The organism is Enterobacter sp. 940_PEND, assembly GCF_001059415.1.
In the GTDB taxonomy this organism is placed as follows: domain Bacteria; phylum Pseudomonadota; class Gammaproteobacteria; order Enterobacterales; family Enterobacteriaceae; genus Enterobacter; species Enterobacter cloacae_M.
Window position 1 is genome coordinate 1 of the sequence record NZ_JUMS01000057.1, and the last position, 57083, is coordinate 57083.

At 58.3% G+C, this 57083-nt stretch carries 53 protein-coding genes (1 of these 53 running past the window's edge); 23 read left to right on the forward strand and 30 right to left on the reverse strand.

Translation table 11 applies throughout. From position 1 onward, the window contains the following. The 8 genes from ADJ24_RS24055 to arnF form a co-directional block, all read left to right on the forward strand. A partial coding sequence (locus ADJ24_RS24055) for a phenolic acid decarboxylase (protein WP_193389513.1) occupies positions 1–186 on the forward strand: 186 nt, incomplete at its 5' end. 326 nt (positions 187–512) lie between these two features. Next, entirely contained in the window at positions 513–1652 is a 1140-nt protein-coding gene (gene arnB, locus ADJ24_RS08430; RefSeq protein WP_023309541.1) for a UDP-4-amino-4-deoxy-L-arabinose aminotransferase, read from the forward strand. A 1-nt stretch (position 1653) separates the two neighbouring features. Then, positions 1654–2637 (forward strand): undecaprenyl-phosphate 4-deoxy-4-formamido-L-arabinose transferase, encoded by a 984-nt coding sequence (gene arnC, locus ADJ24_RS08435; RefSeq protein WP_032667968.1) that lies wholly within the window; start codon positions 1654–1656, stop codon positions 2635–2637. Further along, entirely contained in the window at positions 2634–4616 is a 1983-nt protein-coding gene (gene arnA, locus ADJ24_RS08440; RefSeq protein WP_023309539.1) for a bifunctional UDP-4-amino-4-deoxy-L-arabinose formyltransferase/UDP-glucuronic acid oxidase ArnA, read from the forward strand. The genes arnC and arnA overlap by 4 nt, the downstream gene beginning before the upstream one ends. Next, complete coding sequence (gene arnD, locus ADJ24_RS08445) at positions 4613–5515, forward strand: 4-deoxy-4-formamido-L-arabinose-phosphoundecaprenol deformylase (RefSeq protein WP_023309538.1); 903 nt, start codon at positions 4613–4615, stop codon at positions 5513–5515. Before arnA ends, arnD begins: the two co-directional genes overlap by 4 nt. Next, positions 5512–7167: a lipid IV(A) 4-amino-4-deoxy-L-arabinosyltransferase gene (gene arnT, locus ADJ24_RS08450; RefSeq protein ID WP_023309537.1), complete on the forward strand. Its 1656-nt coding sequence runs from the start codon at positions 5512–5514 to the stop codon at positions 7165–7167. The genes arnD and arnT overlap by 4 nt, the downstream gene beginning before the upstream one ends. Next, positions 7167–7502 (forward strand): 4-amino-4-deoxy-L-arabinose-phosphoundecaprenol flippase subunit ArnE, encoded by a 336-nt coding sequence (gene arnE / locus ADJ24_RS08455; RefSeq protein ID WP_023309536.1) that lies wholly within the window; start codon positions 7167–7169, stop codon positions 7500–7502. The genes arnT and arnE overlap by 1 nt, the downstream gene beginning before the upstream one ends. Then, positions 7499–7888 (forward strand): 4-amino-4-deoxy-L-arabinose-phosphoundecaprenol flippase subunit ArnF, encoded by a 390-nt coding sequence (gene arnF / locus ADJ24_RS08460; protein WP_023309535.1) that lies wholly within the window; start codon positions 7499–7501, stop codon positions 7886–7888. Before arnE ends, arnF begins: the two co-directional genes overlap by 4 nt. Here the strand turns inward: arnF and acpT are convergent. The 20 genes from acpT to ADJ24_RS08560 all read right to left on the reverse strand — a co-directional run bounded on the left by acpT (position 7836) and on the right by ADJ24_RS08560 (position 24931). Beyond that, the gene (acpT, locus tag ADJ24_RS08465; RefSeq protein ID WP_023309534.1) at positions 7836–8453 is read right to left on the reverse strand and encodes a 4'-phosphopantetheinyl transferase AcpT; all 618 of its coding nucleotides are present in this window, start codon (positions 8451–8453) and stop codon (positions 7836–7838) included. The two genes, arnF and acpT, sit on opposite strands and share 53 nt — an antisense overlap. Positions 8454–8455: 2 nt before the next feature. Beyond that, positions 8456–9685, reverse strand: coding sequence for a beta-ketoacyl-ACP synthase (locus ADJ24_RS08470; RefSeq protein ID WP_023309533.1), 1230 nt, complete (start codon positions 9683–9685; stop codon positions 8456–8458). Further along, on the reverse strand, positions 9682–10413 hold the full coding sequence (locus ADJ24_RS08475; RefSeq protein WP_023309532.1) for a 3-ketoacyl-ACP reductase FabG2: 732 nt from the start codon (positions 10411–10413) through the stop codon (positions 9682–9684). The genes ADJ24_RS08470 and ADJ24_RS08475 overlap by 4 nt, the downstream gene beginning before the upstream one ends. Then, positions 10410–10883 (reverse strand): dehydratase, encoded by a 474-nt coding sequence (locus ADJ24_RS08480; protein ID WP_023309531.1) that lies wholly within the window; start codon positions 10881–10883, stop codon positions 10410–10412. The genes ADJ24_RS08475 and ADJ24_RS08480 overlap by 4 nt, the downstream gene beginning before the upstream one ends. Continuing rightward, positions 10880–12049, reverse strand: a complete 1170-nt coding sequence (locus tag ADJ24_RS08485) for a beta-ketoacyl-[acyl-carrier-protein] synthase family protein (protein ID WP_023309530.1) — start codon at positions 12047–12049, stop codon at positions 10880–10882. Before ADJ24_RS08485 ends, ADJ24_RS08480 begins: the two co-directional genes overlap by 4 nt. Position 12050: 1 nt before the next feature. Then, on the reverse strand, positions 12051–12629 hold the full coding sequence (locus ADJ24_RS08490) for a DUF3261 domain-containing protein (RefSeq protein ID WP_048702304.1): 579 nt from the start codon (positions 12627–12629) through the stop codon (positions 12051–12053). Beyond that, the gene (locus tag ADJ24_RS08495; RefSeq protein WP_023309528.1) at positions 12626–14950 is read right to left on the reverse strand and encodes an MMPL family transporter; all 2325 of its coding nucleotides are present in this window, start codon (positions 14948–14950) and stop codon (positions 12626–12628) included. Before ADJ24_RS08495 ends, ADJ24_RS08490 begins: the two co-directional genes overlap by 4 nt. Further along, complete coding sequence (locus ADJ24_RS08500) at positions 14919–15524, reverse strand: outer membrane lipoprotein carrier protein LolA (RefSeq protein WP_023309527.1); 606 nt, start codon at positions 15522–15524, stop codon at positions 14919–14921. Before ADJ24_RS08500 ends, ADJ24_RS08495 begins: the two co-directional genes overlap by 32 nt. Next, positions 15521–15943, reverse strand: coding sequence for an acyl-CoA thioesterase (locus ADJ24_RS08505; protein WP_023309526.1), 423 nt, complete (start codon positions 15941–15943; stop codon positions 15521–15523). Before ADJ24_RS08505 ends, ADJ24_RS08500 begins: the two co-directional genes overlap by 4 nt. A 3-nt stretch (positions 15944–15946) precedes the next feature. After that, positions 15947–17638: a glycosyltransferase family 2 protein gene (locus tag ADJ24_RS08510; protein ID WP_023309525.1), complete on the reverse strand. Its 1692-nt coding sequence runs from the start codon at positions 17636–17638 to the stop codon at positions 15947–15949. Further along, positions 17629–17982 (reverse strand): (3R)-hydroxymyristoyl-ACP dehydratase, encoded by a 354-nt coding sequence (locus ADJ24_RS08515; protein ID WP_023309524.1) that lies wholly within the window; start codon positions 17980–17982, stop codon positions 17629–17631. The genes ADJ24_RS08510 and ADJ24_RS08515 overlap by 10 nt, the downstream gene beginning before the upstream one ends. Continuing rightward, entirely contained in the window at positions 17969–19330 is a 1362-nt protein-coding gene (locus ADJ24_RS08520) for an acyl-CoA synthetase (RefSeq protein ID WP_023309523.1), read from the reverse strand. Before ADJ24_RS08520 ends, ADJ24_RS08515 begins: the two co-directional genes overlap by 14 nt. After that, positions 19323–19910 (reverse strand): hypothetical protein, encoded by a 588-nt coding sequence (locus tag ADJ24_RS08525; RefSeq protein WP_023309522.1) that lies wholly within the window; start codon positions 19908–19910, stop codon positions 19323–19325. The genes ADJ24_RS08520 and ADJ24_RS08525 overlap by 8 nt, the downstream gene beginning before the upstream one ends. A gap of 6 nt (positions 19911–19916) precedes the next feature. Next, positions 19917–20168: an acyl carrier protein gene (locus ADJ24_RS08530; RefSeq protein ID WP_008503082.1), complete on the reverse strand. Its 252-nt coding sequence runs from the start codon at positions 20166–20168 to the stop codon at positions 19917–19919. A gap of 10 nt (positions 20169–20178) precedes the next feature. Further along, on the reverse strand, positions 20179–20436 hold the full coding sequence (locus ADJ24_RS08535) for a phosphopantetheine-binding protein (RefSeq protein ID WP_008503081.1): 258 nt from the start codon (positions 20434–20436) through the stop codon (positions 20179–20181). After that, positions 20417–21232 carry a lysophospholipid acyltransferase family protein gene (locus tag ADJ24_RS08540; protein WP_023309521.1) on the reverse strand — a complete coding sequence of 272 codons (816 nt, stop codon included), beginning with the start codon at positions 21230–21232 and terminating at the stop codon, positions 20417–20419. The genes ADJ24_RS08535 and ADJ24_RS08540 overlap by 20 nt, the downstream gene beginning before the upstream one ends. Then, complete coding sequence (locus ADJ24_RS08545; RefSeq protein WP_023309520.1) at positions 21229–21951, reverse strand: beta-ketoacyl synthase chain length factor; 723 nt, start codon at positions 21949–21951, stop codon at positions 21229–21231. Before ADJ24_RS08545 ends, ADJ24_RS08540 begins: the two co-directional genes overlap by 4 nt. 69 nt (positions 21952–22020) lie before the next feature. Then, positions 22021–23085 carry a class I SAM-dependent methyltransferase gene (locus ADJ24_RS08550; protein ID WP_023309519.1) on the reverse strand — a complete coding sequence of 355 codons (1065 nt, stop codon included), beginning with the start codon at positions 23083–23085 and terminating at the stop codon, positions 22021–22023. 69 nt (positions 23086–23154) lie between these two features. Further along, entirely contained in the window at positions 23155–23544 is a 390-nt protein-coding gene (locus tag ADJ24_RS08555; RefSeq protein WP_023309518.1) for a hypothetical protein, read from the reverse strand. 337 nt (positions 23545–23881) lie between these two features. Beyond that, positions 23882–24931: an AI-2E family transporter gene (locus ADJ24_RS08560; RefSeq protein ID WP_023309517.1), complete on the reverse strand. Its 1050-nt coding sequence runs from the start codon at positions 24929–24931 to the stop codon at positions 23882–23884. A gap of 145 nt (positions 24932–25076) precedes the next feature. Here ADJ24_RS08560 and ADJ24_RS08565 point away from each other — a divergent pair, with 145 nt between their 5' ends. Further along, complete coding sequence (locus ADJ24_RS08565; protein WP_023309516.1) at positions 25077–26294, forward strand: MFS transporter; 1218 nt, start codon at positions 25077–25079, stop codon at positions 26292–26294. 4 nt (positions 26295–26298) lie between these two features. Here ADJ24_RS08565 and ADJ24_RS08570 read toward each other — a convergent pair whose 3' ends face one another. Further along, complete coding sequence (locus tag ADJ24_RS08570) at positions 26299–26856, reverse strand: DcrB family lipoprotein (RefSeq protein ID WP_023309515.1); 558 nt, start codon at positions 26854–26856, stop codon at positions 26299–26301. Positions 26857–26928: 72 nt separating this feature from the next. Continuing rightward, on the reverse strand, positions 26929–27594 hold the full coding sequence (locus ADJ24_RS08575; protein ID WP_023309514.1) for a 7-cyano-7-deazaguanine/7-aminomethyl-7-deazaguanine transporter: 666 nt from the start codon (positions 27592–27594) through the stop codon (positions 26929–26931). A 167-nt stretch (positions 27595–27761) separates the two neighbouring features. Here ADJ24_RS08575 and tusA point away from each other — a divergent pair, with 167 nt between their 5' ends. Next, positions 27762–28004 carry a sulfurtransferase TusA gene (gene tusA / locus ADJ24_RS08580; protein ID WP_008503071.1) on the forward strand — a complete coding sequence of 81 codons (243 nt, stop codon included), beginning with the start codon at positions 27762–27764 and terminating at the stop codon, positions 28002–28004. Positions 28005–28068: 64 nt separating this feature from the next. Here tusA and yhgN read toward each other — a convergent pair whose 3' ends face one another. After that, positions 28069–28662: an NAAT family transporter YhgN gene (gene yhgN, locus ADJ24_RS08585; RefSeq protein WP_003861574.1), complete on the reverse strand. Its 594-nt coding sequence runs from the start codon at positions 28660–28662 to the stop codon at positions 28069–28071. Between the two features lie 179 nt (positions 28663–28841). Here yhgN and asd point away from each other — a divergent pair, with 179 nt between their 5' ends. The 6 genes from asd (at position 28842) to glgP (ending at position 39563) form a co-directional block, all read left to right on the forward strand. Further along, a complete protein-coding gene (asd, locus tag ADJ24_RS08590; RefSeq protein WP_023309513.1) occupies positions 28842–29945 on the forward strand; it encodes an aspartate-semialdehyde dehydrogenase in 1104 nt (367 codons plus the stop codon). Between the two features lie 249 nt (positions 29946–30194). Then, positions 30195–32381, forward strand: a complete 2187-nt coding sequence (gene glgB / locus ADJ24_RS08595) for a 1,4-alpha-glucan branching enzyme (protein WP_032668275.1) — start codon at positions 30195–30197, stop codon at positions 32379–32381. Next, on the forward strand, positions 32378–34351 hold the full coding sequence (gene glgX, locus ADJ24_RS08600) for a glycogen debranching protein GlgX (RefSeq protein WP_023309511.1): 1974 nt from the start codon (positions 32378–32380) through the stop codon (positions 34349–34351). Before glgB ends, glgX begins: the two co-directional genes overlap by 4 nt. 17 nt (positions 34352–34368) lie before the next feature. Further along, entirely contained in the window at positions 34369–35664 is a 1296-nt protein-coding gene (gene glgC, locus ADJ24_RS08605) for a glucose-1-phosphate adenylyltransferase (RefSeq protein WP_023309510.1), read from the forward strand. Beyond that, entirely contained in the window at positions 35664–37097 is a 1434-nt protein-coding gene (glgA, locus tag ADJ24_RS08610; protein ID WP_023309509.1) for a glycogen synthase GlgA, read from the forward strand. The genes glgC and glgA overlap by 1 nt, the downstream gene beginning before the upstream one ends. An 18-nt stretch (positions 37098–37115) precedes the next feature. After that, complete coding sequence (gene glgP / locus ADJ24_RS08615; protein ID WP_023309508.1) at positions 37116–39563, forward strand: glycogen phosphorylase; 2448 nt, start codon at positions 37116–37118, stop codon at positions 39561–39563. Between the two features lie 110 nt (positions 39564–39673). Here the strand turns inward: glgP and glpD are convergent, their stop codons facing one another. After that, on the reverse strand, positions 39674–41182 hold the full coding sequence (gene glpD / locus ADJ24_RS08620) for a glycerol-3-phosphate dehydrogenase (protein ID WP_023309507.1): 1509 nt from the start codon (positions 41180–41182) through the stop codon (positions 39674–39676). 250 nt (positions 41183–41432) lie between these two features. On the opposite strand from glpD, the gene glpE reads away from it, so the two are divergent. Genes glpE through ADJ24_RS08635 form a run of 3 tightly spaced genes read left to right on the forward strand, consistent with a single transcriptional unit; the run spans position 41433 to position 43418 of the window. Continuing rightward, complete coding sequence (glpE, locus tag ADJ24_RS08625) at positions 41433–41765, forward strand: thiosulfate sulfurtransferase GlpE (protein WP_006177908.1); 333 nt, start codon at positions 41433–41435, stop codon at positions 41763–41765. Between the two features lie 47 nt (positions 41766–41812). Continuing rightward, positions 41813–42643 carry a rhomboid family intramembrane serine protease GlpG gene (glpG, locus tag ADJ24_RS08630; protein ID WP_023309506.1) on the forward strand — a complete coding sequence of 277 codons (831 nt, stop codon included), beginning with the start codon at positions 41813–41815 and terminating at the stop codon, positions 42641–42643. Positions 42644–42659: 16 nt separating this feature from the next. After that, the gene (locus ADJ24_RS08635) at positions 42660–43418 is read left to right on the forward strand and encodes a DeoR/GlpR family transcriptional regulator (protein WP_008503060.1); all 759 of its coding nucleotides are present in this window, start codon (positions 42660–42662) and stop codon (positions 43416–43418) included. Positions 43419–43516: 98 nt separating this feature from the next. On the opposite strand, the gene malT is transcribed toward ADJ24_RS08635, so the two are convergent. Continuing rightward, positions 43517–46222, reverse strand: a complete 2706-nt coding sequence (malT, locus tag ADJ24_RS08640; RefSeq protein ID WP_023309505.1) for an HTH-type transcriptional regulator MalT — start codon at positions 46220–46222, stop codon at positions 43517–43519. A gap of 586 nt (positions 46223–46808) precedes the next feature. On the opposite strand from malT, the gene malP reads away from it, so the two are divergent. Together malP and malQ are read left to right on the forward strand one after the other, a co-directional pair. After that, on the forward strand, positions 46809–49202 hold the full coding sequence (gene malP, locus ADJ24_RS08645; protein ID WP_023309504.1) for a maltodextrin phosphorylase: 2394 nt from the start codon (positions 46809–46811) through the stop codon (positions 49200–49202). Positions 49203–49211: 9 nt separating this feature from the next. Continuing rightward, positions 49212–51290, forward strand: coding sequence for a 4-alpha-glucanotransferase (gene malQ / locus ADJ24_RS08650; RefSeq protein WP_023309503.1), 2079 nt, complete (start codon positions 49212–49214; stop codon positions 51288–51290). 112 nt (positions 51291–51402) lie between these two features. On the opposite strand, the gene gntT is transcribed toward malQ, so the two are convergent. From gntT to gntX, 3 genes are all read right to left on the reverse strand, one after another. After that, positions 51403–52719, reverse strand: coding sequence for a gluconate transporter (gene gntT, locus ADJ24_RS08655; RefSeq protein ID WP_023309502.1), 1317 nt, complete (start codon positions 52717–52719; stop codon positions 51403–51405). A 385-nt stretch (positions 52720–53104) separates the two neighbouring features. Next, positions 53105–53680, reverse strand: a complete 576-nt coding sequence (gene nfuA, locus ADJ24_RS08660) for a Fe-S biogenesis protein NfuA (protein WP_008503055.1) — start codon at positions 53678–53680, stop codon at positions 53105–53107. A 61-nt stretch (positions 53681–53741) separates the two neighbouring features. Then, positions 53742–54425 carry a DNA utilization protein GntX gene (gene gntX / locus ADJ24_RS08665; protein ID WP_023309501.1) on the reverse strand — a complete coding sequence of 228 codons (684 nt, stop codon included), beginning with the start codon at positions 54423–54425 and terminating at the stop codon, positions 53742–53744. A gap of 36 nt (positions 54426–54461) precedes the next feature. On the opposite strand from gntX, the gene bioH reads away from it, so the two are divergent. After that, a complete protein-coding gene (gene bioH, locus ADJ24_RS08670) occupies positions 54462–55235 on the forward strand; it encodes a pimeloyl-ACP methyl ester esterase BioH (RefSeq protein WP_023309500.1) in 774 nt (257 codons plus the stop codon). A gap of 111 nt (positions 55236–55346) precedes the next feature. Further along, entirely contained in the window at positions 55347–55616 is a 270-nt protein-coding gene (locus ADJ24_RS08675; protein WP_023309499.1) for a YdgH/BhsA/McbA-like domain containing protein, read from the forward strand. A 33-nt stretch (positions 55617–55649) separates the two neighbouring features. On the opposite strand, the gene feoC is transcribed toward ADJ24_RS08675, so the two are convergent. Both feoC and feoB read right to left on the reverse strand, forming a co-directional pair. Beyond that, entirely contained in the window at positions 55650–55886 is a 237-nt protein-coding gene (feoC, locus tag ADJ24_RS08680) for a [Fe-S]-dependent transcriptional repressor FeoC (protein WP_023309498.1), read from the reverse strand. 10 nt (positions 55887–55896) lie between these two features. Beyond that, positions 55897–57083: the 3' portion of a Fe(2+) transporter permease subunit FeoB gene (feoB, locus tag ADJ24_RS08685; RefSeq protein ID WP_023309497.1), read on the reverse strand. Its footprint extends 1132 nt past the window's final position; 1187 of the gene's 2319 nt are visible here — the last part of the coding sequence; the start codon falls outside the window, past its right edge; its stop codon occupies positions 55897–55899.

Here is a 57083-nt window from a genome sequence, read left to right on the forward strand (position 1 = left end):
CGGGCATTATCTGAACATAAAACACTATCAGTAAGTTGGAGTCATTACCCGGGCCCGGCGTATCCAACCGAAGTGATTGATGAATTTGCCACAATCACCTTTGTACGCGACTGCGGTGCAAATAATGAAAGCGTTATTGCCTGCGCAGCCAGTGAATTACCGAAAAACTTTCCAGATAACCTGTAATAAGCGCGACAATTAACTAAAAAGAAAAGTTCCCGGCTATTTCATATTATTATGAAATAGCCGGGATTTTTTTTGTTTGTTGAGGATTGGTTTAAAGCAATTCATTTCAGAATGTTGCAGAAGATCACATTAAAAATAATTAAACGTAATTTAACTTGTTGTTTTTCAAGCAACTGCTAGTTGTTTTATAACGTTGCATACCTTGTCTTAATTTTTCCCTAAGGAAAGAGAGCTACTTTGATATAAGTTTATGGTTCGTTGAAATAAACGGGCTGGCATTTGGTTAATATCAAAAACATGCCATTTTTATTGCAAGGAAATTAATAATGAGTGATTTTCTGCCTTTTTCGCGGCCGTCGATGGGCGCTGAGGAAATTGCGGCGCTTCAGGACGTTTTGATGTCGGGCTGGATCACCACCGGGCCAAAGAATCAGGAACTTGAAGAGGCATTCTGTCAGCTTACCGGGAATCAGCATGCGATTGCCGTCTGTTCAGCCACCGCGGGTATGCACGTCACGCTGATGGCGCTGGATATTGGCCCGGGCGATGAAGTCATTACCCCTTCCCAGACCTGGGTCTCCACGCTGAATATGATCGTGTTGCTGGGTGCCACGCCGGTCATGATTGATGTGGACAAAGATACATTAATGGTGACGCCAGAAGCCGTTGAAGCCGCCATTACCCCGCGTACCAAAGCCATTATCCCCGTTCATTATGCCGGCGCGCCGTGTGAAATCGACGCCATTCATGCCATCGGCGAACGTCACGGTATTCCGGTTATTGAAGATGCGGCCCATGCCGCCGGAACGTACTACAAGAACCGTCATGTGGGCTGGAAAGGAACGGCGATTTTTTCCTTCCACGCCATTAAAAATATGACCTGCGCGGAAGGCGGCTTAGTCGTCACGGATAATGCCCAGCTGGCACAGCGGATCCGCAGCCTGAAATTCCATGGCCTGGGCGTAGATGCCTATGACCGCCAGACGCACGGCCGCGCGCCGCAGGCGGAAGTGATCGCGCCGGGCTATAAATATAACCTGGCGGACATCAACGCCGCGCTGGCGCTGGTGCAGTTAGGCAAGCTGAAAGAGGCTAACAGGCGCCGCCAGGAAATTGCTGAACGCTACCTGCGTGAGCTTGCCGATACGCCGTTCCAGCCGCTCACCATTCCGTCATGGCCGCACGTGCACGCCTGGCACCTGTTTATTATTCGCGTTGACGAAGCGCGCTGCGGGATCTCACGCGACAACCTGATGGCGGCGCTGAAAGAGAAAGGCATCGGTACCGGCCTCCACTTCCGCGCGGCACACACCCAAAAATACTACCGCGAGCGTTTTCCTGATGTATCGCTCCCGAATTCTGAATGGAATAGCGCGCGTATTTGTTCTCTCCCTCTTTTCCCGGATATGACTCATGACGACACAACCCGCGTCATTACCGCACTCCATCAGCTTGCAGGACATTGATATGTTCAGTGCACCGCCTGTACAAAAAGTTTCCGTGGTAATCCCGGTTTATAACGAGCAGGAGAGCCTGCCCGAACTGATCCGCCGTACAACCGCCGCCTGCGATACGATGGGCAAGGCTTATGAAATTCTGCTGGTAGATGATGGCAGTAGCGATCATTCCGCGCTGATGCTGACCGAGGCCGCGCAGGCCGAAGGCAGCCATATTGTTGCCGTGCTGCTCAACCGCAACTACGGCCAGCACTCGGCGATTATGGCGGGGTTTAGCCACGTCACGGGCGATCTGATCATCACCCTGGACGCTGACCTGCAAAACCCGCCGGAAGAGATCCCGCGTCTGGTCGCCAAAGCCGATGAAGGCTATGACGTGGTCGGCACGGTACGTCAGAACCGTCAGGACAGTCTGTTCCGCAAGCTGGCCTCACGCACCATCAACCGCCTTATCCAGCGCACGACCGGTAAAGCGATGGGCGATTACGGCTGCATGCTGCGCGCCTACCGCCGCCACATTGTCGACGCGATGCTGCACTGCCATGAGCGCAGCACCTTTATTCCGATCCTCGCCAACACCTTTGCCCGCAAGGCAACGGAAATTCCGGTTCTGCACGCCGAGCGCGAGCACGGGGAATCGAAGTACAGCTTTATGCGTCTCATCAACCTGATGTATGACCTCATCACCTGCCTGACCACCACGCCGCTGCGTCTGCTGAGCGTGTTCGGCAGCATCATCGCCGTGGCCGGTTTTGCGCTGTCCGTTCTGCTGGTGGTGCTGCGCCTGGTCTTTGGCCCGCAGTGGGCGGCGGAAGGGGTCTTCATGCTCTTTGCCGTGCTGTTTATGTTCATCGGCGCCCAGTTTGTCGGGATGGGCCTTCTCGGTGAATACATTGGCCGTATCTATAACGATGTTCGCGCGCGTCCGCGCTACTTTATTCAACGTGTTGTCCGTCAGGAACACAAAGCATCTCAAGAGGAAATTCACCCATGAAAGCTGTTGTATTTGCCTATCACGATATGGGGTGCACGGGCACGCTGGCCCTGCTGGAAGCGGGCTATGACATTGCGGCAATCTTTACCCATCCGGACACGACCGGAGAGAATAACTTTTTTGGCTCCGTGGCGCGTATCGCCGCCGAGCGCGGGATCCCGGTTTATGCACCGGACGATGTAAACCATCCGCTGTGGGTGGAACGCATCCGCGCGCTCGCGCCTGACGTAATCTTCTCGTTCTACTATCGCAGCCTGCTTTCCGACGAGATCTTAGGTCTGGCCGCAAAAGGCGCCTTTAATCTTCATGGTTCTCTGCTGCCCGCCTACCGCGGCCGCGCGCCGCTGAACTGGGTGCTGGTGAACGGTGAAACGGAAACGGGCGTAACGCTGCACCGCATGGTGCGCCGTGCGGACGCGGGCGCTATCGTGGCACAGCAGAAGGTCGCTATTGATGCGGACGAAACGGCGCTGCAGCTGCATCAAAAGCTGAATGCGACGGCGCAGACGCTGCTGCGTGATGCACTTCCAGGCATCCTCAACGGCACCTTCAGCGAGACCGCGCAGGATGAGAGCAATGCAAGCTGCTTTGGCCGCCGCGCGCCGGAAGATGGTCGTCTGGACTGGAATAAGCCTGCCCGCCAGCTGCACAACCTGGTGCGCGCCGTGACCGACCCGTGGCCGGGCGCGTACAGCTTTGCTGGCGTAAGCAAATTTATCGTCTGGAAATCCCGCGTGCGTGACGATATTCCGGCTGCCAAACCGGGCACCGTCGTCTCTGTCTCTCCGCTGATTGTGAGCTGCGGCGAGCAGGCGCTGGAGATCGTCACCGGACAAACCGACAACGGCCTGTACGTTCAGGGCACGCAGCTGGCGCAGTCTCTGGGTCTGGTGGCCGGGGCGCTGATTACTAGCGCGCCGGTGGTTGCCATCAAGCGCCGTACCCGCGTGCTGATCCTCGGCGTGAACGGCTTTATCGGTAACCACCTGACCGAACGTCTGCTTAAAGACGACAACTACGAGATTTACGGTCTGGATATCGGCGCGGATGCCATCAGCCGTTTCCTCGACAACCCGCGTTTCCACTTCGTGGAAGGGGACATCAGCATCCATTCCGAGTGGATTGAATACCACATTAAAAAATGCGACGTGGTGCTGCCGCTGGTCGCCATTGCCACGCCAATCGAGTACACCCGTAACCCGCTGCGCGTGTTCGAGCTGGACTTCGAAGAGAACCTGAAGATCATCCGCGACTGCGTGAAATACGACAAGCGCATCATCTTCCCGTCCACGTCTGAAGTGTACGGCATGTGTACCGATAAGAACTTCGATGAAGACACCTCCAACCTGGTGGTCGGGCCGATCAACAAACAGCGCTGGATTTACTCCGTCTCCAAACAGCTGCTGGACCGCGTGATTTGGGCCTACGGTGAGAAAGAAGGCCTGCGCTTTACCCTGTTCCGTCCGTTCAACTGGATGGGCCCGCGTCTGGATAACCTGAACGCGGCGCGTATCGGTAGCTCCCGTGCGATCACCCAGCTGATCCTGAACCTGGTAGAAGGCTCGCCCATTAAGCTTATCGAAGGCGGGAAACAGAAACGCTGCTTTACGGACATCAGCGACGGTATCGAAGCGCTGTTCCGCATCATCGAAAACAAAGATAACCGCTGCAACGGTGAAATCATCAACATCGGTAACCCGGACAACGAAGCGAGCATTCGCGAGCTGGCAGAGATGCTGCTGGCCAGCTTTGAGCGCCATCCGCTGCGCGACAAGTTCCCGCCGTTTGCCGGCTTCCGCGAAGTGGAAAGCAGCAGCTACTATGGTAAGGGCTACCAGGACGTTGAGCACCGTAAGCCAAGCATTCGCAACGCGAAGCGCTGCCTCAACTGGACGCCGACGGTGAAGATGGAGCAGACCATTGACGAAACGCTCGATTTCTTCCTGCGCACCGTGGAGCTTTCGGAACAGGCCTCATGAAAAAAGTCGGTTTACGCATTGATGTCGACACCTTCAGGGGAACGCGTGACGGCGTACCCAAACTGCTGGAACTGCTGAACAAACACGATGTGCGTTCCAGCATTTTCTTCAGCGTGGGGCCTGACAACATGGGACGCCATTTATGGCGTCTGATTAAACCGGCATTTCTGTTCAAAATGCTGCGCTCGCGCGCAGCATCCCTCTACGGCTGGGATATTTTGCTGGCCGGCACCGCCTGGCCCGGCAGACGTATCGGCGCGGGTAATGAAGCCGTTATCCGCGAGGCGGCGCAGCATCATGAGGTGGGTCTGCACGCCTGGGACCACCATGCCTGGCAAGCCTGGGCGGGAGTCTGGGATATCCCGCGCCTGTCCCGTGAGGTCGAGCGTGGGATGCTGGAGCTGGAGGCCATTACCGGTCAGCCCGTGCGCTGCTCCGCCGTGGCTGGATGGCGTGCGGATCAGCGCGTCGTGAAGGCCAAAGAAGCCTTTGCGTTTCGCTACAACAGCGACTGCCGCGGAACCGGACCTTTTTTGCCGCTGTTAGGCGAAAATCGCTACGGAACGGTGCAAATTCCGGTCACGCTTCCCACCTGGGATGAAGTGGTCGGGCGCGAGGTGAAGGCGGATGAGTTCAATCGCTACATTCTGGACCGCATCCATCGTGACGCCGGCACGCCGGTGTATACCATCCATGCCGAAGTGGAAGGGATTGCGTATCAGCATGATTTCGACGAACTGCTGACGATGGCCGCTCAGGAGGGCATTGAATTTTGCCCATTGAGCGAGCTGCTGCCGGACGACCTCAGCACCCTGCCCGTGGGCAAAGTCGTCCGTAATGAAATGGCTGGCCGGGAAGGCTGGCTTGGCTATCAACAAACCGTGAGTCCGGTCCCATGAAAACAGCCCGTTATGGCTTAGCGCTTCTCGCACTGTTTATCGTTTACTACCTCATTCCGGTCGATATCCGCCTGCTCTGGCAGCCTGATGAAACGCGCTATGCGGAAATCAGCCGCGAAATGCTGGCATCCGGAGACTGGGTAGTCCCGCATTTTCTGGGGCTGCGTTACTTTGAAAAACCGATTGCTGGCTACTGGATCAACAGCATCGGGCAGTTGCTGTTCGGGCACACCAACCTCGCCGTGCGCGCCGGGTCTATCTTCTCTACCGGCTTAGCCGCGCTGCTGGTCATCTGGATGGCCTGGCGTCTCTGGCGGGATAAGCGGACCGCTATTTTCTCCGGTCTTATCTTCCTGACCCTGTTCCTGGTGTATGGCATCGGCACGTATGCGGTGCTGGATCCTATCATCACCCTGTGGCTGGTGGCGGCGATGTGCAGCTTCTGGCTGGCATCACAGGCCCAAACCGTTTCCGGAAAAGCGGGTGGCTATGTGCTGCTTGGGCTGGCCTGCGGGATGGGGGTGATGACCAAAGGCTTCCTGGCGCTGGCCGTTCCGGTGATTGGCGTGCTGCCGTGGGTGATCGCCCAGAAGCGCTGGAAAGAGGTGCTGATTTTTGGCTGGCTCGCGATCCTGAGCTGCGTGCTGATTGTTCTGCCGTGGGGGCTGGCCATTGCGCAGCGTGAGCCTGACTTCTGGCGTTACTTCTTTTGGGTTGAGCATATTCAGCGTTTTGCCCAGAGCGACGCGCAGCATAAAGCCCCGTTCTGGTACTACATACCGTTCCTGATTGCGGGCAGCCTGCCGTGGCTGGCACTTTTGCCCGGCGCGATTCGTCTTGGCTGGAATGACCGACAAAACGCGGGTGGCGGGTTCTATCTGCTGGGTTGGGTGGTGATGCCGCTGCTGTTCTTCAGCATCGCCAAAGGCAAGCTGCCGACCTATATCCTGCCCTGCTTTGCCCCGCTGGCTATCCTGATGGCGCGCTATGCCTGCCTCGCGGCGGAAAAAGGTGCCAGAGCGTTACGCATTAACGGCGGGATTAACCTGGCGTTTGGCGTTATCGGCGTGGTGGCGGCGCTGGTGGTCTCGCCGTGGGGACTGTCGAAGCATCCGGTCTGGACGTCGGTTGAACTGTATAAAGTCTTCTGTGCGGTGGTGGCGTTCCTCATCTGGGCCGCGGTAGGCTGGTTTACGTTCAGACAGAGCCAGCAGCGCTGGTGGCTGGCGGCACTGTGCCCTGCAGGGCTGGCGCTGCTGATTGGTTTTGCCATTCCGAACCTGGTGGTGGATTCCAAACAGCCGCAGTCGCTGGTCGATACCGTGCGCGAGCCGCTTCAGGAAAGCCGATTCGTGCTGGCCAATAACGTTGGCGTGGCCGCGAGCCTGGCGTGGGAGCTGAAGCGCAATGACATCACGATGTTCGATCAAAGCGGCGAACTGCGCTACGGACTGGATTATCCCGATGCGAAAGATCGTTATGTTGATAAAGATGACTTCGCGCAGTGGCTGGCGGAGCATCGTCAGCAGGGGCGCGTATCGCTGGTGATTCTTCTGTCAAAACACGATGAAATCGCGCGCGCAAATCTGCCGAAACCGGACAGCCTGTATATTCAGGGGCGTCTGGCCCTGCTGGAGTATCTGCCGAAGTGATGACCTGGCTCTGGCTGATACTGGCAAGCCTGCTCAGCTGCGCGGGACAGCTGTGCCAGAAACAGGCCACCCGTCCGGCGAAAGCCGGGCGGCGCGGGGCGCACATCGCGCTGTGGCTTGGCCTGGCACTGCTGGCGCTGGGCAGCGGGATGCTGGTCTGGCTGGTGGTGCTGCAACGCCTGCCTGTCGGTATTGCCTATCCTATGCTGAGCCTCAATTTTGTCTGGGTGACGCTGGCGGCGAAGGCGTTCTGGCGTGAGCACGTCGCTGCGCATCACTGGCTGGGGGTAGGGTTCATCATCATTGGGATTGTTATCCTGGGAGGGAGCCTGTGAAAGGAGCGTTCTGGGCCATATGCAGCGTGCTGTTAGTCAGCGCGGCGCAGCTGCTGCTGCGCAATGCCATGCAGGCACTGCCACCGGTCAGTGAGATCCTGGTGTTTGTTTCCGCGTTGTGGCACTTCTCGTCCGGCACGGGCGCGCTGCTGCTGGGGTTGACGGGGTATGTGGCGTCCATGGGCTGCTGGTATCTGGCGCTGCACCGTATGGCGCTCAGCAAAGCCTATGCCCTGCTGAGCCTCAGCTATATTCTGGTGTGGGGCGCCGCGATCCTGCTGCCTGGCTGGGGGGAGCGCTTCTCCTGGCACGGGCTGGTGGGCGTCGGGTTTATTATTCTGGGCGTGTTAGTGATTTTTCTGCCCCGAACGTCCCAACGTGAATAATCGACTCGTGGGTCAGGGTATAAGGGGTCGATGTGCAGACGGCAAGGCTCAGCGAGCCGACCTGTAGCTGACTGACCGCGTGCGTCTGCGCCGTGCTGTCGATGCTGACAATCTGCCATGCGCTGCCGCCACGCTGTTTCACAATCGCTTCTTTCCGCGTCCAGATACGCCAGAACGCGGAAAGCCGTTCCTCGGGCGTTTCACGCTCCAGCTCGTCATGCTCCGTCATGCTGAACACCGCATTAGCCAGCGCCTGCCAGTTCTTCCTCGGGCGAATCACTTCGATATCGCAGCCGACTTCACCTTCATCGCTCATCAGCAGGGCAATATCGTCACCGCTGTGGCTCAGGTTGAACCACAGCGGATGACCCTTCGCAAAGGCCGGTTTGCCCTGCTCGCCGTAAATGATGTCGGGGAGCGGGCGAGGGGATAACGTTCTGGCGAGCAGCGTCCTCCCGGCCAGCCAGGAGGCCTGTCGGGCACCCTGAGGCGCCCTGTCTGCGAGCGCTGACGCCATCGGGTCCGCGCAAAGGGTGGAGATTTTTCCCAGTACAAACTGGTACATAGTTACGCCCAGCGTTTAATGATAATCGAGGTGTTGATGCCGCCAAACGCGAAGTTATTGCTCTGCAGATACTCGCAGTCAATCTGACGGGCTTCTCCCATAATATAATCTAAAGCACCGCATTGCTCATCCGGCTGCGTTAAATTGAGCGTCGGGGCAAACCAGCCTTCGCGCATCATCTGCAGGCTCATCCACGCTTCCAGCGCGCCGCAGGCACCCAGCGTATGGCCAAAATAGCTCTTCAGCGAGGAAACCGGCACGCTGTCACCATAGATAGCGGCGGTGGCCAGGCTTTCGGCGATATCGCCGCGATCGGTGGCGGTACCGTGCGCGGAGATATACCCCATATCCCGGGCGCTTAATCCCGCCATGGACAGCGACTGCTCCATGCAAATCTGCATGGTTTCACGCTGAGGCTGGGTGATATGGGCCGCGTCGCAGTTAGTGGCAAAGCCCACGATTTCGCCGTAGATCGTGGCCCCGCGCGCTTTTGCGTGCTCGAGCTCTTCCAGAATCAGGGTGCCTGCGCCTTCTCCAATCACCAGACCATCGCGCTGCGTATCAAATGGCGACGGGGTGTGCTTAGGGGCGTCATTGCGCTGGCTGGTGGCGAACAGCGTATCAAATACCGCCGCTTCAGACGGACAAAGCTCTTCCGCGCCCCCCGCGACCATCACGGTCTGATACCCGTGGCGAATCGCCTCCCAGGCGTAACCAATCGCCTGGCTGCCGGAGGTACAGGCGCTTGAGGTCGGGATGACGCGGCCGCGTAGTCCAAAGAACAGGCCGGTATTCACCGCCGTAGTGTGCGGCATCATCTGGACGTAGGTTGTCCCGGTGATGTTATTGGTGTGCTTTTCGGTGAGCATGGTCGCGAATTCGCTGACCGGACCGGTGCTGCCAGTCGAAGAACCGTAGGCGATACCGGTTTGACCGTTGGTGAGCACCGCTTCGCCAATCAGCCCCGCCTGCTCCAGCGCCAGCTCGGTGGCGCGGGTCGACATCAACGACACCCGGCCCATGGCGCGAATACGCTTGCGGGTGTAGTGTTCCGGCAGCGAGAAATCGTCGATCGGCGCGCCCAGCAGGGTATGCAGGCCATCATACACCTGCCATTCCGGCATTTTACGCACCGCGTTTTCATACGCCAGCAGCCTGCTGGACACGGAATGCCAGTTTTCGCCAAAGGCGGTCACGCCGCCCATGCCCGTAATCACCACGCGACGCGTCATAGCATTCCTCCGTTAATGGAAATGACCTGGCGGGTAACATAGCCCGCGATATCCGACATCAGATAGCTTGCCAGCCCGGCGACCTCTTCAGCCTGGCCCATACGTTTCATTGGGATGATGGACATCGCTTCCTTCAGCGCGGCTTCTTCCATCTCAATCATGCCGGTATCAATCAGGCCCGGGGCGATGCAGTTGACGGTGATTTTGCGTTTTGCCAGCTCAATCGCCAGCGCTTTGGTGGCGCCGATAATGCCCGCTTTGGCCGCGCTGTAGTTCACCTGTCCGCGGTTGCCCATCACGCCGGAGACGGACGATAAGGTGATAATGCGTCCCCCTTTACGGGTGCCAATCATCGGCATAATGCAGGGGTGAATGACGTTATAAAAACTGTCGAGATTGGTGTGGATCACGCTATCCCAGTCGTTTTCGCTCAGCGCCGGAAAGGCGCCGTCGCGGGTAATTCCGGCGTTGCTGACCACGCCATACCATGCGCCATGGGCTTCAATCTCCTGCTCCAGCACTTCGCGGCACTGTTCGCGGTTGCCCACATCAAAGGCGAGTAAACGACCGTTGCCTCCCGCCTGCGTGATGGCGTCCAGCGTCTCCTGCGCGCCTGCGGCATCACGATGGTAATGCACGCCTACGGTAAACCCGTCGGCGGCGAGCTGGCGGGCAATGGCGCGCCCTATGCCTTTGCTGGCCCCTGTGACCAGTACGGAACGACTCATGCGTTAGATCCCTGATTAAAAAGCGATGTTAATTCTTCTGCGCTCGGCTGGAAGGTGTTGACCCGGCCCGTGGCCAGCGTCTCTTCATTAGCGGAAATCGCGCATTCAAAGCTGCCGAAGCGTTCGTCCTGCATCAGCAGCTTAACGGTGATGTCCAGCGTCAGGCCTGCGGCGAAATGCCCGCTGGCGCAGACCAGCTCGCGCGCGCCGAGCACCATGCCCAGCGCGATATGTTCCTGCCCCTGCTGCTGGCGATGCCAGCCCGACCAGACGCCGACGGTCTGCGCCATCAGCTCGAGCGCGTACCAGCCCGGCAGGTCGCCATCGGCATTGAGAAACGGCGCCAGCACGCTTTGTCCATTGACGGCCACGCGGCAGACCGCCGTGTCGTCCGTAACGTTCTCAACGGATCCCAGCAGCATCATTGGCGCCTCGTGCGGCAAATAGGCTTCGGGTGATAAGTAGCTCATGAAGCTCTCCCCAGCAGGATGCTGGCGTTATTGCCGCCAAACGCGAACGAGTTAGACAAAATGACCGGTTTTTTCAGAGCGGCGCGCTGGTGCAGCAGGCCGCACGGCGCCAGAGTATCGTCCGGCGCGTAGCGGGCGAAGTCCTGCGGCGGCAACGGCAGATCGCGCGTCAGAATCAGCCAGCTCAGGGCCGCTTCGGTAATACCGGCGGCGCCCAGCGTATGGCCGGTAAGGTGTTTGGTTGAGCTGCACGGCACGCTTTCCCCGAAGAGATCGTGCACCACCTGCGATTCAATCTGATCGTTGAGCGGCGTGGCCGTGCCGTGCAGGTTGATGTAGCCGATATCCTGCGGCTGCATACCCGCTTCGTTAAGCGCCTGCGCGATCGCCCTTATCGCCCCTTCGCCCTGCGGATGCGGAGCGGAAATATGGTACGCATCGCTGGATTCGCCCGTTCCGAGCAGCGCCACGTCGGCGGGCTCCCGGCTCAATACCATCAGCGCGGCGGCTTCACCGATGGTGATCCCCCGGCGGTCGCGACCAAACGGCTCGCAGAGCGTGGGGGAGAAGGATTCAAGGCTGTTAAAGCCGTTGACGGGCATCCGGCTCAGGGTATCGGCCCCGCCGACGATGGCGATGTCCACCAGCCCGGCTTCAATAAGACGTTTGCCGCCGATCATCGCCCGCGCGCTGGAAGAGCAGGCCGTCGAGATCGTATAGGCCGGGCCTTCGAGCTGAAGCCAGTTGGCGAGGAAGCGGGACGGATCGCCAAGCTCCTGCTGCGGATACTGCCAGCGCGTGCTCGCTTCGCCATGGGTCATGCGGCGCACGTGCTCATCGCCCTCATCCAGCCCGGAGGTGCTGGTCCCCAGCACCACGGCCACCCGGTCGCGGCCGACGCGGGCGATGGCCTCGTCAACGGCGGGCTGAATCTGCGCCAGCGCGGCCAGCAGCAGCTGGTTATTGCGGGTGCGGTGTGCGGAGAAGGCGTCCGGGATGGGCGGAAGCTCGCCTTCCACGCCGCCCAGTACGGCTTCGGGTAAACCCTGCAGCCAGCCGGTCCGGGCGTGCATCCCCGGCGCCACGCCTGCCGTCAGGTTCGCGGCAATCTCGTCAGGCGAGTTGCCCAGCGCGTTGACCATGCCAACAGCGGATATATAAATCATCTCAGTCACCCAGATATTGAATGGTGATGTGGTATTTAAAGACGTGTTGCTCGATGCTGATCGGCTCGCGCTTGCCTTTGCGCTGCAGGTAGACAATCTCCGTCACCAGCTTGCCGCTGGCGTTGCGCAACTCGCGCCGATCGCCATTGTCCGTTAACGTCCAGCCCTTCGGCAACTGCGGCTGCCAGGCGCTAATCGGCCAGTGGCTGAGCATCACGTCGGCCAGCACCTGGCTGGCGGGCGGCAGCTGTGGCACGACGATCGACTGTTCGGTATGAATACCGGTCTCATCGTACGTTGCCAGGAACAGACGAATGCCCACGGAAGAGAGCCCGGCCAGCGTGACCTTATGCGCATCCGCGTTGAGCATCACCAGCAGAGACTGCGTTTGTCCGTTAAAGCTGCCGGTCAGCAGCTGCTGGGAGCTTACCGCCGGGCTGATGCCGGGCGGCGGCAGCGTAACTTTAGTTCCCGGCTGGAGCCAGGCCTGGGGCCGCGTCTCTTTGGTATCGGTCGAATGGCTGTAGCCTGCCAGCAACAGCGCCGCGGCCAGCGCAACGGCGCGATAAAAAGCGTTCATTTACGTTTTCTCTCTTTCTTATCCGGCATCGCCAGCGGAGCCAGCAGGAAGGCGGTAAAAATACCGCTTACCAGCACGATACCAAAGCTGCTGATGGCCTGGGTGGCGCTGAAGACGAGCATGCCCAGCGTCAGCAGCGTGGTCATCATGGCCAGCGTAATCGCCAGCATGGAGGTCAGCGGCGTACCGCGCGGGTTGCTGAAAAACAGCGTGTAGTTAATGCCAATGCCGAGCACCAGTACCAGCGCCAGCAGTGAGAACAGATTCACCGGGTGGCCCGTTGCGGCCAGCACCGCCAGGCCGCAGCTCAGCGACAGCACGGACGGCACCAGGCTTATCAGCCCTTTACGCCAGCCGAGGCGCAGCATCGCCCCGCAGGCAATCACCGCCAGCGCGGCAAACAATAGCCCCGTCAGCAGCGTGCGGTAGAGGGCAAACAGGCTGTCAAAGCTGGCTTTGCGATCGACCCAGACGACGCCGTCATGGCGCGCGGCCAGTTCACCGAGGTAAGCGCTGTTTTTCGCGCCGTCCACCGGCACCAGCACGCCGCTTTCCCCGTTGGGCAGGGTCAGCCAGAGCAGACGCCAGCCTTCGCTGGCCGGGCTTTTAAGCCACGCGTCCACGCTGACCGGCATGGCGTCGAGATTTGGGGATACGGCGCTGAGCCCGGCGCTTTTCAGCACGTTCGTTACTGCAGGAGCAGCCTCGCGCAGCAGCTTCAGATCGCTTTTCTGGCGCGCCAGCGAGTTCAGCGGCAGGGTACGCCAGCGGACGATCTCTCCGGCTTTCTGCGCCTGTGCCAGCGCCGGGGTAAAGGCTTCCAGCCGCTCCAGCGTTTGCTGAGGCGAGGCGCCATGAACCACAAACCATTTCTGATCGACGCTCTGTCCGGTCAGGGCGGTAATGGCCTTCTCCTGCGCCAGAATATCTTTCGGCAGCGCCTGCAGCTGGGCGATGTCGTCGTCCACCCTCAGGGTGCTCATCCCTACGGCGGAGAGCAGCGCCAGCGCGACGGGCAAACCAACGGACAGTTTTTTATTGCGTCGCCAGGCGGCCAGCCAGCGCAGCATGATAACCATCAGCGGAACCGGGCGCACCGGTAAACCCCGGCACAGCCACGGATGCCAGAAAATCACCGTCAGGCAGGAGGCGCTCAGCCCCACGGCGGCGAACACCGCCATCTGGCGGATCCCGGGGAAGGGGGCCAGCATCATAATCAGGTAGGCGGCGACGGTCGTCAGCAGCGCCAGCAGCAGCGCATTGCGCACTTTCGCCAGGCTTTGCCAGGGGGAATGCTCCGCGCCGTGCACCATCCTTTCGGTCAGGTAGTAGAGCGTGTAGTCGGCTGAAATACCGATGATGCTCATGCTCATCACCAGCGTCATCAGGTGCAGTTCGCCAAAGAGCAGCAGCGTCACCACCGTACCCGCCAGCGCGCCGATGGCAATGGAGAGCACGCTCAGCAGCAGCGGGCGCAGAGAGCGGAACACCGCCACGATGAGCAGGAACACGCCAAGCAGGGTGGCGATGCCCAGCGTCGAGACGTCGCGTTTGGCCTGCTGGCTGGCGTAATCGCTGTAGAACACGGTCCCGCGAGAAAGCAGCTGCGCCTGCGGGAAACGCGCTTTTAGCCTCTCCTGCAGCGCGTTAAGCGTCGTCACGAGCCGGTGGGTCTGCTGCATATCAAATGACGAGCCCGCCAGCTCGCCGTGCAGCAGATACCAGTAGTTTCCCGCCTCATCCTGTGTGACCAGCCAGCCGTCCATCAGCCGCAGCTTCTGGCCGTTTTGCGCCAGAGCGAGCTGCGAGCCGCGCATCAGCATCAGGGGATCGTTTTGCAGCTCTTTGCCGCTGACGCCGGAAAAGGCCGAATAGAGCTGAGATAAAATCCACTGCGCCTGCGCTTCTCCGCCGTTTTGCAGGCGGGCGCGGGTGGCGGGATCGATCAGGCCATTTCGGTGCTGCCAGAAGAACTCTCCCCAGGCCTTCTGCCCGGCGGCGTCCATCGGGCCTTTGACCTCGCTGAGCGAATCGCTGCTTTGCAGCAGCGCCAGCCACTGCTGCGCCACGCGCGGATCGGGCTCTTTGCCGGGGCTGACCATCCAGACCAGCTGGCGGTCGAGACGCTGCATAAACCCGTCGTTGAGCGCCGGCGGGATCGCCCCCAGCGTCTGCTTCGGCAGCATGGCCAGCACGCTGCTGTTCAGACGCGCGCCGGGCAGCAGCGACAGCAGCACGCCCAGCAGAATCAGGCATAGCGTGGCCCACAGCAGCGCCGGGCGCAGGGATTTACGGTGCGGCAAAGCGTTGGCGTTCGTCATCGGTCAGGCTGGCGGGCGTCAGTTGGTGGCGTGAAAGGGCGATATCGGTACGGTCACCCTGTTTGTCGTTGAGGCGAATCGTCTCCAGATAGGTCGCGCCGCCCAGATCGAGGGTGGCGAAAATCTTGTCCAGCGGCGTCGTTTTTGGCGTAAGCACCAGCGACCAGCGGCCCGCGCCCAGGTCTTTAAAATCGATGCGGAAGTTCTCTTCAAGCACCCTGCGGTCGGCCTGGAACAGGGCCCGCAGAAGATGGTTGAACTGGAACATCTGCGGATTATTGTCGGCGGTGACGGTCTGCGGCGGCTGGCCGTTAATGGCCTGAACCATCCGCTTGTCGTCCAGCAGGAGCGTCATCGGAAACGGCGCTTTTTGATCCCACAGCAGGCCGCTGTCGCGGGCGATCAGCATCTCGCCCTGCGAGCGCAGCGGCTGCGGCATATCTTTTATGGTGCGAACCTGTTCGAAGTGCGCGCGCACGACGGGCTGCCCGGTGAAGCGCTGCTGCAGTTCATCCAGCGTCACGGCGCTGACCAGCGGGCTGACGATCAGCGCCAGCAAAGGCAACCATTTCATGGCGTTACTCCCATACGTTCAAACAGTATTGCCGGACTCACAAAGCACATTTCGCGGGTCGCTTCTTCTACCGCCACCTGGATGGTGTAACCGGTGGTGGTGCGTTTGCCGGTCTGCGCATCGAAAATTTGATAGGCAATGCGCAGGCGGTTTTCATACTCTTCAACGTGCGCGCGGACGCGAATACGCTGCTCAAAGGTCACCGCATCGCGGTATTTCACCCGGGTATCGACGACGGGCCAGACGTAGCCGGAGGCCTTCATCTGGCGATAGCCATAGTCAAACTGATTGAGCAGCGCCTCGCGGGCGATCTCAAAGTAGCGGAAATAGTTACCGTGCCAGACCACGCCCATCATATCGACGTCGTGGAACGGAACGGTGATCTCAACTTCAGTCGTAAAGCGGGGATCGGTCAGCACCCTTTACTCCTTCTCTCTGGACTCTGGCAGATGCCAGAAATCGAAAAAATTAAACCAGTCGAGCGGCGACATGAGGGCGTAATGCTCCAGCCGCTGCGCGTAGCGATCGACGGTCTCCTGCAGCGCCTGCTGGCGTTCTCCGCGCGGCAGGCGCAGCGGGTCGGCAAACGGTTCGCTGTGCAGGACGAGCTTACCCTGCTGGCGCAGGGCAAAAATCAGCACCACCGGGCAGCGCAGGATGGAGGCCAGGATAAACGGCCCCTGGGGGAACGGCGCTGGCTGGCCCATGAACGGACTCCAGATCACGCGCCACTCGCCGCCACGCTGCGGATTCACCGCGATGCGGTCGCCCACAATCGCGACCCATTCTCCCCGCTCAAGCTTCTCTTTGATGGCAATCGCGGTGTCCGGGCCGATATCGGTAACCGACATCAAATTCACGCCCGCCTGGGGCGCCATTTCGCTCATGATTTGCTTAAAGCGCCGGGCGTTCTCGCTGAAGACCAGGGCGGTGATAGTTTTGCTGCCGTCCAGCTGGGCCAGCGCCCGGCAGGCCTCAACGTCGCCAAGATGCGAGGCCAGCAGCAGCTTGCCCTGCGGCGCCGCGATATTAAGCGTTTCGCTCGCGCCGGGGGCAAAGACCACGTCGCGATCAAACTTCAGCTCACCGCGCCAGCTGGCGACTTTATCCAGCATCGCGTTGCCGAAGCGCATGAAATGGAAAAAGCTGTTGAGCCGCGGGGGAACGGGCATGTTCCGCTGACGCAGCTCTTGCTTCACTCTCTCAATCCACTGCCGCGAGGCCTGGCGCGCCGGACGCGCGATAAGCCAGTACACGCCGATTACCGGCCACAGCAGCACGGTAAAGGCCCGGCGGCCCATCAGCTTCCAGACGCGCAGCATCAGGCGCATCCCCCACAGGCCTTTGACCTCGTCCTGCTGCGCCCAGTGCTGGCGGCGTCGACGGAAAAGCAGGCCGGGCATGCGGGGCAGCATGCCGAAGAACAGCCGGGTATGCATCAGGGAGATCCGCACGTTATCTTTTAACGCGTCGAAGTGGGACAACCCGTCCTGCGGGTAGGTGACGCGGGTTGGCAGAAAGATGCTGGTGTTGCCCTGCCAGTAAAGACGGACCATCACTTCGGTGTCAAAGTCCATCCGTTTGCCGAGCGTTTCACGCGCTGCCAGCCGCAGCGTGGGCGAGACCGGATAGACCCGAAAGCCGCACATGCTGTCTTTAAGCTGCAGGGATAAGGTCTCAATCCACACCCAGACGTGGGTTACCCAGCGTCCGTAGAGCCGCGAGCGCGGAATGGAATCATCGTAAATGGGCTGGCCGGAAATCAGCGCATCCGGGTGGCGCTCCGCCAGCGCCAGCAGTTTGGGGATATCTTCAATGGCGTGTTGACCGTCCGCGTCCACCTGCACGGCGTGGGTATAGCCCACGCGCGCGCACTCCTCCAGCCCCCTGATGACCGCGGCACCTTTCCCGGCGTTTTGTGCCAGACGGACCAGCGTCATCTGCGGCTGTTCTGCCGCAAGGCGTTCGAGCTCCTGACGGGTGATCGCTTCGCTGCCGTCATCCACCACCAGGCACGGCAGGCCGAACGGCGCGAGACGCGACAGCACGCGGGCGATCATGGCGCCGTGGTTGTAGCACGGGATCAGCACGCAGGGGCGAAAGGTTACTGACATAGCCGAATTTTCCCGCTGCTGGCGGTATGGCGCTCCGCCCCGGCGTGACGCTGGTAGCTGAAGGTCAGCATCTGACGTTCGGCATGCCACTCAAGCACCAGCGTCACCGTGGTTTCCGGCAGCAGAGGCGCCTGGAACTTCACGTTTTGAATGCTGTGAAAGCGGTAGCCCGGCGCCAGTAACGTTGTGGCGTAGTGCATCACCCAGTCAAGCTGCGCAACGCCGGGCAGCAGCGGCTGTACGGCAAAATGGCCCTGAAACCAGAACAGCGCCGCGTCGAGATGCAAAATGATTTCCAGCTTCTCCGGCTGTGTCTGGCGGCGCTCAATTTCAGGAATTTTCATGAAATAACTCCTCTAACTGCGCATAGACACGCTTGTTCATACTGTTTACCGGCATTTCATCGACAATGCGCCAGTAGCGCGGAACGGCGACCGGCTCAAGCCACGGCAGCAGGGCGCGACGCCAGGCGAACTCCTGCGCTTTTTTATCCTGCATATACCCGCGCTGGCGAACCGCTTCGTCCAGCACCAGCAGTGCGCCAATCCCCTGACGGCCTCCGCGCGTGACCGGCAGCGCCGCCGCTTCGCAAATGCCGTCGAGCTCCAGCAGGCGACGTTCGATCTCGTTAAGCGAGATGCGCTTTTCTTCAATTTTGACCACCCGCCCGCGACGACCGGCGATGCTGAACAGCCCCTCGCTGTCGAAGTTCAGGATATCGTCCAGCTGGAGTCCTTCAGCCTCGTGGATCAATGGCGACGTGACGCGACAGGCGTCATCTTCCTGATGGAAGATAACGCCGGGGAAGGCAAGCCACGGGACGTTATCCTGCTGGCGATGGCGCCAGGCGAGGATCCCGGTTTCGGTGCTGCCATAAATTTCATCCGGGCAGATGTTAAGCCAGCCCGCGGTGGTGGAAACGTCACACCAGGGCAGCATGCCCCCTGCTGAAATCAGCATTCTGACGGGCGGCGCGGGCAGTTCCGTATCCAGGCGCTTCAGGAACGCCGGGCTGCTGATGAACAGGTAATGTCTGTCATGAGGAAGGGCGGCCAGCTGTTCAGCGTAGTAGAGCATCGCGGCATGCAGCGGCAGCCCCAGCGCCATCGGCAATACGATGCGGAATGTCAGGCCGTACAGGTGTTGCGGTACGACCGAGGCGACAACGCTACAGCCGGTCAGACGTTCGCCGAAGCGGTCAGCCAGCAGACGGGCTTCGCGATCCAGGCTGACGATGTGCTTAATCACCCGGCGCGGAGTACCCGTGGAGCCGGAGGTGAACAGCTCAACGAAGCGGCTTTCGTCAATCTCCGGCAGGGGCGCCCAGCGGCTAGCCGTCTGATGGCTGGAGGCCACCACAATCAGCTTGCCATGGAAACCGAGAGTCCGATCGCTCAGAACGCCGCTAAACAACGACTGCTGTTCTTCAAGCTGCGAGACGCGGCTATGGCCGGGGATGACCGGCGTTTTACCAGCATGCAGCGAGGCCAGCAGCGCAACGATAAACAGGTAGCTGTTTTCAAAGCACAGCGCCCAGCGCTCGCCATCCTGCTGACGCAGGGTGTCGACCAGCAAGGTCACGTCGTGGCGCAACTGGCCAAGCGTCCAGGTACGATCGTCAAGCCAGGCAACGGGCGTATCGTCAGGGCGGGGCGCATTTAACCACTGGCCCAGCGGAAGGGGGTTAGTCATTGTGCATCTCTTTTTTAATCACCCGCTGGCGCACCAGCCACTCTGTCGCCATCAGCGTCCCCATCAGGATGTAGGCCACCATACCGTTCCACAGCATCCACAGATGCATGTCGCCGTGGAGCACGGTGAACAGCGCCATCGCGCCGTTTCCGATGAAAAAGCCGCACCAGACGAGGGTCACCTTGCGGGTATAGCGCACGCCCTCCGGGGGCAGGTTTGGCTCGCGCAGGCGCGCAAGCCGTTCGACCAGCGGCATCGCGGTCCACAGCGAACCCCCGAACACGGCCAGCATCACAAGGTTGACGACCACGGGGTAGAACAGCAGCCACTGGTGGGTTTTCAGCAGGTAGCTTGCCGCGCAGAGCGCGATGCCCGCGAGCGCCACGCACTGCACCACATACCGCATCGGGCCAGCGTTCCGCCGCGCCTGGCGCAGCCGCAGCAGCAATACCAGCGCCATCACCGGCAACAGCCACTGCAGGCTGTTGTGCGTCAGCCCAAATCCAATCAGGAAGGGCCACGCCAGCAGCATCAGCCCTGTCAGCAGTGGGATGACCGGGAACGTCCGTCCACCACGCACGAGGTCTTACTCTTCGCGCAGAAGCTGTTCGACGGCGTCTACCACATCCTGAACGGTACGAACCGACTTGAAGGTTTCCGGCTTGATTTTCTTGCCCGTTTTCTTCTGCAGATGAACAATCATGTCCACCGCGTCAATGCTGTCCAGCTCCAGGTCTTCGTAAAGACGGGCTTCGGGCGTAATGTCCTGCGGGTCGATTTCAAAGAGCCTGGTCAGCAGGCCGCAGACTTCCTGATAAATGGTTTCTTGTTCAGTCATCGTTCACATCTCAGGCGCGTTGAGCGTTGATAAAGGACGCCAGCGTGGCGACGGAAAAGAAGTGCTGGCGCATCTCTTCGCTTTCGGCAGAAAGCACCACGCCATACTGGTTTTTTACCGCCAGACCCAGTTCCAGCGCGTCAATGGAGTCCAGACCCAGCCCATCGCCAAACAGCGCGGCATCGGTATCAATATCCTCTGCGGTAAGCTCGTCCAGATTCAGCGTGGTGATTATGAGATTCTTAATTTCAAGATAAAGCGCTTGCATCATTAATTCCTGACAAAGATTGAAGGCCTGATGTTAATCGATGCTGCAGATGCCGGTTTAACTGCCTTGCCGCCAGCGCCGGTTCTTGTTCATTTGCATCGTAAAATTCGTCGATGTTCACGCGGTCGCGGACATCCACGGTGAAAAAAGGTTTTTCTGGCGGTACATCATACCAGCGGCTTTTTTTATCCAGCAGATGTTCGCTACAGTGGATCAGCACCACCCGCAGATCGCTGTTACAGCGCACGGCGATATTTGCCGCGCCGCGCTGGAGGGAGATAGCCTCGCCAAACCGGGTACGCGTGCCTTCCGGGAAGATTAACAGCGTGTCGCCCTGAGCCAGACGCTGCTGGCTGGTCGCGAGCAGGGGCTCGGCTTCGCTGTTAATCAGGTAATCCGCCGCGCGGATGACGCCGCTGACAAAGGGATTGCGCAGCAGCGCGCTTTTCACCAGGCAGTCGGTTTCGGGCATCACCGACGCCAGAATCACGTAGTCTATTAACGTGGGGTGGTTAGCCACCACCAGACAACCCCGATCGCTGCGCAGCGCGTCAAGATTGTGAATGCGATAGTCCAGTACGCCGAGGCCGCGCGCTACGGTCAGGAAGAAGCGGAAGCTGGCCGCAATGCTGCGACGCGCGAGGCGACGACGGCTGGCGCGGTCGCGCTGGACGATGAGCAGCAGGTTGAACCAGACCAGCGACAGCAGCAGCCCGCCCACGCCAAACAGCGCGAAGCAGAAGCCGGTCATCGCCAGGCGCCATAGCCAGTTAATTCGGGCAGCCAGGCGGTTCATGCGCGCGTCCATTGCCACAGCAAACGTTCGCCGGGCACCACGAACTGACGCTCCTCGCTGAGATAGCGCTGCAGGAACATCAGGCTTTGCGGCAGGGCGGGTTCTTCACCCGTGCTGCCGCTACGGGTTTCACACTGCAATCCGTTGCCGGATTCAATCACCAGCGCCAGCGCGTAGGGCCAGGTGGGCATCTGCGGCGGTAGCGCCGGATGGTAAAATTCCGGCAGCGCGCCGTCAAAATCGACCAGCAGGACGCGGGAATAGCCCGCCTGCAGCAGGCTCAGCACTTCACATAAGGCCTGCTGGAAGGTGTCCAGTCCGGCAGAAATGGATGACGAAACGATGGCCTGGCGTGCGGTAATCGTAAGATTGCCCACCGCGGAATTGTGCACGGACATCGCGAAGTCGGTGGGTGAAACGGACTGCCCGGTCGCCAGGGCATGCAGAATACGGTCGTTGCGCTCCAGCTCGCCGTGGCGGCTGGAATAGACGACGGCATCAATGGCGTGGTTTTGCAGCATGGCAAGACCAATATCCACCGCCAGCTTACTGCCTGAGTTGAGGCGGCGCGCGGTCATCATGGGTAAAGCGGTCAGGCTGGGAAGCGGGGCCGCTGGATCGACGGTCAGCTGCAGGCGTGACCACGCCTGCCACTCTGTGGCATCGCTGAGTCCTGGCGCTCTCGCCCGCCAGTCGATAATGTTCAGTGAAAATTTCATCTACGCGCGTCCGCGACAAAAAAACCGTATTCAAGGGGCAGGCTGGGCCACCCGGGCAGCTAAGCTGCTCTATTGTTCACGTTTGGTGCATATCAGCAGGGTATGACCGACCCCGAGGTTGTCCAGCCGCTGTTCAACGTTGAAACCTGCGCTCTCCAGGTAGCGATAAAACTTCTCTACGCTGTAAAACCGGCTATTGCCATTCGCCATACAGGTGAAATAGAGCGAGGTGGCATTCAGGCTGAAAGAGGCTGCTTCAAATTTCTGAGCATCCCAGAAAAGCTCCATGATGCACAAACGTGCGCCTGGCTTCATGGCCTGTGCGACGCGCGCCAGCATGGCGACAATCTGATCCGGAGAGAAACAATCCAGGAACTGGCTCATCCACCAGACGTCGGCGTCACCCGGCAATGTTGCTGGGCTAAGCATATCGACAGCATGGAATGCAATACGATGAGAAAAACCTGCTTTTGCGATGTTTTCCTGCGCCAGCGCTATCTGCTGCGGCAGATCGAGGATCGTCACGGCAACATTTTCGTCATAGCGGCAGCAGCGTAACGACCATTTACCCGTATTTCCGCCCACATCGTACAATTTTGTCGGCGAGCTTGCGAATATATATGGCAAAGCAGCGTCAAAAGCGGCGTCAGAATAGTAATGATCGAAGGCGAACCAGCTCTCTTTCGCCGGAGCTGGTAATTGGGATAACGCCGGGTAGATGGTTGGCCAGTTGCCAAACACGGCTAATCCGGCCGGTTTTTCCTCCTGCAGGGCGTCCGCCAGGTGAAATAGCCCCTGATAACAAACGTCCTGGGTGAAATCCATATTTACGCGGGTCATTTCGTCGTGCAGTAAAAAATGGCCCACTTTTGCCAGGAAATAACGTCCATTCTGTTGGGTAACGATTCGACCGCTTAATCCCATATCCAGCAGTACGCTGACGCCATAGCTGCCGAGCGTGCTGTGTTCGGTTATTTCCTCGAGGCTTGCCCCCTCTTTTCCTTGTTTATCGAGCCAGGCGAGAACGCCTGAGTTACGCAGACAAAGCGCAGTCTGGAATAACATCGGGGCAAAGGCGATGCGTTGCGCTTCGGTAATGGCATCCAGTGCGCTGAGTGTGTCCTTTTCGTACATTCCTGCGTAACCTTTGAGGGCAATAAAGAGAGGTTATCGGGCCATACGCGGCCCGACTTTAGAAAAAAATTACAGCGCGGCGCCAGCGGAGAGGTTCAGCTGAATGTCGTGGTCGAGGTTATTCACCCAGCGGTTATAATTTTTGTGGATTTTACCGTCTGCCGCTTTCAGGTTAAGACTGTTTTCATAGTTGATTGAATAGCTTGTGGCCGTGTACGGAATACTCACCTGGACCGAGTGATCGCGTGACTGCAGACGCCCCTTAATCATTCCCGGGCCGGTTTCCGTCATGATCCAGTCGCGTTTTTGGCCTGCTTTCAAAATTGCCGTTTTTACCTGATCGGCAGTATGGCCCGCGCTTACAATAGAGTGAACCTGAGCGATTGGCGCGGTACGCGCGCAGCCTGCCAGCGCGCCAACGAATACGGCAGCAGCACACCATTTAACGATCTTTTTCATCAACAACTCCATATCAATAATAACAATTAAAGGCAGTGGTTTTTACAAATAATACTCATCCGGCTTTTTGTTATCGCCAGGTGTAATTTTTAATCAATATTAATGGTTACATTACGTTGAAGCGAAGGCGGGAATAATAGCATGGAAAATAAATAAGGATTTCATTTTTTATAATTTGCGTTAAATCATGAATTGCGTTTGAACGTAATGCGCGCGGCGTAATTAAAACCGGAATGAATATCGCCTTAACGCAAATAAAAATACCGCGACGGATTAGGGACGCGGTAATTCATGATGTATTACTGACGGTTTAAACCTACCTGTACAGGCGGGTCCGTTACCCGGGTAATCGGCTTTTCGGCCTCCCCGGGCCGAGCAGGATCGCCAGCTTGCTGCCGCCTTTGGTGGTTTCCATCCAGATTTTACATACGCTGGTAAGGGGGACCGACAGCAGCATACCGACCGGGCCCAGCAGCCATCCCCAAATCAGTAAGGATAAAAAGACCACCAGCGTCGACATGCCCAGACGGTGTCCCATCATGCGCGGCTCAAGAATATTGCCCAGCACCATATGCACCACGAGGAACAGCGCGCCGACCAGCATGCATTCGTAGAAGCCGTTAAACAGAAACGCCTGAATCATCGGCGGCACGGCGGAAAGCACCGCGCCAATATTGGGCACGTAGTTCAGCAGAAAGGCCAGCACGCCCCACATCAGCGCGAACTGCACGTCCATCAGCATCAGCCCCAGCCAGACAATCACCCCGGTCCATACGCTCAGGAGCGTTTTCAGCGCCAGATATTTGGAGACGCCCTTCAGGGCCCGGTGTAACCCGGCAATGTGAATTTGCGGATTGTTCAGCGCAAAGCGCAGCTTATAGGGGACGTGGCGGACTTCGAACAGCATAAACACCACCGTCATGACCAGCAGCAGAATGCTGGCCATCGCGCCGGAAAGCCCCGTCATCAAGGTGGTGGCGTAGGTCATGACCTTCTCGGAGTCCATCCTGCGCAGCATCCGTTCGGGTGAGATATGCAGATTAAGGAAGGGCACCATCTCCTGCAGCGCGACAATTTTACGCGTCAGCTCTTTGTTGTACTGCGGCAGCATGGTGGAGAATTCGCTCAGCGATGCCGCCAGCACGCCGAAGAGCGCCGTAAGGCCAATCAGCATGACAATAACCACGATGGTGATGGCTACCGGACGGCTGACGCCCCGGCGTAAAAACCAGGTGACCAGAGGATTAAGCACGATGGCAAAAAAGAGCGCCAGCAGGAGCTGAACAATAATGTCAGCGGCAGCATGGATACCCGCAAGGATAACCACCAGACAGGCGAGTTTTAATAAGATGTGGAGTCCTGCTTTGTCGGACGGGTTAGCGATCATGCGTGTTCCTTAATATGATGACCCGATAAGTGTAGTGCCCGGGCTTCGCTTCGTCTGGCACCGTTAATCTGAAAGTCGGGGCTGATTTTCTTATTGCGCCGTGGTAATAGTGAAACACTGTTGTAAAAAATCCAGGTAGAACCCCATGCCCGAACCTGCCGCTGAACCGGCACTGAGCGGACTGCGCCTCAATCTGCGCATCGTTTCCGTTGTGATTTTCAACTTTGCCAGCTATCTGACCATTGGCCTGCCGCTGGCGGTCCTGCCGGGCTATGTCCATGACGTGATGGGCTTCAGCGCCTTCTGGGCGGGGCTGGTGATAAGCCTGCAATATTTCGCCACGCTCCTCAGCCGCCCGCATGCCGGGCGCTACGCGGATACGTTCGGTCCAAAAAGCATCGTGGTGGTGGGACTGTGCGGCTGTTTTCTCAGTGGCCTGAGCTATCTGCTGGCTGCCGCAACCGGCCACTGGCCGCTGGTCAGCCTGGCGCTGCTCTGCCTGGGCCGCGTCATTTTGGGCATCGGGCAAAGTCTGGCGGGAACCGGCTCAACGCTGTGGGGCGTGGGGGTGGTAGGCGCGCCCCACATTGGCCGGGTGATCTCCTGGAACGGGATTGTCACCTACGGTGCGATGGCGCTCGGGGCGCCGCTCGGCGTGGCCTGCTATGCGCTTGGCGGGCTGTATGGGCTGGCTATCACCATTATGGCGGTCGCGCTGCTGGCAATCCTCTTTGCGCTGCCGCGTCCGAAAGTTAAGGCCAGCAAAGGCAAGCCGCTGCCGTTTCGGGCGGTGCTGGGGCGCGTCTGGCCGTACGGCATGGCGCTGGCGCTGGCGACCACCGGCTTTGGCGTAATCGCGACCTTCATTACCCTGTTCTACGACGCCAAAGGCTGGGACGGCGCTGCCTTTGCGTTAACCCTGTTTAGCTGTGCGTTTGTTGGCGCCCGCCTGCTTTTCCCTAACGGCATCAACCGCCTTGGCGGGCTGAACGTGGCGATGATCTGCTTTGCGATAGAGATTGTCGGGCTGCTGCTGACCGGAATAGCGATGGTGCCCTGGGTCGCGAAAGTGGGCGTGTTTCTCGCGGGGGCTGGCTTTTCCCTGGTCTTCCCGGCGCTGGGCGTGGTGGCGGTAAAAGCCGTGCCGCAGCAGAACCAGGGGGCAGCGCTGGCGACCTATACGGTGTTTATGGATATGTCTTTAGGGATTACCGGCCCGCTGGCGGGGCTGGTGATGGCCTGGGCAGGAGTTCCGGTGATCTATCTTGCCGCGGCGGGGCTGGTGGTGATTGCGCTCCTGCTGACGTGGCGGCTAAAAAAATGGCCCCCGGTGCAGGCACCGGAGGCCACGTCATCATCGTGAAGCGTTACTGGATCACGATGGTGTTAATAATGTTTTCAGCAGCCGTCTGCGCTTTCTGCTGATCTTCGGCTGGCAGGGTGATCTGCAGGGTCAGCAGTTTGTTATCAACCTTGCCCAGCACCACAGAAGAGTATGCGGTCTGGCCTTTTGCAGAGATGATGCTGTCGAGCTGTTGCAGCGTGTGGCCTTTCAGCTCGATGGATTTATTGGTCACGACCTGCAGCTGAGGATCGCGGCCGCGCTGCTGATCTTCCAGACGTTTGGACAGGACGGCCAGGTCTTCGCTGGTGTCGTCGCCCACAATCACAATAACCGCTTTCTGCCCGGTTGCGTCGGAGTAAACGTGCATGTTGTTCGCCTGGGTGCCCAGCTTGCCGCTCTGATCGGTCATATCGGCTGGCAGAGAGAAGCTGAGTTTGCCATCCATCAGATTCACCGGCTGGCCGGTCGCGTTGCTCTCTGCGGATGCGCCCTGAGCAGGCGTTTTCGTGTCGCTGTTATCACAGGCTGCAAGACCCACAACCAGCAGGCCAATCCCGACATATTTAACCAGATTGCGCATTGACTTCTTCCTTTCGATAAACGGCCATAACGGCTCATTCGTTCATCTTATCACAACTGATAAAGCGAACCCTTAACCAGCCTGCAATGCCGTGATTTCAGATTTATCTGCCAGCCTTTTCAGCAGCATATTGAGCAGCACGCCGTACATCGGCAGGAAGAAAACAATGCTGATGAGGACCTTGAAGCAGTAGTCCACCAGCGCGATTTCCATCCAGTGTTCGGCCATGAACGCATCCGGGCTGCGCCAGAAGGCGATGAAGAAGAAGGCCAGCGTATCGCTCACGTTACCGAACAGCGTGGAGGCGGTTGGCGCCATCCACCAGCGATGATTCTGACGCAGGCGGTTAAACACGTGCACGTCGAGGATCTGCCCCAGCGCGTAGGCCATAAAGCTTGCGGCAGCGATACGGGCAACAAACAGGTTGAAGTGGGTTAACGCCTCAAAGCCCTGCCAGCTTCCCATATAAAACAGAGACGAAACCACGTACGAGATGAACAGCGCCGGGAGCATGACCGAAAAAATAATACGGCGAGCCAGCGGTGCGCCAAAGATACGCACGGTCAAATCCGTCGCGAGGAAAATAAACGGGAAGCTGAATGCGCCCCAGGTGGTGTGAAAACCAAAGATGGAGATCGGCAGCTGCACCAGATAGTTGCTGGAGGTGATCACCAGCAAATGGAAAAGCGAAAGCCAGAACAACGCTTTTACGCGCTGTGATTCAGAAAACGACGTCATATTGTGACCTTTTTATACGTTGGGGTGAGGGAACCCAATAAAAACCGCAGCATGATACTGCTTTGTCAGGACATTGCAATGGTTAGTTTTTACGCAATCGTTAACCTGGTTTGCATTGATCGCAACCGGGCGTAAACTACAGCCGTTTTTACCAGACCGAGAAGACCATGACCGACCTGTTTTCCAGCCCAGACCACACTCTTGATGCCCAGGGCCTTCGCTGCCCGGAGCCGGTAATGATGGTACGCAAAACCGTGCGCAACATGCAGACCGGTGAAACGCTGCTGATTATTGCCGACGACCCGGCCACGACCCGCGATATTCCCGGCTTTTGTACCTTTATGGAGCATGAACTGGTGGCACAGCAGACCGAAGCGCTGCCGTACCGGTATTTGATTCGTAAGGGGTAGATGGGTAGTCCTCTGCGGCCTGATGCCCTCACCCCGCCCCTCTCCCACAGGGAGAGGGAGAAAGTCATCCCTTCATCCACGCGCGGATCCCGTCCAGGAACATCTGCGTTGCCATCATCACCAGAATCAGCCCCATCAGGCGTTCCAGCGCGTTCACCCCTTTCTCACCCAGCAGGCGCAGGAACAGCGACGACTGCAGCAGGATGATAAACGTCCCGCCCCAGGCGATCAGCAGGGCAATCACCAGATGGCTCATCTGGTTCGGATACTGATGCGACAGCAGCATCAGCGTGGCCAGAATCGTTGGCCCGGCGACGAGTGGAATCGCCAGCGGCACGATAAACGGCTCTTCACCCGCGGGCAGGCCGCTGCTGCTGCCTTCCGCGCTCGGGAAAATCATCTTAATGGCAATCAGGAACAGAATAATCCCGCCGGAAATCGAAACGGTTTCGGCGCGCAGGTTGAGGAATGCGAGAATTTTCTCACCGGCAAACAGGAAGATAAACATCACCAGCAGGGCGATGAGCAGCTCGCGGATCATAATCGCCCGGCGGCGCTTCGGCTCGGTGTGCTTCAGCACCGACATGAAGATAGGCAGGTTTCCCAGTGGATCCATAATCAGGATCAATAAAACCGCCGCGGAAATGATTTCACTCATCTTTAAATTATCCCTGATACTTAGTAGTGTTATTTCGATGATTAGCGCTTTTTCTGATTGCCGGGCAATCATCGATTAATTTCGCTTGCGACTTTGGCAGCATTTTGTAATGTGAAGCATATCCCAGTTCAATACTGGCTTGCACAATCAGCACACACCCTCAGCAGGAAAAAAATGCTATGAAAAACGTTGGTTTTATCGGCTGGCGCGGTATGGTCGGCTCTGTACTCATGCAACGCATGGTTGAAGAGCGCGATTTCGACGCTATCCGCCCGGTCTTCTTCTCCACTTCCCAGCTCGGCCAGGCTGCTCCGTCCTTTGGTGGTACCACAGGCACGTTGCAGGATGCTTACGATCTGGAAGCGCTGAAGGCACTCGACATTATTGTGACGTGCCAGGGCGGCGATTATACCAACGAAATCTATCCAAAGCTGCGTGAAAGCGGCTGGCAGGGCTACTGGATTGACGCGGCTTCTTCGCTGCGCATGAAAGACGATGCCATCATCATTCTCGACCCGGTAAACCAGGGCGTCATCACCGACGGCCTGAACAACGGCGTGAAAACCTTTGTCGGCGGTAACTGTACCGTCAGCCTGATGCTGATGTCCCTCGGCGGCCTGTTCGCGCAGGATCTGGTTGAGTGGGTCTCCGTGGCGACCTACCAGGCGGCGTCCGGCGGCGGCGCGCGTCATATGCGCGAGCTGCTGACCCAGATGGGCCAGCTGCACCAAAGCGTCGCGACCGAGCTGGCAAACCCGGCGTCCGCGATCCTCGATATTGAACGTAAGGTCACTCACCTGACCCGCAGCGGCGAGCTTCCGGTGGATAACTTCGGCGTACCGCTGGCCGGTGGCCTGATCCCGTGGATCGACAAACAGCTGGATAACGGCCAGACCCGCGAAGAGTGGAAGGGCCAGGCTGAGACTAACAAAATCCTCGCGACCGCGAACACCATTCCGGTTGACGGTCTGTGCGTGCGTATCGGCGCGCTGCGCTGCCACAGCCAGGCCTTCACCATTAAACTGAAAAAAGATGTGTCTATTCCGACCGTGGAAGAGCTGCTGGCCGCGCACAACCCGTGGGCGAAAGTGGTACCAAACGATCGCGATATCACCATGCGCGAGCTGACCCCGGCTGCCGTTACCGGCACGCTGACCACGCCGGTTGGCCGTCTGCGCAAGCTGAACATGGGGCCGGAGTATCTCTCCGCGTTCACCGTCGGCGACCAGCTCCTGTGGGGCGCCGCCGAGCCGCTGCGTCGCATGCTGCGCCAGCTGGCGTAATAATTTGTTAACTACCGGGGGTGATTTTCACCCCTTTTTTTTGCGTACTACATGGAGTAACACGCGTATGTCTTATTTTTTATCAGGAGTCATCTAGAGCGTTGGCTATGCTTTAAGGAAGAGTCATTTCTTACCTGAGGTTCGAACGGAGCAGAATGGATGCACATTTTTGTGCTGTCCCGTTCAGGTCACATTAAAAGTCGTCCCGGAGCGCTTAAAAAGGACGACATAAAAAACAGGATGAATACCATGTCCGATCGTGTGGATAGAGACGTGATTAATGCGCTTATTGCGGGTCATTTTGCTGACCCCTTTTCTGTGCTTGGGATGCATCAAACTGAGGACGGCCTTGAAGTTAGGGCACTGTTACCGGATGCCACAGAAGTCTGGGTGATTGAACCCAAAACCGGCCGCAAGGTCGGTAATCTTGAATGCCTCGATTCCCGTGGCTTTTTCTCGGGCGTAATGCCCCGCCGTAAAAACCCTTTTCGCTATCAGCTCGCCGTTCTCTGGCACGGTCAGCAAAACCTGATTGACGATCCTTACAGCTTCGGCCCTCTGCTTAAAGAGATGGACGCCTGGCTGCTCTCCGAAGGAACGCATCTTCGCCCTTATGAAACCCTGGGTGCCCATGCCGATACCATGGACGGCATTACCGGCACGCGGTTCTCCGTGTGGGCGCCTAACGCCCAGCGCGTCTCCGTTGTCGGCCAGTTCAACTACTGGGACGGTCGCCGCCATCCGATGCGCCTGCGCCGGGAAAGCGGCATCTGGGAGCTGTTTATCCCCGGAGCGCACCCCGGGCAGCTTTATAAATTCGAGATGATCGACGCTAACGGCAAGCTGCGCATTAAAGCCGACCCGTATGCCTTCGAAGCGCAGATGCGCCCGGATACCGCGTCGCTGATTTGCGGCCTGCCGGAGAAGGTCGTCCAGACGGAGGAGCGTAAACAGGCCAACCGTTTTGACGCGCCCATCTCCGTCTATGAGGTACACCTTGGCTCCTGGCGTCGCCACACCGATAACAACTTCTGGCTCAGCTACCGTGAGCTTGCCGACCAGCTGGTGCCCTATGCCAAATGGATGGGCTTTACCCACCTTGAGCTGCTGCCGGTCAACGAGCACCCGTTCGACGGCAGCTGGGGCTATCAGCCTACCGGGCTGTATGCGCCAACGCGCCGCTTTGGCACCCGCGATGACTTCCGCTATTTCATTGATGCCGCGCACGCCGCCGGGCTGAACGTCATCCTCGACTGGGTGCCGGGACATTTCCCATCGGATGATTTCGCGCTGGCAGAGTTTGACGGCACGAAGCTGTACGAGCACAGCGACCCGCGCGAAGGCTATCACCAGGATTGGAACACGCTGATCTACAACTACGGTCGCCGTGAGGTCGCAAACTACCTGGTCGGGAATGCCCTGTACTGGATCGAGCGGTTTGGCATTGACGCCCTGCGCGTCGATGCGGTGGCGTCGATGATCTACCGCGACTACAGCCGCAAAGAGGGTGAGTGGATCCCGAACGAGTTTGGCGGCCGTGAAAACCTGGAAGCGATTGAATTCCTGCGCAATACCAACCGCATTATCGGCGAACAGGTGGACGGTGCCGTGACCATGGCGGAAGAGTCGACCGACTTTGCGGGCGTCTCCCGTCCGCCGTCATTAGGCGGCCTGGGGTTCTGGTACAAGTGGAACCTGGGCTGGATGCACGACACGCTCGACTACATGAAGCTGGATCCGGTTCACCGTAAGTATCATCACGATAAGCTGACGTTCGGGATGCTCTACAACTACACCGAAAACTTCATGCTGCCGCTGTCGCACGATGAAGTGGTGCACGGCAAAAAATCGATTCTCGACCGCATGCCGGGCGACGCGTGGCAGAAGTTTGCCAACCTGCGCGCCTACTACGGCTGGATGTTTGCCTTCCCGGGCAAGAAACTGCTGTTTATGGGCAATGAGTTCGCACAGGGACGCGAGTGGAACCACGACGCCAGCCTCGACTGGCACCTGCTGGAAGGCGGCGACAACTGGCACCACGGGGTGCAGCGTCTGGTGCGCGACCTGAACCTGACCTACCGCCACCACAAAGCGCTGCACGAGCTCGACTTCGATCCGTACGGCTTTGAGTGGCTGGTGGTGGACGACCACGAGCGCTCGGTGTTTGTCTTTGTGCGTCGTGACAAAGCGGGTAACGAGATCATCGTCGCCAGCAACTTCACGCCGGTGCCGCGCGAACACTACCGCTTCGGCATTAACCAGCCGGGCAAATGGCGCGAGATCCTGAATACCGACTCGATGCACTATCACGGCAGCAACGCCGGTAACGGCGGGCTGGTACAGAGCGATGCCATCGAAAGCCACGGGCGACCCAACTCCCTGAGCCTGACGCTGCCGCCGCTTGGCACCATCTGGCTGATGCGGGAGGGCGAATGACGCAGCTTACGGCAGGTAAACCCGAACCGCTTGGCGCGCGTTTTGACGGAAAAGGTGTCAATTTCACCCTCTTTTCCGCTCATGCTGAGCGGGTAGAACTGTGCGTGTTTGACGGGGAAGGTAACGAGCACCGTTACGATTTACCCGCGCGCACGGGGGATACCTGGCACGGCTACCTGGCCGGAGGACGGCCAGGCATGCACTATGGCTTTCGCGTACACGGTCCGTGGGATCCGGCGCAGGGCCACTGGTTTAACCCGGCGAAGCTGCTGATTGATCCGTGCGCGCACCGCGTGGACGGTGAATTTAAAGACGACCCGCTTTTCCACGTGGGCTACGGCGGGCCTGACCATCGCGACAGCGCGCCCGTCGCGCCAAAAAGCGTGGTGGTGAACGATCTTTATGACTGGGAAGACGATGCCCCGCCGCACACGCCGTGGGGCAATACCGTCATTTATGAAGCCCACGTTAAAGGGCTGACCTACCTGCACCCGTCGATCCCCAAAGAGATGCGCGGCACCTATAAGGCGCTCGGGCATCCCACCATGATCGCCTACCTGAAGCACCTCGGCATCACCGCCCTGGAACTGCTTCCCGTTGCCCATTTTGCCAGCGAGCCGCGTCTGCAGCGGCTGGGGCTGAGCAACTACTGGGGCTACAACCCGCTGGCGATGTTCGCGCTTGAGCCGCGCTATGCCGCCCATCCGGAAAAGGCGCGGGACGAGTTTCGCGATGCGGTGAAGGCGCTCCACGCGGCGGGCGTTGAGGTCATTCTGGACGTCGTGCTGAACCACAGTGCTGAAAGCGATCTCGACGGTCCGACGCTCTCCATGCGCGGAATTGATAACCGTAGCTATTATTGGATCAGGCAGGATGGCGATTATGAGAACTGGACCGGCTGCGGTAACACGCTCAACCTCAGCCATCCGGCGGTCACGCATTTTGCTTATGAATGCCTGAAATACTGGGTGGAGACGTTCCACGTCGACGGTTTTCGTTTCGACCTGGCGCCCGTAATGGGGCGCACGCCGGCGTTCAGCCAGCAGGCTCCGCTGTTTGAGGCGATAAAAAACTGTCCGGTGCTCTCGCGCGTGAAGCTCATTGCCGAGCCGTGGGACATCGGGGAAGGCGGTTATCAGGTCGGGAATTTCCCGCCGCTGTTTGCCGAGTGGAACGATCACTACCGCGATGCCGCGCGCCGCTTCTGGCTGGAACGGAATCTGTCGCTGGGGGAGTTCGCCGGACGCTTTGCCGCTTCAAGCGATCTCTTTAAGCGCGACGGCAAACGCCCGTCGGCCACCGTCAATCTGTTGACGGCACACGACGGTTTTACGCTCAGGGACTGCGTTTGTTTCAATCAGAAACACAATGAGGCAAACGGCGAAGAGAATCGCGATGGCACTAACAATAACCATAGCTTTAATCATGGTATAGAAGGGTTAGGCGGAAGCCTGGACGTCATCGAGCGGCGACGCGCCAGCGTTCACGCTTTGCTGACAACGCTTTTATTGTCGCAGGGCACGCCGATGCTGCTGGCAGGCGATGAACACGGCCATAGCCAGCACGGTAACAACAATGCGTATTGCCAGGACAACACGTTAACCTGGCTCTACTGGGGTGAAGCCAACAGCGGGCTGATTCATTTTACCGCTGCGCTGATCCATCTTCGCCAGCAGATCCCCGCGCTGACCGCCGACCGCTGGTGGGAAGAGGGTGACGGCAACGTTCGCTGGTTGAATCAAGACGCGCAACCCTTAAGCGCGCAAGAGTGGCAACACGGTGTACCACGCCTGCAAATCCTGCTGTCGGATAAATGGCTGGTCACGCTGAACGCGACGGATGACGTCGCAGCGATTGTTTTACCTGAAGGGGAATGGCGAGCTGTTCCCCCCTTTGCCGGAGCGGATAATCCGGTAGTAATGGCTGTCTGGCACGGGCCTGCGCACGGAGTGTGCGTATTCCAAAGATGATAAAAAAGGAGTTAGTCATGGTTAGATTAGAGAAGAACGATCCCTTAATGTTGGCGCGCCAGCTACCATTAAAAACGGTTGCCCTGATACTTGCGGGTGGACGTGGTACCCGTCTGAAAGATTTGACCATCAAGCGCGCGAAACCGGCCGTTCACTTTGGTGGTAAGTTCCGTATCATCGACTTTGCGCTCTCCAACTGTCTCAACTCGGGCATTCGCCGTATTGGCGTCATTACGCAGTATCAGTCGCACACGCTGGTTCAGCATATCCAGCGCGGCTGGTCATTCTTCAGCGAAGAGATGAACGAGTTTGTCGATCTCCTTCCCGCTCAGCAACGCGTCCACGGCGAGAACTGGTACCGCGGAACGGCGGATGCGGTGACGCAGAACCTCGACATCATTCGCCGCTACAGCGCGGAATACATCGTGATCCTCGCCGGGGACCATATCTACAAGCAAGATTACTCCCACATGCTCATCGACCACGTCGAAAAAGGGGCGCGCTGCACCGTAGCGTGTCTGCCTGTGCCCGTTGCTGAAGCGACGGCGTTTGGCGTGATGCACGTGGATGCCGACGACAAAATTATCGACTTTGTTGAAAAACCGGCGAACCCGCCAACCATGCCCGGCGATGACACCAAATCGCTCGCCAGCATGGGGATTTATGTCTTTGATGCAGATTATCTTTATGAGCTGCTGGAAGACGATGACAAAGACGAAAACTCCAGCCACGACTTCGGTAAAGACATCATTCCGAAAATCACTAAAGCTGGCATGGCGTATGCACATCCTTTCCCGCTGTCCTGCGTGCAGTCCGACCCCAATGCGGAACCTTACTGGCGCGATGTGGGAACCCTGGAAGCCTACTGGAAAGCGAACCTCGATCTGGCATCGGTCACGCCTGAGCTGGATATGTACGACCAGAACTGGCCGATTCGTACCCATATGGAATCGCTGCCCCCGGCCAAATTCGTGCAGGATCGCTCCGGCAGCCACGGTATGACGCTGAACTCGCTGGTGTCCGGCGGGTGCATTATTTCAGGCTCGGTGGTGGTGCAGTCGGTGCTGTTCCCCCGCGTGCGGATAAATTCATTCTGTAATATCGATTCGGCAGTCTTACTGCCTGATGTCTGGGTAGGGCGCTCGTGCCGTCTGCGTCGCTGCGTTATTGATCGTGCCTGCGTCATTCCAGAAGGGATGGTGATTGGTGAGAACGCGGAAGAAGACGCGCGTCGTTTCTATCGTTCGGAAGAGGGGATCGTGTTAGTCACACGGGAAATGTTGCGGAAGCTGCAGATCAAACAGGAGCGATGATGCAGGTTTTACATGTATGTTCTGAGATGTTCCCGTTATTAAAAACGGGCGGTCTGGCAGATGTTCTGGGTGCATTACCGGCAGCGCAAATCGCCGGAGGCGTGGATACCCGAGTCCTGCTGCCCGCCTTTCCGGATATCCGGCGCGGTATTCCCGATGCAAAAGTGGTGACCCGCCGTGAGACCTTCGCCGGACGCATCACCCTGCTGTTTGGACATTACAATGGCGTAGGGATTTACCTGATCGACGCGCCGCACTTATACGATCGACCGGGCAGCCCGTATCACGATACGAACCTGTTCGCCTACACCGACAACGTGCTGCGCTTTGCGCTGCTCGGCTGGGTCGGGGCAGAAATGGCGACGGGGCTGGATCCGTTCTGGCGCCCGGATGTGGTGCACGCGCACGACTGGCACGCCGGGCTTGCCCCGGCGTATCTCGCGGCGCGCGGCCATCCGGCCAAATCGGTCTTTACCGTGCACAACCTGGCGTATCAGGGGATGTACTATGCCCATCACATGAGTGAAATCGATCTGCCATTATCGTTCTATAACATGCACGGACTGGAATTTAACGGGCAGATCTCGTTCCTGAAAGCCGGGCTGTACTACGCCGATCACATCACGGCGGTGAGCCCGACCTACGCGCGTGAGATCACCCAGCCGGAGTTTGGCTACGGTATGGAAGGGTTGCTGCAACAGCGCCACCGCGAAGGACGCCTGTCGGGCATTCTGAACGGCGTGGATGAACAGATCTGGAGCCCGGAGACCGATCTCCTGCTGGCGGCGCGCTATGGACGTGATTCCGTGGAGGACAAAGCGGAAAACAAACGCCAGCTGCAGATTGCGATGGGCCTGAAGGTTAACGACAAAGTGCCGCTGTTCGCGGTGGTCAGCCGCCTGACCAGCCAGAAAGGGCTGGATCTGGTGCTGGAGGCGTTGCCCGGTTTACTGGAGCAGGGCGGACAGCTGGCGCTGCTCGGCGCGGGCGACCCGGTGCTGCAGGAAGGTTTCCTTGCCGCCGCGGCGGAACATCCGGGGCAGGTGGGCGTGCAGATTGGCTACCACGAAGCGTTCTCGCACCGCATCATGGGCGGCGCGGACGTCATCCTGGTGCCGAGCCGTTTCGAACCCTGCGGCCTGACGCAGCTGTACGGCCTGAAATACGGCACCCTGCCGCTGGTACGCCGCACGGGCGGGCTGGCGGACACCGTATCCGATAGCTCTCTGGAAAACCTGGCGGACGGTATCGCCAGCGGGTTTGTCTTTGAGGACAGTAATGCCTGGTCGCTGCTTCGGGCGATTCGGCGTGCTTTCGTCTTGTGGTCCCGTCCATCGCTCTGGCGTTACGTTCAGCGTCAGGCGATGTCCATGGACTTTAGCTGGCATGTCGCGGCGCAGTCATACCGCGATCTCTATCAACGCTTGATGTAACGAGGCGAAGTTACTGATATGAACGCTCCATTTAGCTACTCTTCACCCACGCTCAGCGTTGAGGCGTTAAAGCACTCCATCGCCTACAAGCTGATGTTCACCATCGGGAAAGATCCGGTTATCGCCAACAAACACGAGTGGCTGAACGCCACCCTGTTTGCGGTGCGTGACCGCTTAGTTGAACGCTGGCTGCGCTCAAACCGCGCCCAGCTCTCGCAGGAAACGCGTCAGGTTTACTACCTGTCGATGGAATTTTTGATTGGCCGCACGCTTTCCAACGCGCTGTTGTCGCTCGGTATTTATGACGACGTCAAAACCGCCCTGGAAGAGATGGGGTTAGATTTAGAAGAGCTGATCGACGAAGAGAACGACCCGGGCCTCGGCAACGGCGGCCTGGGGCGTCTCGCCGCCTGCTTCCTCGACTCGCTGGCGACGCTGGCGCTGCCGGGCCGCGGCTACGGTATTCGCTACGACTACGGTATGTTCAAACAGAACATCGTCGACGGGCGCCAGAAAGAGTCGCCGGACTACTGGCTGGAGTACGGCAACCCGTGGGAGTTTAAGCGCCACAATACGCGCTACAAGGTGCGCTTTGGCGGACGTATTCAGCAGGAAGGCAAAAAATCCCGCTGGGTAGAAACGGAAGAGATCCTGGCCGTGGCCTACGACCAGATTATCCCCGGCTATGACACCGATGCCACCAACACGCTGCGCCTGTGGAGCGCCCAGGCCAGTAGCGAGATTAACCTCGGTAAATTCAACCAGGGTGACTACTTTGCGGCGGTGGAAGATAAAAACCACTCCGAGAACGTGTCCCGCGTGCTGTACCCGGATGACTCGACCTACTCCGGCCGCGAGCTGCGCCTGCGTCAGGAGTATTTCCTCGTTTCGGCGACCATTCAGGACATCCTCAGCCGCCACCATCAGCTGCACAAAACCTACGCCAACCTGGCGGAGAAAACCGCGATCCACCTTAACGACACCCACCCGGTGCTCTCCATTCCGGAGCTGATGCGCCTGCTGATTGACGAGCATAAGTTCAGCTGGGATGACGCGTTTGAAGTGACCTGTCAGGTGTTCTCCTACACCAACCACACGCTAATGAGCGAAGCGCTGGAAACGTGGCCGGTGGACATGCTCGGCAAAATCCTGCCGCGCCATCTGCAGATTATCTTTGAGATTAACGACTACTTCCTCAAGACCCTGCAGGAGCAATACCCGAACGATACCGGGCTGCTGAGCCGCGCTTCCATCATTGATGAATCGAACGGGCGCCGCGTGCGCATGGCCTGGCTGGCGGTCGTCATCAGCCACAAGGTCAACGGCGTGTCCGAGCTCCACTCGAACCTGATGGTGCAGTCGCTGTTTGCGGACTTCGCGAAGATCTTCCCGACGCGGTTCTGCAACGTGACCAACGGCGTCACGCCGCGCCGCTGGCTGGCGCTGGCCAACCAGCCGCTCTCTGAGGTGCTGGACGAGAATATCGGCCGTACCTGGCGTACCGACTTGAGCCAGCTGAGCGAGCTGGAACAGCATATTGATTTCCCGACGGTGAACAAAGCCGTGCGCGAAGCCAAGCTGCTGAACAAAAAGCGTCTGGCGGTCTGGCTGGCGATGCACCTCAACGTGGTGGCAAACCCGAAAGCGCTGTTCGACGTTCAGATCAAACGCATCCACGAATACAAGCGTCAGCTGATGAACGTGCTTCACGTGATCACCCATTACAACCGCATCAAGGCCGAACCAACGGCCGAATGGGTGCCGCGCGTGAAAATCTTCGCCGGTAAGGCGGCTTCTGCCTACTACATGGCGAAGCACATCATTCACCTCATCAACGACGTGGCGAAGGTGGTCAACCAGGATCCGGATATTGGCGACAAGCTGAAGGTGGTGTTCATTCCTAACTACAGCGTGAGCCTGGCGCAGATGATCATCCCGGCGGCGGATCTCTCTGAGCAGATTTCCACGGCGGGTACGGAGGCATCCGGCACCAGTAACATGAAGTTTGCCCTTAACGGCGCGCTGACCATTGGTACGCTTGACGGGGCGAACGTCGAGATGCTGGAGCACGTGGGCGAAGAAAATATCTTTATTTTCGGTAACACGACGGAAGAGGTGGAGGCGCTGCGCAGGAAAGGCTACTCGCCGCGTCAGTATTACGAAGAGGATGAAGAGCTACGTCAGGTGCTGACGCAGATCGCGACCGGCGTGTTTAGCCCGGATGAACCGAGTCGCTATCGCGATCTGGTGGATTCGCTGATTAACTTTGGCGATCACTACCAGGTGCTGGCGGATTATCGCAGCTACGTGGACTGTCAGGATAAGGTTGACGAGCTGTACCGTCAGCAGGAGAAGTGGACCAGCGCCGCGATGTATAACATCGCCAATATGGGCTATTTCTCGTCCGACAGGACCATCAAGGAGTATGCCGAGACGATCTGGCATATTGATCCGGTAAGGTTGTAAAAACAACCCCTCACCCCAGCCCTCTCCCCAAAGGGGAGAGGGTGTTAAAGTCCCCTCTCCCCTTCGGGGAGAGGGTTAGGGTGAGGGGGCATCAGCCCGCACCGATCGTATTACGACGCCAGCGACAGCTCACGCTTCCCCGCATTTTGCTGTAACCACTGCGCCACGCGAGACTGCTGCTCGGCGTTTAGCCACATACCTTCTTTGGTACGACGCCAGATAGCATCATCCAGACGACGAACCCACTCGTGCTCAACCAGGTAGCGCAGCTCGGCTTCATACAGCTCGTGGCCGAAATGCTCGCCCAGATCCGCAATGTCCTTCGCGTCGGCCAGGAACAGCTCGGTATTGCTGCCGTAGGTGCGGGCATAGTGGCGCGCCATCCCTTCGGTGATGAACGGGAAGCGACGGCGCAGCTTGGCGGCGTAATCATCGCGATTGTCGCCGATATCACCGCCGGGCAGTACCGCGCCTTTGGTCCATGCCGGGCCAATGCCTTTATAGTACGGCGCCAGTTTTTCCAGCGCGTGCTCGGCCAGCTTGCGGTAGGTGGTCAGCTTGCCGCCAAACACGGAAAGCAGCGGCGCCTGGCCGTCAACGTCGTGAATATCGAGCGTATAGTCGCGGGTAATCGCCTGCGGTGAGTCAGACTCGTCATCGCACAGCGGACGCACGCCGGAGTAAGTCCAGACCACGTCGTCGCGTGACAGCTGCTTCCTGAAGTGCGCGTTATACACTTTGAGCAGGTAGTTCACTTCGCTCTCATCGATCTCGACGTTCTTCGGATCGCCTTTGTACTCCACGTCGGTGGTGCCGATGATCGAGAATTCGTCCATCCACGGGATCACAAACACGATGCGCTTGTCTTCGTTCTGCAGAATGTAGGCCTGCTTCTGGGTATGCACGCGCGGTACCACAATGTGGCTGCCCTTGATCAGGCGAATGCCGTACGGCGAAGGCAGATGCATGCCGTCGTCGAAGAACTGCTTCACCCACGGGCCGGTAGCGTTCACCAGACCGCGCGCTTTCCAGCTGAATTTCTCGCCGGTATCGATGTCTTCCGCTTCCACAATCCACAGGCCGTTTTCACGACGTGCAGAGGTCGCACGGGTACGGGTTTTCACCTCGCCACCTTTCTTCTCGACCATCTGGGCATTCGCCAGCACCAGGCGCGCGTCGTCCACCCAGCAGTCGGAATATTCGAAACCGCGCACAATTTCTGGCTTAAGGACCGATTCTGAGCCAAAACGCAAACCTTTCGAACCCGGGAGGCTGGTGCGTTTACCCAGATGATCGTACATAAACAGACCGATTCGGATCATCCACGCCGGACGCAGATGCGGGCGATGGGGCAGGCGGAAGCGCATCGGAATCGCCAGATGCGGTGCCATTTTCAGCAGCACTTCACGTTCGGCCAGCGCTTCGCTGACCAGGCGGAATTCGTAGTGTTCTAGGTAGCGCAGGCCACCGTGAATCAGTTTGGAGCTGGCGGACGACGTCGCGCAGGCGAGATCGTTAGCTTCCAGCATCAGTACGGATAAACCGCGTCCTGCGGCGTCGACCGCAATACCGGCACCGTTGATGCCACCGCCTATCACAATCAGATCTTTGGTTTCCATAACACCCTCACGCACTTTCGTTAAAGCTCAGAAATGTTCGATATCGCTCATGATAGCAAAGGAACGCGCTTTTGGTAACATCAAAAAAACAATTTAGAGTGATATGGATAACATAATGGCGTTTACCCGCCGCCAGGACGTACACTACGGGGTAAAATAGTGCGACTAACTTTTCTCCCTCTCCCCGTGGGAGAGGGCTGGGGTGAGGGCATCAGCGCGCACCCAACCTGAACAACAGAAAGAGAACACCATGGATCAGTTTGAATGTATTAACGTAGAAGAAGCCCACCAGAAGATGCACCAGGGAAAAGCGGTGCTGGTGGACATCCGCGATCCGCAGAGTTTTGCGATGGGCCATACGCCGGGCGCGTTTCATCTCACTAACGACACGCTGGGCGCGTTTATGCGCGATAACGACTTCGAGACGCCGGTCATGGTCATGTGCTACCACGGCAACAGCAGCAAGGGCGCGGCGCAGTATCTGCTTCAGCAGGGCTACGACGCGGTATACAGCGTCGACGGCGGCTTCGATGCCTGGCATCGTCATTTCCCGGCAGAAGTGGAATACGCTTTTGAGCGCTGATCCCGCTATACTGTCCCCTTTTGTGTGGAAATAAGCGACCGCTGCCCATGTTGATGATCACCTCTTTTACCAACCCGCGCGTCGCCCAGGCGTTTGTCGACTATATGGCGACGCAGGGCGTTATTCTGACCATTCAGCAACATAACCAGACCGACGTCTGGCTGGCCGACGAGAGCCAGGCCGCGCGCGTAAACGAAGAGCTGGCGCGTTTTCTTGAGAACCCCGGCGACCCGCGCTATCTGGCGGCCAGCTGGCAGTCCGGGCAGACCGACAGCGGATTGCACTACAGCCGTTTTCCCTTCCTCGCCACCATCCGCGAGCGCGCGGGTCCGTTTACTTTGCTGCTGATGGCGGCCTGCATTATCGTCTTCATTATCATGAACGTGGTGGGCGATCAGAGCGTGATGATTGCTCTGGCCTGGCCCTATGACCCGTCTCTTGAGTTTGACGTCTGGCGCTACTTTAGCCACGCGCTGATGCACTTCTCGGTGATGCATATCCTCTTCAACCTGCTCTGGTGGTGGTATCTCGGCGGCGCCGTTGAAAAGCGTCTGGGCAGCGGCAAGCTGATCGTTATCACCCTTATCAGCGCCCTGCTCAGCGGCTATGTGCAGCACAAGTTCAGCGGGCCGTGGTTCGGCGGGCTGTCGGGCGTCGTGTACGCCCTGATGGGCTATGTCTGGCTTCGCGGGGAGCGCGATCCGGAAAGCGGCATTTATCTGCAGCGCGGATTAATAACCTTTGCGTTAATATGGCTAATTGCCGGATGGTTTGATCTGTTTGGTATGTCTATCGCCAACGGTGCACACGTCGCCGGGCTGGCCGTGGGGCTGGCGATGGCCTTTGCCGACACGCTCCATGCGCGAAAACGAACATAATTCTCAGGGATAATTGATGAAACAAACACAACGTCATGACGCTATTATCGAACTGGTAAAAAAACAGGGATACGTCAGCACCGAAGAGCTGGTGGAGCAGTTTGCCGTCAGCCCACAAACCATCCGTCGTGACCTGAATGACCTGGCCGATCAGAACCGCATTCTTCGCCACCACGGCGGCGCGGCGCTGCCGTCCAGTTCGGTCAATACCTCCTGGCATGACCGTAAAGCCACGCAGACGGCAGAGAAAGAGCGCATTGCCCGCAAGGTCGCCAGCCAGATCCCGAACGGCGCGACGCTGTTTATTGATATCGGCACGACGCCGGAAGCGGTCGCCCATGCGCTGCTGGATCACGAGAACCTGCGCGTGGTCACGAACAACCTGAACGTGGCCAATACCCTGATGCAGAAAGATGACTTCCGCATCATCCTCGCGGGCGGCGAACTGCGCAGCCGCGACGGCGGGATTATCGGCGAAGCGACCCTCGATTTTATCTCTCAGTTCCGCCTCGACTTCGGCATTCTCGGGATCAGCGGCATCGACAGCGACGGCTCGCTGCTGGAGTTTGATTATCACGAGGTGCGCACCAAGCGCGCGATTATTGAGAACTCACGCCACGTGATGCTGGTGGTAGACCATTCGAAGTTTGGCCGAAATGCGATGGTGAACATGGGCAGCATCAGCATGGTGGATGCGGTCTACACCGACGTGATGCCGCCAGCGGGCGTGATGCAGGTGATTAAAGATAATAATTTGCAGCTGGAATTGTGCTAGGACTTGTGTCGGGTGGCGCTGCGCTCACCCGACCTACAAAACTTTCTCCCTCTCCCTGTGGGAGAGGGCCCGGGTGAGGGCATCAGGCCGCACAAAACCTAAACGCCATACCCCATCATCTTCAACAGCTGCTGCGCATGCTGTACCGCATCCTGACGATGCGCCACGCCCAGCTTCTGATACAGATTGCGGATATGCGTTTTGATGGTGGTCGCCGCCACCGCCAGCTCGCCGGCAATCTGCTCGTTGCTGTAGCCTGAATAGATCAGCCCCAGAACCTGCCACTCGCGCTGCGTGAGCGGGCTGGTGCGGATAAGCTCCGGCACTTCCGGGTGGTTCAGCAGACGTTCAACGAAGTTCTCATCAAAATGCGCAAACTTGTGCCGATGATGCTGGTTTATCTCGCGCAGAATGCGCTGGGCGCGATGCTGATCCAGCTCCGGCAGCGTGTTGAGCTGAATAAGCTGACGCAGCTGCTGCGCCATCACTTCACCTTCAATCACAAAGTGGCTGATAAACCCTGTGCGGTTAGCCAGCTGCAGCGCTTCCAGCAGCACGCGCTGGGCATCGTTTTTACGACCCGCCTGCCAGTAAAGCTGGTTCAGCAGCAGCAGGTTACGGTTCAGGTCGCTCATCAGACGCAGGCTGCGCGCGTTCTCGTTCAGCTCTTCCAGCACAATCTCTGCGGGCTCTATTTCACCGAGCAGGATCTGCGCGCGGGCAATGTTGCGCCACTGGCTCTGCAGGAAGTGGTTGTTAGCAAATTCCGGTTTTGGCGTCTGACGCAGCCAGTTGGCGGCGGATTTTTTATCGCCGGTCATCTGCCAGTAAATCACCCGGACCTTATCGGCGTTAGAGACCCAGTCGCTATGATACTGACCGTTGCCGAGCAGGTTCTCCAGGCGGTTCAGATGGTTGCGGGCGTTATCGAGATCGCCGCGCGCCAGCGAGCACTGCACCAGCAGCGCCAGGCACTGCAGCTGCTGCTGAGGCTGGAAGCTGGAAAGGACATCCACACCCTGGCGGGCGCAGCTTTCCGCTTCATCCAGACGCGACCAGGCCCACAGCAGCTGAGCGCGAATACGCAACAGGAACTCGTGCATCGGCAGCTGTTCCAGGTGCTGTTCACGAATCAGCTGGAACGCTTTTTCCTGGTTTTCCCAGGCGGCCTGCAGGAACCCCTGTGCGAATAAAATCTCGCTCTGTTGGATCAGGCTCCACAGCGCGTAATGCCAGACATCATGACGACGCGCCATCTGTTCGGTTTGCTGCATCAGTGAAAGCGAACGCGTGAGGTCGCCTTTGCAGTGCAGCACTTCACCATGCACCGAGGTCGCAACGATGCGGCTGTAGAAGTTAGCCAGCGGCAGTTCATCCAGCGCGACCATCGCCAGCCGTTCAGCTTCGTCCGGGTCGCCGTCGTTAATGGCCACCTGAGCGCGCAGCGCGTTAAATTCGCCGTGCAGGGTGGTATCCATTTCGCTTTCCATTTCCTGCTCGGCGCGCGCCAGCAGGGTGTTCACTTCGCTGTAGCGGTGCTGGCTCTGCATCAGCCAGGCCTGCAGCAGCACCAGACGCGGGTTCTCCAGCAGGCTTTCCCACGGCAGGGCTTTGAGAGACTCTTCCAGCAGCGTCAGCTCGCTGTGGTTAAACAGGCCCCACGCATGATTGAGGAGGATATCGCGCAGCATGCTGGCATCACCGGCGGCCAGCGCGTGGTGGATGGCCTCGCTCGGGAAGCCTTGCGCCATCCAGCTTTCGGCAGCGGCGCGGTGGATCTCCGGCAGTTCAACCGCCAGTTCCCACTGACAGCGCTGGCGCAGGAAGCTGCCAAACAGCGGATGATAGCTAAACCACTCGCCGGGATCGTCCATGCGCGTCAGGAAAAGGCCCTGACGTTCAATCTCTTCGAGCTGCAGCTGACCGTTTTCACACCCCGTCACGCGCACGATGAGCGCATCGTTCATGGAACGCAGCAGAGAGCTTTTCAGCAGGAAATTACGCGTCGAGGGATCGACGCTGTCCAGCACCTCATCCACCAGGTAGTCAGAAAGGTGACTGGCGTTGATGCCCGCCAGACGCCGCGCAGACTGATGCGCCGGACTGTTGTTTTGTCGGGCAGAGAGCGCGATAAGCTGCAGCGCCGTGGCCCAGCCGGCAACGTCATCACACAGACGGCTGCTTTCGGCGGCCTCAATCGGTGATGTCAGGCGGCAGTCAAAGAACTGTTTCGCTTCCTGGTGGGTAAAGGCCAGCTGCTGGCTGCCCACTTCCAGAAGCTGATCGCGCACGCGCAGGTTGGCAATGCCCAGCTGCGGCAGGTTGCGTGACAGCACCACTAAAGTCAGGTTTTCCGGCTGATGGCGCAGGAAGAAACGCATCGATTCATGAATCACCGGATTCGTGATGAGATGGTAATCGTCGATCACCACGTAAAGCGGGCGATGCCATTCGGCCAGTTCGATAAACAGCTGAGAGAAAAGGGAGGACAGGCTGGCGTACTGGCGCTTTTGCACCATCACCTCACTGGCGACGCAGTGTCCATGGGTGGCTTGCTGTATGGCGGCAATCAGATAGCTGGCAAAACGCTCCTGCTGGTTATCGCCCTCGTCGAGGGAGTACCAGCCAAGATCGCTTTTACCCGCGGCCCATTGCGAAATGAGCGTTGTTTTTCCATAGCCTGCAGGACTCGTAACCAGCGCCAGTCGGAAATTATGCGCGCCGGAAAGTTTAGCCAACAGACGCTCGCGGACCACTGTATGGTCAAGACGAACCGGGCGACTTAATTTAGACGGAATCAACATAGGTTTCACTTCACTGTGGGGAACGAGAGATTTTATTTTTTTTGCGCTTCGTAATTAATACGATATAAGGTCGAACAGAAAGAGAACTATTGCAAGTTATGTCTGGGTTTTGTGGTTCTGAATTTGCACTCTGTCACAAAACATTCAGGCAAATGTTGGAACTTTCTCGAAAGAGCCGTAACGCCGCGTCACTGCTGGCTTGTCTGTATACATTGCCGCTGCGCTGAAACTTGTTTCAGAAAGGTATAGTGACGTCAAATTTAATAAAGTGCGGGTAAAGTTGAGTGAGAGTAATAGTCTCCGGAGATGTAACCCGATGACTAAATTATTATTCTACGTAAGTAATCATTTCAGAACGGATTAATCTCACCCGAAACTGCATTTCATTTCTTTGACATTCTCCCCGATTACTTTTTTATCTTCCGGGCACACTCGAACTATGCTCTGAGAGTGGCCTCGATCACACTTTTATGCTCATCCCCGCTACTCCTCCCTGTCTAATCCCCCACAGGAGGAGGAAGAGGGGAAATGAGCCAGGCACACTAGCGCCAACTTGTGTTTTCTTTCTAAAGGATGCCGATCCCCTATGTCACAGCCTACCTTCAACAAAGCTCAATTCCAGGCTGCCCTGACGCGTCAGTGGCAGCGTTTTGGCCTTCATGCTGCAAACGAGATGACGCCTCACCAGTGGTGGCAGGCCGTGAGCGGTGCGCTCGCAGAGCAGCTGTATGCTCAACCGATGGCGAAGCCTGTTAAGGGCCAGCGTCACGTGAACTATATCTCGATGGAATTCCTGATTGGCCGTCTGACGGGCAACAACCTGTTGAACCTTGGCTGGTATCAGGACGTCGGTGACGCCCTCAAAGAACACGACATTAACCTGACCGACCTGCTCGAAGAAGAGATTGACCCGGCGCTGGGCAACGGCGGCCTGGGACGTCTGGCAGCCTGTTTCCTTGACTCCATGGCGACCGTCGGCCAGTCGGCGATCGGCTATGGTCTGAACTACCAGTACGGCCTGTTCCGTCAGTCGTTTGCCGACGGGCATCAGATGGAAGCGCCGGACGACTGGCATCGCAATACCTATCCGTGGTTCCGCCACAACGTGCAGCTGGACGTACAGGTTGGCATTGGCGGGAAAGTGACAAAGCAGGGTCTCTGGGAACCGGCATTCACCATCACTGGCGAAGCCTGGGATCTGCCGGTGCTCGGCTATCGTAACGGCGTGGCGCAGCCGCTGCGTCTGTGGCAGGCGAAGCACGCGCATCCGTTTAACCTGACCAAATTTAACGACGGCGATTTCCTGCGCGCCGAGCAGCAGGGCATCGACGCCGAGAAGCTGACCAAAGTCCTCTACCCGAACGACAACCACCTGGCCGGTAAAAAGCTGCGCCTGATGCAACAGTACTTCCAGTGCGCCTGCTCCGTGGCGGACATTCTGCGTCGCCATCACCTGGCGGGCCGCAAGCTGGCGCAGCTGCCGGACTTCGAAGTGATTCAGCTCAATGACACGCACCCGACCATTGCCATCCCGGAACTGCTGCGCGTGCTGATCGACGAGCATCAGCTGAGCTGGGACGACGCCTGGGCCATCACCAGCCGTACCTTTGCCTACACCAACCACACCCTGATGCCAGAGGCGCTCGAGTGCTGGGATGAGAAGCTGGTGAAAACGCTGCTGCCGCGCCACATGCAGATCATCAACAAGATTAACGACCAGTTTAAAATCCTGGTGGATAAAACCTGGCCAGGCAACAAAGCGGTCTGGGCGAAGCTGGCGGTGGTTCACGATAAGCAGGTGCGCATGGCGAACATGTGCGTGGTCAGCGGCTTTGCGGTGAACGGCGTGGCGGCGCTGCACTCGGATCTGGTGGTCAAAGATCTCTTCCCGGAATACCACCAGCTGTGGCCGACCAAATTCCACAACGTGACCAACGGCATCACGCCGCGTCGCTGGATCAAGCAGTGCAACCCGCTGCTGGCCGGTCTGCTGGATAAGACCCTGAAGAAAGAGTGGGCCAACGATCTGGACCAGCTCATCAACCTGGAAAAACAGGCTGACGACGCGAAATTCCGCGAGCAGTACCGCGCGATCAAGCTGGAGAACAAGGTTCGCCTGGCTGAGTTCGTGAAAATGCGTACCGGGATTGAGATCAACCCGAATGCCATTTTCGACATTCAGATCAAACGTCTGCACGAGTACAAACGTCAGCACCTGAACCTGCTGCACATTCTGGCGCTGTACAAAGAGATCCGCGAGAACCCGCAGGCCGACCGCGTGCCGCGCGTGTTCCTGTTCGGTGCGAAAGCGGCGCCGGGCTACTACCTGGCGAAAAACATTATCCTCGCCATCAATAAAGTGGCGGCGGCGATCAACAGCGATCCGAAAGTGGGCGACAAGCTGAAGGTGGTGTTCCTGCCGGACTACTGCGTCTCGGCGGCTGAAATGCTGATCCCGGCGGCGGATATTTCCGAGCAGATCTCTACCGCAGGTAAAGAAGCGTCCGGTACCGGCAACATGAAGCTGGCGTTGAACGGCGCGCTGACCGTCGGTACGCTCGACGGGGCCAACGTCGAAATCGCCGAGAAGGTGGGTGAAGAGAACATCTTTATCTTCGGCCACACCGTGGAAGAGGTGAAAGCCATCAAGGCTAAAGGCTATGACCCGGTGAAATGGCGTAAGAAAGACAAAGTGCTCGACGCGGTGCTGAAGGAGCTGGAAAGCGGTAAATACAGCGACGGCGACAAGCACGCGTTTGACCAGATGCTGCACAGCATGGACAAACACGGCGGTGACCCGTATCTGGTAATGGCGGACTTCACGGCCTACGTTGAAGCGCAAAAGCAGGTCGACGTGCTGTATCGCGACCAGGAGGCCTGGACCCGCGCGTGCATTTTGAACACTGCGCGCTGCGGTATGTTCAGCTCTGACCGTTCAATCCGTGATTATCAGGCCCGTATCTGGCAGGCAAAACGCTAAGGAAGCGCGATGGAGAGTAAACGTCTGGACAGCGCCGCGCAGGCGGCGGGGATCAGCCTCAGTTACATTAATGCGCACGGCAAACCGCAGTCTATTGGCGCCGACACCAAAAGACGTTTGCTTGATGCCATGCACAAGGCCGACGCGAAAGCGTCGGTTGCGCCGGTGCCGAACGTGAAGGTGTTCACCGCAGGCAAAAAGATGCCGCTGGCGGTGGAGGGGCGCGGCGAGTTTAGCTGGCTGCTTACCACCGAAGAGGGGCATCAGCATAAAGGCCACGCCACCGGCGGCAAAACGTTAAACCTTCCGGCGAAGCTGCCGGAGGGGTATCACACCCTCACGCTCACCCAGGATGACCAGCGCTTCCACTGCCGGGTGATCGTCGCGCCAAAACGCTGCTACGAGCCGCAGGCGCTGCTCGAAGGCAAAAAGCTGTGGGGCGCCTGCGTGCAGCTCTACACCCTGCGCTCCGACAGCAACTGGGGCATCGGTGATTTTGGCGATCTGAAAAAGATGCTGGTGGATGTAGGCGAGCGCGGCGGCGCGTTCATCGGCCTCAACCCGATCCACGCGCTCTATCCGGCCAACCCGGAGAGTGCCAGCCCGTATAGCCCGTCGTCCCGCCGCTGGCTGAACGTGATTTATATCGACGTTAACGCGTTAGATGACTTCAAAAACAGCAAAGAGGCGCAGGCGTGGTGGAAACTCAGCACCACGCAGCAGGCACTGAAGCAGGCGCGCGACGCGGACTGGGTGGACTATTCCACCGTCACGGCGCTGAAAATGGCCGCGCTGCGTCTGGCGTGGAAAGGCTTTTCGCAGCGCGATGACGAGCAGATGGCCGCGTTCCGCCAGTTTGTAACGCAGGAGGGCGAGAGCCTGTACTGGCAGGCGGCGTTTGATGCGCTGCACGCGTATCAGGTGAAAGAGGACGAAATGCGCTGGGGCTGGCCGGTCTGGCCGGAAGCGTATCAGTCCGTCGACACGCCTGAAGTAAAAGCGTTCTGTAAAAAATATGCCGATGAAGTGGACTTCTACCTGTGGCTGCAGTGGCTGGCGTACAGCCAGTTTGCCGCCTGCTGGCAGGTGAGCCAGGGCTATAAGATGCCGATCGGCCTATATCGTGACCTGGCCGTGGGCGTGGCGGAAGGCGGCGCGGAAACCTGGTGCGACCGCGAGCTTTACTGTCTGAAAGCCTCCGTCGGCGCGCCACCGGATATCCTTGGCCCGCTCGGCCAGAACTGGGGATTGCCGCCGATGGATCCGCACGTCATGGCGGCGCGCGCCTACGAGCCATTTATCGACCTGCTGCGCGCCAACATGCAGAACTGCGGGGCGCTGCGTATCGACCATGTGATGTCCGTGCTGCGTCTGTGGTGGATCCCGTACGGTGAAACGGCCGATCACGGCGCGTACGTGCAGTATCCGGTTGACGATCTGCTGTCGATCCTCGCGCTGGAAAGCAAGCGCCATCAGTGCATGGTGATCGGTGAAGATCTCGGTACCGTGCCGGTGGAAATTGTCAGCAAGCTCCGCGACAGCGGCGTCTACTCCTATAAAGTGCTCTATTTTGAAAACGACCATGAGAAAACCTTCCGCGCGCCGAAAGCGTACCCTGAACAGTCAATGGCAGTCGCGACGACGCATGACCTTCCTACGCTTCGTGGCTATTGGGAAAGCGGCGATCTGACGCTCGGTAAAACGCTGGGTCTGTATCCTGATGAAGAGGTTTTGCGCGGCCTGTATCAGGATCGCGAGCTCTCTAAGCAGGGGCTGCTGGATGCGCTGCACAAGCAGGGCTGTCTGCCGAAACGTGCCGGACATAAGGCGTCATTGATGTCGATGACCGCGACCCTCAATCGCGGCCTACAGCGCTATATTGCCGACAGCAACAGCGCCCTGCTGGGCCTGCAGCCTGAAGACTGGATTGATATGGCGGAGCCGGTGAACATTCCGGGCACTAGCTATCAGTACAAGAACTGGCGTCGCAAGCTGTCCACAACGCTTGAGAAGATGTTTGCCGATGACGGGGTGAACAAGCTGATTAAGGATTTGGACAAGCGGCGAAAAGCAGCCGCGAAGAAGTGATAAAAAAACCCGCCACTGGCGGGTTTTTTTATTGCCCGGTGGCGCTACGCTTACCGGGCCTGCATGGATCGAGTAGGCCGGGTAAGCGTCAGCGCCACCCGGCTTTTTTACATCAAACCACCATATTCAACAGCAGCACCCCGACCAGACCACACACCGAAATAATGGTTTCCAGCGCGGACCAGGACTTGATGGTTTCACCGATCGTCAGGTTGAAGTACTCCTTGAACAGCCAGAAGCCAGGGTCGTTAACGTGAGAGAAAATCACGCTACCGGAACCGACGGCGATAACCATCAGTTCAGGGCTTACGCCCGTGGTCGCAATCAGCGGGGCAACGATACCGCCCGCGGTGATCGCCGCAACGGTCGCAGAACCCAGCGCAATACGCAGAACCGCGGCAATAGACCAGGCCATCAGGAGCGGCGATACGTTGGTTTCATGCATCATGGCAGCGATGTATTTGTCCACGCCGCTGTCGACCAGAACCTGCTTGAATGCACCGCCGCCGCCGATGATCAGGAGCATCATGGCAATGATTTTGATGGAAGAGGTCAGCGTATCGTTGATCTGATCCATTGAACGGCCGCGGTTCAGGCCGAAGGTGAACATCGCGATCAGCACCGCAATCAGCGTTGCCATTACCGGGTCACCCAGGAATTCCGCAACGGACAGGAACGGATGACCTTTCGGCAGGATCATCTCTGCCACGGCGCGCATCGCCATCAGGATCACCGGTACCAGAGAGGTCCAGACGCTGACGCCAAAGCCAGGCATCTCTTCTTCGGTGAAGGTTTTGGCGCTGTAGAGACCTTCCGGAATCGGCTTATCAATGCCTTTCAGGAAGCGGGCATAAACCGGGCCCGCCAGAATCACGGTTGGGATCGCCAGAATCGTACCGAACAGCAGGGTTTTACCCATATCCGCGTGGAAGATGGTTGCGATAGCGGTTGGACCCGGGTGCGGCGGCAGGAAGCCGTGAGTCACGGACAGCGCCGCAGCCATTGGCACACCGACATACAGCAGCGGGATGTTTGCCGCAGCCGCGATGGTGAACACCAGCGGCAGCATCAGCACGAAGCCCACTTCATAGAACAGCGCGAAGCCGACGGTAAAACCGGTTAATACCACCGCCCACTGGATGTTCTTCTTGCCAAATTTGGCAATCAGCGTGGTGGCGATACGCTGCGCGCCCCCGCAGTCTGCCAGCATTTTGCCGAGCATGGCGCCGAAGCCCATGATCAGCGCCAGGCTGCCGAGCGTGCCGCCGACGCCGGCTTTGATGGAACTGATAACTTTAACCAGCGGCATACCCTGCATCAGACCGACTGCAAGTGCCACCAGAACCAGAGCGATAAATCCGTTCATTTTGAAACGGATCATCAAGAGCAGTAATAACATAACACCGATAGCAACGATGACTAATGGCATGATTTACCTGGCCTTTGAATTGTTATGGGTAACGTCATTGTTTCAACGACAAATTCCGATTGTCCCAACTGGGAACAGAGAAGTAACGGCACTCATACTGATGCCTTCGAAACCATTAAGTTTAGTCGGCTGTTATAAGGATCCTGAGTGCCCACGAGAATGATACGGGTAACATGGCGCGATTGAGAATCACCCTGGGAGGCTAAATTTGAATAATGAGACGCAGGTCAACATATAGAGGGGGAGCGGCGGGAAAACAAAAGCCGGGTGACGGCTTCGCCTTACCCGGCCTACGATTCGGATGCTGTGTCCAGGCATACGCGCAGCCACAGTTTTGTAGGCCCGGCAAGCACCGCGCTACCGGGCGATACAGACGGATACTGAATTAGTAGTAAGAGTGCTCGCCGCGCTGGTGCTCGGTCAGGTCACGCACGCCTTTCAGTTCCGGGAACTCGTTCAGCAGCTGCTTCTCGATCCCTTCTTTCAGCGTCACATCGACCATGGAACAGCCGTTACAGCCGCCGCCAAACTGCAGAATGGCAAAACCTTCGTCGGTGATTTCCATCAGGGAAACACGACCGCCGTGGCCCGCCAGCTGTGGGTTAATCTGGGATTGCAGCAGATACTCAACGCGCTCCATCAGCGGGGCATCGTCAGACACTTTACGCATTTTCGCGTTCGGTGCTTTCAGGGTCAGCTGAGAACCCAGCTGGTCGGTGACGAAGTCGATCTCCGCATCTTCAAGATACGGTGCGCTCAGCTCATCAACGTAGGCGGTGAGCTGCTCAAATTTAAGGGCAGTGTCGGTGGCTTCCACAGCGTCCGGAGGACAATAAGAAACACCACATTCTGCATTCGGAGTGCCTGGATTAATCACAAACACGCGGATCTGCGTCCCTTCTTCCTGATTTGCCAGCAGTTTGGCAAAGTGCGCTTGTGCAGAATCGGAAATACGGATCATAGCTTTGGCCTAATAGTTGACTAAATTACCTGGGTATAATCATACGCCCATTGAAGAAGGGCTACAAGGTACGGCACAGACACCATACCTGAACCGACGCGGCGCCGCTTCGCAAAAGCAGTCGGGAAAGTTCAGCAACGGTACTGCCCGTGGTGACGACATCATCCACAATCGCGATATGGAGACCGTCGACCGGCAATTCAAGGCGAAAGGCATTTTTGAGGTTTCTTTTGCGAAGCCGGGCGCTGAGCTGATGCTGGATGGCGGTGGCATGAACGCGTGTCAGCGCGTGGGCCTCATACCGGCAGCCGAGCCACCGCGCGAGGGGACGGCAGATCAGGTCACTCTGGTTATAGCCGCGCCGCCAGTGCCGACGCCGGTATAAGGGAACATTCACCACCATGTCAATTTTCGGCAATGCCCGGTGACGTCGCGCTTGCAGAACCGCCAGCAACAGCAGTTGGGCAAGGGGCTGTGCCAGCGAGCTCTGCCCGGAAAACTTCAGCGCATGAACCAGTCTGCTCAGCGGAGGGACATAATCATCCACGGCCACCAGCGCGCTCCACGGCGGGGATTTTTTCAGGCAGCGGCCACAGGGCAACGAGGGGTTTGTGGCCGGTAAACCACATTGTGGACAGATCCCGATACGCCATTGCAGCGATCGCGTGCAGACGGAGCATACGCCCCACCCGCTAAGCGCCAGCGGCATTTGGCATAGCCAGCACAAGCCGGGTACTGTTAGCATGTGCAACCTCCATGTGAAAAAAGAGAACAGTAACTGATGAAGAGGCTGTGGTGGCAGACCGTAGGGACAGGAAATTGCCATCTTGTGCTGCTGCACGGATGGGGCCTGAACGCGGAGATATGGCATTGCATACGTGAGGAACTTGCCTCGCATTTCACGCTGCATCTGGTGGACTTACCCGGCTTTGGCCGCAGCCGCGGGTATGGCGCGTTGTCGCTTGATGAGATGGCGCAGCAGGTTCTGGACGCTGCGCCGCAAAACGCGGTTTGGCTGGGCTGGAGCCTGGGCGGGCTGGTGGCGAGCCAGATTGCGCTGTCGCGGCCTGACCGCGTAAAAGCGCTGGTGACGGTGGCGTCATCGCCCTGTTTTAGCGCGCAGGAAGAGTGGCCGGGGATCAAGCCTGACGTGCTGGCGGGCTTCCAGCAGCAGCTGAGCGACGATTTCCAGCGGACCGTAGAGCGCTTCCTGGCATTACAGACAATGGGCACTGACACCGCGCGTCAGGATGCCCGAACGCTGAAGCAGACCGTGCTTTCGCTGCCGATGCCGGAGGTTGAGGTGCTTAACGGCGGTCTTGAGCTCCTGAAAACGGTTGACCTGCGCGAGCCGCTGGCAGCTCTGACGGTGCCGCACCTGCGTATCTACGGTTATCTCGACGGGATTGTGCCGCGCAAAGTGGTTCCGCTGCTGGATTCGCTCTGGCCGGACAGCGAATCGCAGATCGTTGCCAAAGCCGCACATGCCCCGTTTATCTCTCATCCGACGGAATTTTGTTCAGCGCTCATTGCGTTAAGTCAACGTTTCGACTGATTATTTTCTATCCATCCTGGAAAAAATAACACACCGCAACCATACTCCAGATGTCGTTGCGGTTGTTCTGCCTACGATAATCAAAACAACAATCCTATGGAGAGTCAGGCTATGAAACTTGTTACAGGTATTGTCACTTCTCTGGTTATTGGGTCACTGTCATTTGGCGTCTTTGCGGCAAAAGAGCTGGAAAAAGATAAAGTTGCCGGCATGAATTTGACGAAAATTGGTGAGATTTCTACGTCTGATACCACCGCGCCGATGGACGCGAGAAAAGAGCTGTCGAAGAAAGCGGATGAGCTGGGCGGAACGTACTACGTCGTCACCAGCGCTGAAAAGCAGACCAAAAACGTGCGCGCAACGGCGGACGTCTACAAGTAATACGATAAAGCCGGGCAGCGATGCCCGGCTTTATTAACGCAGCGCCCACCACTCCCTGAGGCAGGCCTTTCCTTCCGGACAGCTTTTACAGCTGCCGGAGAGACAGCCGTCCGGCTCTTCCTGAATCCGCACCGCTTTCCCCATGGCTTCCAGTCTTTCCAGCATGGCATCGATCATCGGCTGCGGCGTATGCAGGCTGAGGCTCAGCTGTTTCGCCTCCATTCGCCCTTGCAGTGCCAGCAGGTCACGAACCTGAATCAACGATGCCATAGGTTGCTCCTTAGTGACAGTCGCCCGCCGGGCTGCTGCAGCAGGTTGCGGCGGTTTTACGGTTTGCCAGCAGGTCGATGTCGACGCGGCTGCGCGCACGCCGCAGCAGGCCGAGCACTAACACGTTAAACAGCACAACCGCGAGAATGCAGACCAGGCTGTAGCGCGGATGCTGGCTGAAGTTAACGGTTTGATAGAAGAGCGTCGACAGCGAGTACGCAATGTTTAACCCCCACAGGATGGAGAAACCCATCCAGCCGCGGCTGGACTCGCGGGCAATCGCCCCCATCACGGAGATGCACGGAATGTAGAGCAGAACAAAGATAAGGTAGCTATAGGCGGCGGACGCGCTGCCAAATTTCTCGCCCATCACGCCCATGGCACCCGTCGCCATTTCGCCGTCGCCTTTGCTGGCCTCAATCGGGTTCGCCAGCACGCTCAGGCTAAAGGTGTCCTTCAGGCTCTGCCAGGTTTCCTCTACGGCACCCAGCAGTTCATGACCGAGATGAAACTCTGCCGGATTAAAGTCCTGTTCCTGAATGTTCTCAGCGGTGTAGAGCGTGTTCAGGGTACCGACAACCACCTCTTTTGCCATCGCGCCGGTGAACAGGCCGACGGTTGCCTGCCAGTTATCTTCATGCACGCCAATCGGTTTGAAGACCGGCGTGATGACGCGGCTAACGGAGGCGAGGGCAGAGTCGTTAATGTTATCCGCTGCCTGTCCACTCAGGGTAAAGCTGTTCAGGGCGCTCAGGAAAATGCTGACGATGACAATCACCTTACCGGCGCGCAGCACAAACCCTTTCAGACGCTGCCAGGTCTGGATCGCCAGGCTTTTCAGGTGCGGCACGTGATACACCGGCAATTCCATCACAAACGGTGACGCTTCACCGCGCATGATGGTGTGCTTCAGCATTAAACCGGTGAGGATCGCCATCACGATTCCCAGCACGTAGAGCGAGAAGACCGCCAGCGCGCCCTGCTGACCAAAGAAGGCTGCGGCAAAGACCGCAAAAATGGCCAGACGGGCACCGCAGGACATAAACGGCGCCATCATGATGGTCATCAGACGTTCACGCGGCGCATCCAGGGTGCGTGCGCCCATCACCGACGGCACGTTACAGCCGAAGCCGACAATCAGCGGGACGAAGGATTTACCCGGCAGACCCAGCGCCTGCATCAGACGATCCATCACGA

Coding starts and splice junctions, on each gene's coding strand:
- glgP (WP_023309508.1), top strand. CDS start 37,116: ATGAACGCTCCATTTAGCTACTCTTCACCCACGCTCAGCGTTGAGGCG.
- feoC (WP_023309498.1), bottom strand. CDS start 55,886: ATGGCATCGTTGATTCAGGTTCGTGACCTGCTGGCACTGCAAGGGCGA.
- glgA (WP_023309509.1), top strand. CDS start 35,664: ATGCAGGTTTTACATGTATGTTCTGAGATGTTCCCGTTATTAAAAACG.
- bioH (WP_023309500.1), top strand. CDS start 54,462: ATGAAGAGGCTGTGGTGGCAGACCGTAGGGACAGGAAATTGCCATCTT.
- ADJ24_RS08575 (WP_023309514.1), bottom strand. CDS start 27,594: ATGACGTCGTTTTCTGAATCACAGCGCGTAAAAGCGTTGTTCTGGCTT.
- glgB (WP_032668275.1), top strand. CDS start 30,195: ATGTCCGATCGTGTGGATAGAGACGTGATTAATGCGCTTATTGCGGGT.
- ADJ24_RS08490 (WP_048702304.1), bottom strand. CDS start 12,629: ATGAACGCTTTTTATCGCGCCGTTGCGCTGGCCGCGGCGCTGTTGCTG.
- ADJ24_RS08530 (WP_008503082.1), bottom strand. CDS start 20,168: ATGACTGAACAAGAAACCATTTATCAGGAAGTCTGCGGCCTGCTGACC.
- glgX (WP_023309511.1), top strand. CDS start 32,378: ATGACGCAGCTTACGGCAGGTAAACCCGAACCGCTTGGCGCGCGTTTT.
- arnC (WP_032667968.1), top strand. CDS start 1,654: ATGTTCAGTGCACCGCCTGTACAAAAAGTTTCCGTGGTAATCCCGGTT.
- malP (WP_023309504.1), top strand. CDS start 46,809: ATGTCACAGCCTACCTTCAACAAAGCTCAATTCCAGGCTGCCCTGACG.
- arnE (WP_023309536.1), top strand. CDS start 7,167: ATGACCTGGCTCTGGCTGATACTGGCAAGCCTGCTCAGCTGCGCGGGA.
- arnB (WP_023309541.1), top strand. CDS start 513: ATGAGTGATTTTCTGCCTTTTTCGCGGCCGTCGATGGGCGCTGAGGAA.
- ADJ24_RS08520 (WP_023309523.1), bottom strand. CDS start 19,330: ATGACTAACCCCCTTCCGCTGGGCCAGTGGTTAAATGCGCCCCGCCCT.
- ADJ24_RS08485 (WP_023309530.1), bottom strand. CDS start 12,049: ATGATTTATATATCCGCTGTTGGCATGGTCAACGCGCTGGGCAACTCG.
- glpE (WP_006177908.1), top strand. CDS start 41,433: ATGGATCAGTTTGAATGTATTAACGTAGAAGAAGCCCACCAGAAGATG.
- ADJ24_RS08545 (WP_023309520.1), bottom strand. CDS start 21,951: ATGAAATTTTCACTGAACATTATCGACTGGCGGGCGAGAGCGCCAGGA.
- ADJ24_RS08555 (WP_023309518.1), bottom strand. CDS start 23,544: ATGAAAAAGATCGTTAAATGGTGTGCTGCTGCCGTATTCGTTGGCGCG.
- ADJ24_RS08675 (WP_023309499.1), top strand. CDS start 55,347: ATGAAACTTGTTACAGGTATTGTCACTTCTCTGGTTATTGGGTCACTG.
- glgC (WP_023309510.1), top strand. CDS start 34,369: ATGGTTAGATTAGAGAAGAACGATCCCTTAATGTTGGCGCGCCAGCTA.
- malQ (WP_023309503.1), top strand. CDS start 49,212: ATGGAGAGTAAACGTCTGGACAGCGCCGCGCAGGCGGCGGGGATCAGC.
- arnA (WP_023309539.1), top strand. CDS start 2,634: ATGAAAGCTGTTGTATTTGCCTATCACGATATGGGGTGCACGGGCACG.
- ADJ24_RS08475 (WP_023309532.1), bottom strand. CDS start 10,413: ATGAGTCGTTCCGTACTGGTCACAGGGGCCAGCAAAGGCATAGGGCGC.
- ADJ24_RS08515 (WP_023309524.1), bottom strand. CDS start 17,982: ATGAAAATTCCTGAAATTGAGCGCCGCCAGACACAGCCGGAGAAGCTG.
- asd (WP_023309513.1), top strand. CDS start 28,842: ATGAAAAACGTTGGTTTTATCGGCTGGCGCGGTATGGTCGGCTCTGTA.
- ADJ24_RS08570 (WP_023309515.1), bottom strand. CDS start 26,856: ATGCGCAATCTGGTTAAATATGTCGGGATTGGCCTGCTGGTTGTGGGT.
- nfuA (WP_008503055.1), bottom strand. CDS start 53,680: ATGATCCGTATTTCCGATTCTGCACAAGCGCACTTTGCCAAACTGCTG.
- ADJ24_RS08500 (WP_023309527.1), bottom strand. CDS start 15,524: ATGAAATGGTTGCCTTTGCTGGCGCTGATCGTCAGCCCGCTGGTCAGC.
- ADJ24_RS08510 (WP_023309525.1), bottom strand. CDS start 17,638: ATGTCAGTAACCTTTCGCCCCTGCGTGCTGATCCCGTGCTACAACCAC.
- glpG (WP_023309506.1), top strand. CDS start 41,813: ATGTTGATGATCACCTCTTTTACCAACCCGCGCGTCGCCCAGGCGTTT.
- malT (WP_023309505.1), bottom strand. CDS start 46,222: ATGTTGATTCCGTCTAAATTAAGTCGCCCGGTTCGTCTTGACCATACA.
- ADJ24_RS08535 (WP_008503081.1), bottom strand. CDS start 20,436: ATGCAAGCGCTTTATCTTGAAATTAAGAATCTCATAATCACCACGCTG.
- ADJ24_RS08480 (WP_023309531.1), bottom strand. CDS start 10,883: ATGAGCTACTTATCACCCGAAGCCTATTTGCCGCACGAGGCGCCAATG.
- gntX (WP_023309501.1), bottom strand. CDS start 54,425: ATGCTAACAGTACCCGGCTTGTGCTGGCTATGCCAAATGCCGCTGGCG.
- ADJ24_RS08470 (WP_023309533.1), bottom strand. CDS start 9,685: ATGACGCGTCGCGTGGTGATTACGGGCATGGGCGGCGTGACCGCCTTT.
- ADJ24_RS08635 (WP_008503060.1), top strand. CDS start 42,660: ATGAAACAAACACAACGTCATGACGCTATTATCGAACTGGTAAAAAAA.
- arnT (WP_023309537.1), top strand. CDS start 5,512: ATGAAAACAGCCCGTTATGGCTTAGCGCTTCTCGCACTGTTTATCGTT.
- gntT (WP_023309502.1), bottom strand. CDS start 52,719: ATGCCATTAGTCATCGTTGCTATCGGTGTTATGTTATTACTGCTCTTG.
- ADJ24_RS08495 (WP_023309528.1), bottom strand. CDS start 14,950: ATGACGAACGCCAACGCTTTGCCGCACCGTAAATCCCTGCGCCCGGCG.
- arnD (WP_023309538.1), top strand. CDS start 4,613: ATGAAAAAAGTCGGTTTACGCATTGATGTCGACACCTTCAGGGGAACG.
- ADJ24_RS08560 (WP_023309517.1), bottom strand. CDS start 24,931: ATGATCGCTAACCCGTCCGACAAAGCAGGACTCCACATCTTATTAAAA.
- ADJ24_RS08550 (WP_023309519.1), bottom strand. CDS start 23,085: ATGTACGAAAAGGACACACTCAGCGCACTGGATGCCATTACCGAAGCG.
- tusA (WP_008503071.1), top strand. CDS start 27,762: ATGACCGACCTGTTTTCCAGCCCAGACCACACTCTTGATGCCCAGGGC.
- ADJ24_RS08540 (WP_023309521.1), bottom strand. CDS start 21,232: ATGAACCGCCTGGCTGCCCGAATTAACTGGCTATGGCGCCTGGCGATG.
- acpT (WP_023309534.1), bottom strand. CDS start 8,453: ATGTACCAGTTTGTACTGGGAAAAATCTCCACCCTTTGCGCGGACCCG.
- yhgN (WP_003861574.1), bottom strand. CDS start 28,662: ATGAGTGAAATCATTTCCGCGGCGGTTTTATTGATCCTGATTATGGAT.
- ADJ24_RS08565 (WP_023309516.1), top strand. CDS start 25,077: ATGCCCGAACCTGCCGCTGAACCGGCACTGAGCGGACTGCGCCTCAAT.
- glpD (WP_023309507.1), bottom strand. CDS start 41,182: ATGGAAACCAAAGATCTGATTGTGATAGGCGGTGGCATCAACGGTGCC.